This window comes from Corynebacterium sp. HMSC05D03 (assembly GCF_001807205.1).
GTDB classification, from domain to species: domain Bacteria; phylum Actinomycetota; class Actinomycetes; order Mycobacteriales; family Mycobacteriaceae; genus Corynebacterium; species Corynebacterium aurimucosum.
Genome location: NZ_KV788193.1, coordinates 1 through 52481, shown reverse-complemented (window position 1 = coordinate 52481; position 52481 = coordinate 1). Strand labels below are relative to the sequence as shown.

At 61.2% G+C, this 52481-nt stretch carries 54 protein-coding genes and 2 tRNA genes; 20 read left to right on the top strand and 36 right to left on the bottom strand.

The genetic code is table 11. The annotated features are described in order from the left end of the window. Positions 1 to 287 precede the first annotated feature (287 nt). Positions 288 to 497, top strand: coding sequence for a hypothetical protein (locus tag HMPREF3147_RS11670; RefSeq protein WP_070447897.1), 210 nt, complete (start codon positions 288 to 290; stop codon positions 495 to 497). A gap of 246 nt (positions 498 to 743) precedes the next feature. Here the strand turns inward: HMPREF3147_RS11670 and lepA are convergent, their stop codons facing one another. Then, positions 744 to 2591 (bottom strand): translation elongation factor 4, encoded by a 1848-nt coding sequence (gene lepA, locus HMPREF3147_RS11665; RefSeq protein ID WP_070447895.1) that lies wholly within the window; start codon positions 2589 to 2591, stop codon positions 744 to 746. A gap of 18 nt (positions 2592 to 2609) precedes the next feature. On the opposite strand from lepA, the gene HMPREF3147_RS11660 reads away from it, so the two are divergent. From HMPREF3147_RS11660 to HMPREF3147_RS11645, 4 genes are all read left to right on the top strand, one after another. Beyond that, positions 2610 to 3131: a type II toxin-antitoxin system PemK/MazF family toxin gene (locus tag HMPREF3147_RS11660; protein ID WP_070447893.1), complete on the top strand. Its 522-nt coding sequence runs from the start codon at positions 2610 to 2612 to the stop codon at positions 3129 to 3131. A 118-nt stretch (positions 3132 to 3249) separates the two neighbouring features. Further along, on the top strand, positions 3250 to 3513 hold the full coding sequence (gene rpsT, locus HMPREF3147_RS11655; protein ID WP_070447890.1) for a 30S ribosomal protein S20: 264 nt from the start codon (positions 3250 to 3252) through the stop codon (positions 3511 to 3513). Then, on the top strand, positions 3514 to 4323 hold the full coding sequence (locus tag HMPREF3147_RS11650; RefSeq protein WP_070447887.1) for a DNA adenine methylase: 810 nt from the start codon (positions 3514 to 3516) through the stop codon (positions 4321 to 4323). It abuts the gene before it with no gap. Continuing rightward, on the top strand, positions 4316 to 5494 hold the full coding sequence (locus tag HMPREF3147_RS11645; RefSeq protein WP_246815781.1) for a type II restriction enzyme: 1179 nt from the start codon (positions 4316 to 4318) through the stop codon (positions 5492 to 5494). Before HMPREF3147_RS11650 ends, HMPREF3147_RS11645 begins: the two co-directional genes overlap by 8 nt. Here HMPREF3147_RS11645 and HMPREF3147_RS11640 read toward each other — a convergent pair. The 20 genes from HMPREF3147_RS11640 to HMPREF3147_RS11545 all read right to left on the bottom strand — a co-directional run bounded on the left by HMPREF3147_RS11640 (position 5491) and on the right by HMPREF3147_RS11545 (position 24695). Next, complete coding sequence (locus HMPREF3147_RS11640) at positions 5491 to 6132, bottom strand: LysE family translocator (RefSeq protein WP_070447882.1); 642 nt, start codon at positions 6130 to 6132, stop codon at positions 5491 to 5493. The two genes, HMPREF3147_RS11645 and HMPREF3147_RS11640, sit on opposite strands and share 4 nt — an antisense overlap. Further along, positions 6129 to 6497 (bottom strand): ankyrin repeat domain-containing protein, encoded by a 369-nt coding sequence (locus HMPREF3147_RS11635; RefSeq protein ID WP_046648995.1) that lies wholly within the window; start codon positions 6495 to 6497, stop codon positions 6129 to 6131. Before HMPREF3147_RS11635 ends, HMPREF3147_RS11640 begins: the two co-directional genes overlap by 4 nt. An 11-nt stretch (positions 6498 to 6508) precedes the next feature. Then, positions 6509 to 7456 carry a DNA polymerase III subunit delta gene (gene holA / locus HMPREF3147_RS11630; RefSeq protein WP_070447880.1) on the bottom strand — a complete coding sequence of 316 codons (948 nt, stop codon included), beginning with the start codon at positions 7454 to 7456 and terminating at the stop codon, positions 6509 to 6511. Beyond that, positions 7453 to 8703 carry a ComEC/Rec2 family competence protein gene (locus HMPREF3147_RS11625; protein ID WP_070447877.1) on the bottom strand — a complete coding sequence of 417 codons (1251 nt, stop codon included), beginning with the start codon at positions 8701 to 8703 and terminating at the stop codon, positions 7453 to 7455. Before HMPREF3147_RS11625 ends, holA begins: the two co-directional genes overlap by 4 nt. Then, entirely contained in the window at positions 8700 to 9302 is a 603-nt protein-coding gene (locus tag HMPREF3147_RS11620) for a ComEA family DNA-binding protein (protein WP_070447874.1), read from the bottom strand. Before HMPREF3147_RS11620 ends, HMPREF3147_RS11625 begins: the two co-directional genes overlap by 4 nt. Positions 9303 to 9406: 104 nt before the next feature. Beyond that, positions 9407 to 10195 (bottom strand): DegV family protein, encoded by a 789-nt coding sequence (locus HMPREF3147_RS11615; RefSeq protein ID WP_070447871.1) that lies wholly within the window; start codon positions 10193 to 10195, stop codon positions 9407 to 9409. Further along, positions 10195 to 10893 carry a histidine phosphatase family protein gene (locus HMPREF3147_RS11610; RefSeq protein ID WP_070447867.1) on the bottom strand — a complete coding sequence of 233 codons (699 nt, stop codon included), beginning with the start codon at positions 10891 to 10893 and terminating at the stop codon, positions 10195 to 10197. Before HMPREF3147_RS11610 ends, HMPREF3147_RS11615 begins: the two co-directional genes overlap by 1 nt. Beyond that, complete coding sequence (rsfS, locus tag HMPREF3147_RS11605; RefSeq protein ID WP_070447864.1) at positions 10890 to 11357, bottom strand: ribosome silencing factor; 468 nt, start codon at positions 11355 to 11357, stop codon at positions 10890 to 10892. Before rsfS ends, HMPREF3147_RS11610 begins: the two co-directional genes overlap by 4 nt. 96 nt (positions 11358 to 11453) lie before the next feature. Next, positions 11454 to 12071, bottom strand: coding sequence for a nicotinate-nucleotide adenylyltransferase (nadD, locus tag HMPREF3147_RS11600; RefSeq protein WP_029159020.1), 618 nt, complete (start codon positions 12069 to 12071; stop codon positions 11454 to 11456). Then, positions 12064 to 12921, bottom strand: a complete 858-nt coding sequence (locus HMPREF3147_RS11595) for a cutinase family protein (protein ID WP_070447862.1) — start codon at positions 12919 to 12921, stop codon at positions 12064 to 12066. The genes nadD and HMPREF3147_RS11595 overlap by 8 nt, the downstream gene beginning before the upstream one ends. Before the next feature lie 10 nt (positions 12922 to 12931). Beyond that, positions 12932 to 13837: a cutinase family protein gene (locus HMPREF3147_RS11590; protein ID WP_070447858.1), complete on the bottom strand. Its 906-nt coding sequence runs from the start codon at positions 13835 to 13837 to the stop codon at positions 12932 to 12934. A 201-nt stretch (positions 13838 to 14038) separates the two neighbouring features. Beyond that, entirely contained in the window at positions 14039 to 15307 is a 1269-nt protein-coding gene (locus tag HMPREF3147_RS11585; RefSeq protein ID WP_070447855.1) for a glutamate-5-semialdehyde dehydrogenase, read from the bottom strand. A 74-nt stretch (positions 15308 to 15381) separates the two neighbouring features. Then, a complete protein-coding gene (locus HMPREF3147_RS11580) occupies positions 15382 to 15888 on the bottom strand; it encodes a DUF1707 SHOCT-like domain-containing protein (protein WP_070447852.1) in 507 nt (168 codons plus the stop codon). Beyond that, complete coding sequence (locus tag HMPREF3147_RS11575) at positions 15888 to 16793, bottom strand: D-isomer specific 2-hydroxyacid dehydrogenase family protein (protein ID WP_070447849.1); 906 nt, start codon at positions 16791 to 16793, stop codon at positions 15888 to 15890. The genes HMPREF3147_RS11580 and HMPREF3147_RS11575 overlap by 1 nt, the downstream gene beginning before the upstream one ends. Before the next feature lie 15 nt (positions 16794 to 16808). Then, complete coding sequence (locus HMPREF3147_RS11570; RefSeq protein ID WP_070447846.1) at positions 16809 to 17738, bottom strand: D-isomer specific 2-hydroxyacid dehydrogenase family protein; 930 nt, start codon at positions 17736 to 17738, stop codon at positions 16809 to 16811. Further along, positions 17738 to 18898, bottom strand: a complete 1161-nt coding sequence (proB, locus tag HMPREF3147_RS11565) for a glutamate 5-kinase (RefSeq protein WP_246815782.1) — start codon at positions 18896 to 18898, stop codon at positions 17738 to 17740. Before proB ends, HMPREF3147_RS11570 begins: the two co-directional genes overlap by 1 nt. A gap of 91 nt (positions 18899 to 18989) precedes the next feature. Further along, positions 18990 to 20519 carry a GTPase ObgE gene (obgE, locus tag HMPREF3147_RS11560; protein WP_070447841.1) on the bottom strand — a complete coding sequence of 510 codons (1530 nt, stop codon included), beginning with the start codon at positions 20517 to 20519 and terminating at the stop codon, positions 18990 to 18992. A 160-nt stretch (positions 20520 to 20679) separates the two neighbouring features. Continuing rightward, positions 20680 to 20958, bottom strand: coding sequence for a 50S ribosomal protein L27 (gene rpmA, locus HMPREF3147_RS11555; RefSeq protein WP_070447838.1), 279 nt, complete (start codon positions 20956 to 20958; stop codon positions 20680 to 20682). Positions 20959 to 21000: 42 nt separating this feature from the next. Beyond that, positions 21001 to 21306 carry a 50S ribosomal protein L21 gene (gene rplU, locus HMPREF3147_RS11550; RefSeq protein ID WP_070447835.1) on the bottom strand — a complete coding sequence of 102 codons (306 nt, stop codon included), beginning with the start codon at positions 21304 to 21306 and terminating at the stop codon, positions 21001 to 21003. Positions 21307 to 21506: 200 nt separating this feature from the next. Further along, the gene (locus tag HMPREF3147_RS11545; protein ID WP_070447832.1) at positions 21507 to 24695 is read right to left on the bottom strand and encodes a translation initiation factor IF-2 N-terminal domain-containing protein; all 3189 of its coding nucleotides are present in this window, start codon (positions 24693 to 24695) and stop codon (positions 21507 to 21509) included. Positions 24696 to 24850: 155 nt separating this feature from the next. Between HMPREF3147_RS11545 and HMPREF3147_RS11540 the strand changes: the two genes are divergently transcribed. Beyond that, complete coding sequence (locus HMPREF3147_RS11540; protein ID WP_246815780.1) at positions 24851 to 25654, top strand: hypothetical protein; 804 nt, start codon at positions 24851 to 24853, stop codon at positions 25652 to 25654. On the opposite strand, the gene arsB is transcribed toward HMPREF3147_RS11540, so the two are convergent. Beyond that, positions 25651 to 26715, bottom strand: a complete 1065-nt coding sequence (gene arsB, locus HMPREF3147_RS11535; protein ID WP_070447825.1) for an ACR3 family arsenite efflux transporter — start codon at positions 26713 to 26715, stop codon at positions 25651 to 25653. The two genes, HMPREF3147_RS11540 and arsB, sit on opposite strands and share 4 nt — an antisense overlap. Before the next feature lie 112 nt (positions 26716 to 26827). Here arsB and HMPREF3147_RS11530 point away from each other — a divergent pair, with 112 nt between their 5' ends. Then, on the top strand, positions 26828 to 27178 hold the full coding sequence (locus HMPREF3147_RS11530) for an ArsR/SmtB family transcription factor (RefSeq protein WP_070447901.1): 351 nt from the start codon (positions 26828 to 26830) through the stop codon (positions 27176 to 27178). 136 nt (positions 27179 to 27314) lie between these two features. Here HMPREF3147_RS11530 and ndk read toward each other — a convergent pair whose 3' ends face one another. From ndk to HMPREF3147_RS11500, 6 genes are read right to left on the bottom strand one after another with little or no spacing between them, the layout of a single operon-like run. Next, the gene (ndk, locus tag HMPREF3147_RS11525; protein ID WP_039676402.1) at positions 27315 to 27725 is read right to left on the bottom strand and encodes a nucleoside-diphosphate kinase; all 411 of its coding nucleotides are present in this window, start codon (positions 27723 to 27725) and stop codon (positions 27315 to 27317) included. A 60-nt stretch (positions 27726 to 27785) separates the two neighbouring features. Further along, positions 27786 to 28097, bottom strand: a complete 312-nt coding sequence (locus HMPREF3147_RS11520) for a hypothetical protein (RefSeq protein WP_070447822.1) — start codon at positions 28095 to 28097, stop codon at positions 27786 to 27788. 5 nt (positions 28098 to 28102) lie between these two features. Beyond that, complete coding sequence (locus HMPREF3147_RS11515) at positions 28103 to 28987, bottom strand: alpha/beta hydrolase (protein WP_246815779.1); 885 nt, start codon at positions 28985 to 28987, stop codon at positions 28103 to 28105. A 9-nt stretch (positions 28988 to 28996) separates the two neighbouring features. Further along, positions 28997 to 29443 (bottom strand): DUF4233 domain-containing protein, encoded by a 447-nt coding sequence (locus HMPREF3147_RS11510; protein ID WP_070447819.1) that lies wholly within the window; start codon positions 29441 to 29443, stop codon positions 28997 to 28999. After that, entirely contained in the window at positions 29440 to 30969 is a 1530-nt protein-coding gene (locus HMPREF3147_RS11505) for a bifunctional tetrahydrofolate synthase/dihydrofolate synthase (protein ID WP_070447816.1), read from the bottom strand. The genes HMPREF3147_RS11510 and HMPREF3147_RS11505 overlap by 4 nt, the downstream gene beginning before the upstream one ends. Further along, positions 30969 to 33707: a valine--tRNA ligase gene (locus HMPREF3147_RS11500; RefSeq protein ID WP_070447813.1), complete on the bottom strand. Its 2739-nt coding sequence runs from the start codon at positions 33705 to 33707 to the stop codon at positions 30969 to 30971. The genes HMPREF3147_RS11505 and HMPREF3147_RS11500 overlap by 1 nt, the downstream gene beginning before the upstream one ends. A gap of 57 nt (positions 33708 to 33764) precedes the next feature. Between HMPREF3147_RS11500 and panB the strand changes: the two genes are divergently transcribed. Both panB and panC read left to right on the top strand, forming a co-directional pair. Beyond that, a complete protein-coding gene (gene panB, locus HMPREF3147_RS11495) occupies positions 33765 to 34586 on the top strand; it encodes a 3-methyl-2-oxobutanoate hydroxymethyltransferase (protein WP_070447810.1) in 822 nt (273 codons plus the stop codon). 10 nt (positions 34587 to 34596) lie between these two features. Next, positions 34597 to 35418 carry a pantoate--beta-alanine ligase gene (gene panC, locus HMPREF3147_RS11490; RefSeq protein ID WP_070447807.1) on the top strand — a complete coding sequence of 274 codons (822 nt, stop codon included), beginning with the start codon at positions 34597 to 34599 and terminating at the stop codon, positions 35416 to 35418. Here the strand turns inward: panC and HMPREF3147_RS11485 are convergent. Next, complete coding sequence (locus HMPREF3147_RS11485; RefSeq protein WP_070447804.1) at positions 35415 to 36377, bottom strand: malate dehydrogenase; 963 nt, start codon at positions 36375 to 36377, stop codon at positions 35415 to 35417. The two genes, panC and HMPREF3147_RS11485, sit on opposite strands and share 4 nt — an antisense overlap. Positions 36378 to 36552: 175 nt before the next feature. On the opposite strand from HMPREF3147_RS11485, the gene HMPREF3147_RS11480 reads away from it, so the two are divergent. Beyond that, the gene (locus HMPREF3147_RS11480) at positions 36553 to 37296 is read left to right on the top strand and encodes a TetR/AcrR family transcriptional regulator (RefSeq protein WP_070447801.1); all 744 of its coding nucleotides are present in this window, start codon (positions 36553 to 36555) and stop codon (positions 37294 to 37296) included. A gap of 265 nt (positions 37297 to 37561) precedes the next feature. Here HMPREF3147_RS11480 and clpX read toward each other — a convergent pair whose 3' ends face one another. Beyond that, positions 37562 to 38857, bottom strand: a complete 1296-nt coding sequence (gene clpX / locus HMPREF3147_RS11475; RefSeq protein ID WP_010190911.1) for an ATP-dependent Clp protease ATP-binding subunit ClpX — start codon at positions 38855 to 38857, stop codon at positions 37562 to 37564. A gap of 199 nt (positions 38858 to 39056) precedes the next feature. Between clpX and HMPREF3147_RS11470 the strand changes: the two genes are divergently transcribed. Then, entirely contained in the window at positions 39057 to 40361 is a 1305-nt protein-coding gene (locus HMPREF3147_RS11470) for an MFS transporter (RefSeq protein WP_070447798.1), read from the top strand. A 41-nt stretch (positions 40362 to 40402) separates the two neighbouring features. Beyond that, entirely contained in the window at positions 40403 to 41173 is a 771-nt protein-coding gene (gene fabG / locus HMPREF3147_RS11465) for a 3-oxoacyl-ACP reductase FabG (protein ID WP_070447795.1), read from the top strand. A 53-nt stretch (positions 41174 to 41226) separates the two neighbouring features. On the opposite strand, the gene HMPREF3147_RS11460 is transcribed toward fabG, so the two are convergent. After that, positions 41227 to 41850, bottom strand: a complete 624-nt coding sequence (locus tag HMPREF3147_RS11460) for an ATP-dependent Clp protease proteolytic subunit (RefSeq protein ID WP_070447792.1) — start codon at positions 41848 to 41850, stop codon at positions 41227 to 41229. 21 nt (positions 41851 to 41871) lie between these two features. Then, a complete protein-coding gene (locus HMPREF3147_RS11455) occupies positions 41872 to 42471 on the bottom strand; it encodes an ATP-dependent Clp protease proteolytic subunit (RefSeq protein WP_010190917.1) in 600 nt (199 codons plus the stop codon). A gap of 138 nt (positions 42472 to 42609) precedes the next feature. Between HMPREF3147_RS11455 and HMPREF3147_RS11450 the strand changes: the two genes are divergently transcribed. The 6 genes from HMPREF3147_RS11450 to HMPREF3147_RS11425 all read left to right on the top strand — a co-directional run bounded on the left by HMPREF3147_RS11450 (position 42610) and on the right by HMPREF3147_RS11425 (position 48073). Next, on the top strand, positions 42610 to 43290 hold the full coding sequence (locus HMPREF3147_RS11450) for a metal-dependent transcriptional regulator (RefSeq protein WP_010190918.1): 681 nt from the start codon (positions 42610 to 42612) through the stop codon (positions 43288 to 43290). A gap of 115 nt (positions 43291 to 43405) precedes the next feature. Continuing rightward, a complete protein-coding gene (nrdI, locus tag HMPREF3147_RS11445; RefSeq protein ID WP_005324049.1) occupies positions 43406 to 43873 on the top strand; it encodes a class Ib ribonucleoside-diphosphate reductase assembly flavoprotein NrdI in 468 nt (155 codons plus the stop codon). Positions 43874 to 43923: 50 nt separating this feature from the next. After that, positions 43924 to 46119 carry a class 1b ribonucleoside-diphosphate reductase subunit alpha gene (gene nrdE / locus HMPREF3147_RS11440; protein WP_070447783.1) on the top strand — a complete coding sequence of 732 codons (2196 nt, stop codon included), beginning with the start codon at positions 43924 to 43926 and terminating at the stop codon, positions 46117 to 46119. Between the two features lie 51 nt (positions 46120 to 46170). Further along, the gene (gene nrdF, locus HMPREF3147_RS11435) at positions 46171 to 47196 is read left to right on the top strand and encodes a class 1b ribonucleoside-diphosphate reductase subunit beta (protein ID WP_023020918.1); all 1026 of its coding nucleotides are present in this window, start codon (positions 46171 to 46173) and stop codon (positions 47194 to 47196) included. Further along, positions 47180 to 47452 carry a hypothetical protein gene (locus HMPREF3147_RS11430; RefSeq protein WP_034655492.1) on the top strand — a complete coding sequence of 91 codons (273 nt, stop codon included), beginning with the start codon at positions 47180 to 47182 and terminating at the stop codon, positions 47450 to 47452. The genes nrdF and HMPREF3147_RS11430 overlap by 17 nt, the downstream gene beginning before the upstream one ends. Positions 47453 to 47491: 39 nt before the next feature. Further along, on the top strand, positions 47492 to 48073 hold the full coding sequence (locus HMPREF3147_RS11425) for an NADPH-dependent FMN reductase (protein ID WP_070447780.1): 582 nt from the start codon (positions 47492 to 47494) through the stop codon (positions 48071 to 48073). Between the two features lie 173 nt (positions 48074 to 48246). Here HMPREF3147_RS11425 and tig read toward each other — a convergent pair whose 3' ends face one another. The 3 genes from tig to HMPREF3147_RS11410 all read right to left on the bottom strand — a co-directional run bounded on the left by tig (position 48247) and on the right by HMPREF3147_RS11410 (position 50708). Continuing rightward, entirely contained in the window at positions 48247 to 49605 is a 1359-nt protein-coding gene (tig, locus tag HMPREF3147_RS11420) for a trigger factor (protein WP_070447777.1), read from the bottom strand. Positions 49606 to 49678: 73 nt separating this feature from the next. After that, positions 49679 to 49752, bottom strand: a tRNA-Pro gene (locus HMPREF3147_RS11415). 137 nt (positions 49753 to 49889) lie between these two features. Continuing rightward, on the bottom strand, positions 49890 to 50708 hold the full coding sequence (locus HMPREF3147_RS11410) for a hypothetical protein (RefSeq protein ID WP_070447774.1): 819 nt from the start codon (positions 50706 to 50708) through the stop codon (positions 49890 to 49892). Positions 50709 to 50895: 187 nt separating this feature from the next. Here HMPREF3147_RS11410 and HMPREF3147_RS11405 point away from each other — a divergent pair. Both HMPREF3147_RS11405 and HMPREF3147_RS11400 read left to right on the top strand, forming a co-directional pair. Next, positions 50896 to 50970, top strand: a tRNA-Gly gene (locus tag HMPREF3147_RS11405). Positions 50971 to 51127: 157 nt separating this feature from the next. After that, on the top strand, positions 51128 to 51955 hold the full coding sequence (locus HMPREF3147_RS11400) for an aldo/keto reductase (protein ID WP_070447771.1): 828 nt from the start codon (positions 51128 to 51130) through the stop codon (positions 51953 to 51955). Here the strand turns inward: HMPREF3147_RS11400 and HMPREF3147_RS11395 are convergent. Continuing rightward, positions 51952 to 52425 carry a ribose-5-phosphate isomerase gene (locus HMPREF3147_RS11395; RefSeq protein WP_070447768.1) on the bottom strand — a complete coding sequence of 158 codons (474 nt, stop codon included), beginning with the start codon at positions 52423 to 52425 and terminating at the stop codon, positions 51952 to 51954. The genes HMPREF3147_RS11400 and HMPREF3147_RS11395 overlap by 4 nt on opposite strands. Positions 52426 to 52481 lie beyond the last annotated feature (56 nt).

The window sequence follows — 52481 nt, the reverse complement described above, 5'->3', positions numbered from 1 at the left end:
CCCGCCACCCAGATGCAACGGCAGTGACAGTAAGACCGGGTTTAAGCCCTTAAAGGATGAGACGCGCCAACCAAAGCCAGACTGACGGGGCCTCGGCGATCCCAGGGACAGCGCACCCGAAGACTGGAAGATGGTTGACGGGGATCTCGATGAACACCAGTTGCCTCCCGCCCACTGGCCCCATGCTGTAGGTGCACCCACAGCCCGTTAAAGGACAAGACACACTGTCCCGCTTGTTATCGTGTTTGTACCTGCAGGAAAGACACTTACCCAGGAAAGGGCTATTCGTGACCAACCCAGTAAATTCGTGGAAGATTGTCACCGCTACTGCAGTCGTGGTCGGTTTCCTCCTGCTCATCCTGTACGTGGGTTTGAGCCGCTATTACAACGCCCAAGAGCTCGACATGCTTGTGGAAGGTGCCAACGCCAACGGCCAGAACTACTCGGTGACAATCCACAACCAGCTCACCGGCAGCTACTCATTCAACGCCGAGTAACCCAGCCGGAGCACCAAACTAGGCAATACGCAGAGCTGAGTGCCTGTTGGGCTCTGCCTTCCACAGAGCTAGATCATGCAAGCTCATGCGGACCAATCCCGCCCTCGACGTGGGTGAGCCGGAGCGGGGGGTGAACTTCCGCCAGCGCGTGGGCGTGGGGCCTGCGCCGTCAGTGCAACCAGTGCCGGCCGTGACCACGCTGATGGCTTTTGCAGGCCCGATGCCATGCTGCGGGCGACGGCTTCCTTATTCAGCGTCCGTGGACAGCGCCGCGACGAAGGCCTCCTGCGGCACGGACACGGAGCCGATGGACTTCATGCGCTTCTTACCGGCCTTCTGCTTCTCCAGAAGCTTCCGCTTACGCGAAATATCGCCGCCGTAGCACTTGGCCAACACGTCCTTGCGCATCGCTCGGATATTTTCACGCGCGATGATCTTCGAACCAATCGCCGCCTGGACGGGCACCTCGAATTGCTGGCGTGGGATGAGCTCCTTGAGCTTCTTCGTCATCTTATTGCCGTACCACTGCGCGGAATCGCGGTGCACAATCGCAGAGAAGGCATCCACCGGATCACCGTTAAGCAGGATATCCACCTTCACCAGGTCCGCCAGCTGCTCGCCAGCCTCCTCGTAGTTGAGGGAAGCGTAGCCCTTGGTACGGGACTTCAACATGTCGAAGAAGTCGAAGATGATTTCACCCAGCGGCATGGTGTAGCGCAGCTCCACGCGGTCCTCAGACAGGTAGTCCATGCCGCCCATCTGGCCGCGCTTGGACTGACACAGCTCCATCGTCGGGCCCACAAACTCCTCCGGCACGATGATGGTCATCTTCACAATCGGCTCGTAGACCTCACGCAGCTTGCCGCTGGGCCAGTCAGACGGGTTGTGCACCATAGATTCCTCGCCATCCTCCGCCACCACGCGGTAGGTCACCGACGGTGCCGTGGAAATCAAGTCCAAGCCAAACTCGCGCTCCAGACGGTCGCGCGTGATTTCCATGTGCAGCAGGCCCAAGAACCCGCAGCGGAAGCCGAAGCCTAGGGCGACGGAGGTCTCGGGCTCGAAGGTGAGGGAGGCGTCGTTAAGCTGCAGTTTCTCCAGCGCATCACGCAGGTCCGGGAAGTCTGCCTGGGAGATGGGGAACAGGCCGGAGTAGACCATAGGGTTCGGGTCGGCATAGCCCTTGAGCGGCTCGCTCGCGCCATTCGACGCCCACGTAATCGTGTCACCCACCTTGGTCTCACGCACGTTCTTCACGCCAGTAATCAGGTAGCCCACCTCACCCGGGCCCAGCCCCTTACACTTCTGCATGGTCGGGCTGACAATGCCCACCTCCAGCAGCTCATGGTTGGTACCCGTGGCCATCATGGTGACCTTCTGGCGCGGGGTCAGCTTGCCGTCCATCATGCGGATATAGGTCACCACGCCACGGTAGGTGTCGTAAACGGAGTCGAAGACCATCGCGCGGGCCGGGGCATCCTCGCCGAACTCGGACGTCGGTGCCGGGATAAGCTCCGCCACCTTATCCAGCAGCTCCGGCACGCCCTCGCCGGTCTTGCCGGAAACGCGCAACACCTCTTCCGGCTCACAGCCGATGATGTGGGCAATCTCCAGGGCGTACTTCTCCGGATCGGCTGCCGGCAGGTCAATCTTGTTGAGGACCGGGATGATCTCCAGGTCATTTTCCATGGCCAGGTAGAGGTTGGCCAGGGTTTGGGCTTCGATGCCTTGGGCGGCGTCGACAAGCAGGATGGCGCCCTCACAGGCTTCGAGCGCGCGCGAGACCTCGTAGGTAAAGTCCACGTGGCCGGGAGTGTCGATCATCTGCATGACGATCTCCTCCCCCTTCATGGCACCAGATTGAGGAATCCAGGGCAGGCGCACGTTCTGCGCCTTAATGGTGATGCCGCGCTCACGCTCGATATCCATGTTGTCGAGGTATTGGTCGCGCATGTCGCGCTCCTCCACCACCTGCGACAACTGCAGGATGCGATCAGCCAGCGTCGACTTGCCGTGGTCGATGTGGGCGATAATGCAAAAGTTTCGGATCTTGGACGGATCCGTAAACGTAGTGGCCGCGAAGTTTGTAGACATGTGTTTAGAATAGACGACATGTCTAGGTTGGCACGCATTCTCGGTATCGGAGGCCCTGAGCCTGTCGACGTCGGTCTCGAGCGCATCACCGAAGGCCTAGGGCTAAACCAGAATGATTCCGTGACGGAACCCCGCAAAGCCGCCGACATTCGCGTCGAGTGTGCCGACGCCCACCCGCGCAGCGTCTTCTTCACCCCCGACATGGACGGGCAGGCAGACTCCGGGGAAGTCGTGTGGGTATGGGCGCCCTCGGATGGCAAGCAATCCCCGCCGCGCGAGCGCGCCGTGCTGATTGTCTCGCGCACGCGCACCACCGTGCTGGGCCTGCTCATCTCCTCCAACCCGGGCCACGCCAACAAGGAGGAATGGCTCGATATCGGCACCGGCGAATGGGACGAATCCGGCCGGCAGTGCTGGGTGCGGATGGACCGCGTGCTGGAAATCTCCGAGGAACAATGCCGTCGGCAAGGCACACTCTTCCCAGAACGCCGCTTCGAACGCATTGCCAACCGGCTACGCTCGCGTTATCACTGGGCCTGATTTGGGGATTCGGCCCGCGCCCTGCTAAATTTTTTGGGATGCCGGGGCACGCTGGCGGTCAGGACCTTGGGTCCGCCTTCCTCGGTTGCACATTCCTACGACTCTAAGAGGTATAACGATGGCAAACATCAAGTCCAAGCAGAAGCGCATCCTAACCAACGAGAAGGCTCGTCAGCGCAACAAGTCCGTACGCTCCGCCGTGCGTACCGAGATCCGCAAGTTCCGTGAGGCCGTCGCCGCTGGCGACAAGGCTGCAGCCGAGAAGCAGCTGCGCGTTGCCTCCCGCGCACTGGACAAGTCCGTGTCTAAAGGCGTCTTCCACCGCAACACCGCGGCTAACAAGAAGTCCGGCATGGCCACCGCCTTCAACAAGATGGCCTAAATGAAACCGCTCCTGAAGTGGGTGGGGGGAAAGCGTCAACTGCTGCCCGTTATCCACTCCGTGCTGCCCGAGAGCTTCGACACTTATGTCGAACCTTTCTTGGGCGGTGGAGCGGTCCTTTTTTCTTTGGCGCCCGAGCGCGCCCGGGTTAATGACCTGAACACCGAGCTCATCACCGTCTACGAGGTGGTCCGCGATAACGTGGACGAGCTCATCGCCCTGTTAAAGGGCTATTCGAATGATTCGGATTTCTTCTACGAGATGCGCGCCCGCGACCGTGAGCCGGGTTTTGCGCACTTAAGCCCTGTCGAACGGGCTGCCCGCACGATTTATTTGAATAAGACCTGCTACAACGGGCTTTACCGGGTGAATAACGCCGGCCAGTTCAATGCCCCGTTTGGCCGCTATGCCAACCCGAAGATTTGCGATGAACCCAATCTGCGCGCAGTCTCGGAGTACTTGTCCACCCACGACGTGACGTTTTATAACGGCGACTACGCTGCGGTGGAGGCCAACGAGGGGGATTTCGTTTATTTCGATCCGCCCTATGATCCGGTCAACCCCACGAGCAATTTCACCGGCTACCAGTCGGGTGGTTTTGGCCGCGCGGACCAGATTCGGCTGAAGGAAACCTGCGACGACCTCAACGCCCGCGGGGTGAAGTTCCTGCTGTCGAATTCGGCGACGGACTTCATCAAGGAGTTGTACGCGGACTACCGCATCGACATTGTGGGTGCCACGCGCGCGGTCAATTCCGTGGCCTCGAAGCGCGGCAAGGTCGATGAGGTGCTCGTGCGCAATTATGCTTAACGACGCCGCTTGGGACCTCGTCTACCCTCACATCGCCGCCGACATCGCGGACCAGGGTTTCGCGATATTGCCCGCCGCGAAGATTAAGGAGCTATCGGGCCGCGAGCCACGGTTGATGGCCAAGCATGACTTTTCGGCAGCGCGCCCCGAGGTCTTTCGAGAGCACGGGTTATCCATGCTGCCAATTCGCCGCGATGCCTATCTCATTGGCCGCTTTGACCTGTACCAGCCTTTCCCGGAGCAAGCCGGGCCGCTGAAGTCAATGCCGGTTCCCCGCCACATTAAGTCCATTGACTTCGAGAACCTGACCTCGGAGGCCGCCGCACTCACCGCGGCGAGCTTAAGCGGCATGCTCGATGATTTCCTGGGCGGTGAGCTGGTGCCGACGGTCAGCGGGCGCATGTCGACGCTCACTCTGCCCATGCGTATCGGCGGGCGCGACGTGGTGGTGGACCGCGCCCAGATGGAGATTGATGCCGGCTTCGAGTCCGCCGAGCACCTCGTGCTCGTGGAGGCGAAGAACCACCTCTCCCCCGACTTCAACATCCGCCAGCTCTACTTCCCTTTCCGGCGCTTCTCGCTGGCCTTGGAGAAGGAAGTAGTGCCGGTCTACGTGGTCTATTCCAACGGTATCTTCCACTTCTACCGCTACGCGTTTAGGCAGCCGGAGGACTTCCGCAGCATCGAGCTGGTCAGCGCGGCGCGCTATGTTTTGGGCGAGTCTGGCGTAACTGAGGCGACGGTGCGCGCGGTGCTGGCGCGCACGCAGGTCGAGGGCACGCGCGTTCCTTTCCCGCAGGCGGACTCCTTTGCAAGGGTCATCAGCCTGCTGGAGAACCCAGTGGACAAAGCGGAGATGCCCGAGGAATTTGGTTTTACCCCGCGCCAGGCGGATTATTACACCAACGCCGCCCGCTACTTAGGCCTGAGCAAACTCAGCGGCACGCGCGATGAACGCAACCTCACCCTCATCGAGGCGCTGGCCTCCCGGCCGGTGCTCCGGGACATGGTGCAGCACGTCGTGACTACCCGCCGAGCGGTGAATAAAGAAGAGGCAATGGTCTTCATGCGCGCGGCCAATCTGGGACTCAACGATACGACCCTGCGCCGCCGCTCCGGTACGGTCGCGGCGTGGTCGCAGTGGCTGGCGGAGCTCCTCAACCAGGCCTAGACGGCCTGGATGCCGGCCCACACCAGGGCGCAGCCAGCCACCACGAAGAAAACGCCAGAGGCGATGTCGATCCACGGGCCTGCGACGAGGAGGCGGCGGCGAATCGCGCGGGTAGAAATGACCGTCGAGAGGAAGACGAAGAGCAGGTAGCTCGACAACGACAAACTCAGCACCAGCGCCACCGATACCCACACCGGCGGGTGCGGCGGCAACAACGGGGCGACCATAGCGGCGAGGAAGAGCACGATCTTCGGGTTGGACAGGTTGGTGGCCAAACCCGTGCGGAAGACCTTGCCCACCGAGCCCAAGCGAGCGGCCGCCTCCTCCTCATCGACGGGCGGCTGCTTGCGCAGCTCCAACCCAGAGCGAATGGAGAGCACGCCCATGAAGACCAGGAAACAGCCACCGATCACCTGAATCAGCGAGAGGACGCCGGGGAAGGCGGTGAGCAGGGCGGCCGCGCCGAACACGGTCAGCGTGCACCAGAACAACACGCCCACCTGGATGCCGGTTGCTGCCGCGATGGCGTGGCGGCGCGAGCGCGTAGCATAGCGCGTCACCAGGACGATGTCGGGGCCGGGTGCTGCCGCACCGACGAGGTTCATCAGGAGAATGGCCGCAAACGCGGACCAGCTCATGACAGGCGCTCGAGTAGGTCCTCACGGCCGAACATGCGGGCGGAGTCGAGGGCGTTGGGCTGGCCGGCGGAGGGGTCGGCGCCGGCGTCGAGAAGCGCGTCGATCACCGCGTCCTCCTTCTTAAAAATCGCCCCGGCCAGTGGCGACTGGCCGCGATCGTTGAGGAGGTTGACGTCGGCCCCCGCCGCAGCGAGCTGGCGTACCAGCTCCGCATGGCCATGATAGGCGGCAAGCATGATGAAGGACTGCCCATCCTGGTTCACCATGTCCACGTTGACGCCCTGCTTGATGTACTCGAGCAGCGTGGCATCGCCGTTACGGGCAAAGTCGAAAAGCTTGGTGGCAAAGTTCTGGATATCATCCATGGAGGGTTAGTCTAGCGCGCCAGCTCCGCCACCCGTTTAACGGCCGCCTCGATGGCGAAATCTTCATCACCGCCTTGTCCCTTGACCGCAGCATCCAGCTCCGCCATGAGGATGACGGCCTTGGTGATATTCTCCCCCGACCAGCGCCGCGCCACGGGCTGCGTGAGCTTCACCGCATAGGGCGCCATCCCGGTCTGGGAGGCCAGCGAGTACTGATCCCCGCGCGCGGAGTAGAGGCGTGCGATGTTGCCCACCTTGTTGGCCAGAGCAGAGGCGATGGCCACAGGGCTCGCCCCCAACTGCAGCGCCCGGCGGCACGTGGAGACCGCCGCCTCCACGCGGCCAGCCACAGCAGCATCCGCAATATCCCAGTTGGCTACCTCAGCCACGCCCACGTAATACGCGTGCACCGCCTCGCGGGTTACCTTGCCCCCCGTATCGAAGACCAACTGGGAGATGGCGGAGGCGAGTTCGCGTAGGTCGGAGCCGACGCCGTCGAGAAGCGCCTGCACCACATCCGGGGTGGGGCGCACCCCATGCGAGGCGAACTCCCGGGTAGCCCACTGTGCGAGCTCGTTCGGGTAGAGGGAGAAGACCTCATGCACCTCGGCCGTCTTGCGCAGCGCCGCGATGAGCTCCGGCGGCTTCTTCTTTTTCTTCAGCGTCTTCGCCGTCACCGAGTACATCAGGATGAGCGTGATACCAGGCATGGGGTTGGCGCAGGCATCGAGAAGGATCTTCGTGACCTCCTTGCCGGCCCTCTCCACGTCACTGATGACGATGACGCGGTCTTCCCCGAACAACGACGGACTGGTCGCTTCCAGGATTTCGCCTTCGCTCACCTCGGCGGCCTTGAGCTTGGTTACCTCGCCGTGTTGGATACTCAGGCGGGCGCGCTCGGCCAGGAATTCATCATCGCCGAGAATGAGGTGCACGGGGGCTGAAGACATGCCTGTCATCTTAGCAACGCCGCAATGACCCACCCACAGAGAAGGAGCATCGCAACGGGCCCCGCCGCCACGGTGGTCACCGGCATGGAGGAGGCGACGAGGTGGATCCAATCCGCCAGCGGTTCGATAAGGATAACAAGCGGCCTGCCCAGCCCCACCTGCGCGAGCGCGGCGGCGATGAGCCCCACGACGGTGATGACCGGCACGACAGGCGCCACCAGCACGTTAGCAATCACAGAAACCACCGAGACCCGCCCGGTCATCAACGCGATGAGCGGCATGGTCACGATATCCGCGGCAATGGCCACAGCGAAGGCTCGCGCAACGATGCCAGTCCCCAGCACCCGTAGCAACAGGGGGCTGAGCACCACGATGCCGGCGGTGGCCGCCACGGAAAGCGCGAAGCCGAAGCTGACGGCTAGGTCGCTATCCGCCGCCAGTAGGAAGAGCACCCCGAGGGACAGCGCGTGCAGCGGTTCCATCCTCGAAGAGTTCAGCACCGCTACTAGACCCGCCAGCCCGGCAACGGTGGCGCGTTGGACGGAGGGCTCCCACCCCACCAGCGCTACGAATAACGCCAACGCGCTTGCCGACGCCCCCACCCGCACCCGCTGCCCCGACACCACCAACGCGGCCGCGGTACACACGATGGCAACGTTGGATCCGGACACGGCGCTCAAATGCGATAGTCCGGTATCGATGTAGAGCTGCTTGTCCTCGGGGCTTTGCAGGCTGGTATCGCCCAGCACCATGCCGGGGATGAGGCCGTTATCGCACACGGCGCGGAAGTTTTCTGCCACCGCTGCCGTCCAGCTATGGGCGTGCGCGGTGAGCTCGCCGCTAAAGACGGTTGTACCCACGCCAACCTGATCCGAGGGGCCGGGGTGGCCGTGCACCGTCACCAGCGAGCCGCCGAAGGCCTCCGGTTTTTCTTTGAGGAAGACCGGCAGCTGCGCCGGGTAGCCCGGCACGCGCAGGCGCACCATCCACCCGGATGCCGTCTGAACCGGATCGGCGGCAAGCTTTCCCGTCACCTCCGAGCCGAAGTGAAAGCCCGCGGCGCGCACCGAGCGCACATAAGCCAGGGCGGCGAAGATGACTCCGCTCGCCGCACATAAAATGCCCTGCCCGCGCCACTGACCGCGCGCGAAAGCGAAAAGCACGAGCCCGGACAACAGCCACGGGTGGCCGAAAAGCACTGAGAGCGTGGCCAACCACGCCACCCCCGCGGCGGGCACGAGCCGCAGTTCCCTCACGGACGGACCTTATCCTTCAGCTGCGCAAACTTCGCCGGACCAATGCCGGAGACATCCATGAGCTGCTCCACGGTGGTGAAACTGCCGACCTCCTCGCGATGCGCGATGATCGCGGCGGCCGTGGCCGGCCCTATGCCGGGCAGCTCCGTCAGCTCCTCCTCGCTGGCGGAGTTAAGCGACACCAGGCCCTCCTCCGCGGTTTCTGGGGCGTTGGGTGGGCCACCGACGGTGATCTGTTCGCCGTCGTTAAGCTTCTGCGCCAGGTTGAGGTTATCGGTGGGCACGCGCGGGCGCGCCACCTCGAGGGCGTCGTTGATGCGCGCACCCGGCGCCAAGGTCACCAGGCCCGGCTGCTCTACCTCCCCCACGACAGAGACCACGATATCGGCCGCTACCTCGCTGCTCGGGGTGGCCACCTCATAGGGGTTTTCCGCACTACGGCTCATCCCCAGCCAGGCCAGGAGCGCAACGCCGGCCACGCCCGCCGCGACAAGCGCCAGCCAGGGTGGCACGCGCACGCGCGGGAAATCGACGTTGAGCAGTTCTTCTTCGCCGGTTGGGCGGGTGAGGTCACGGAGGCGATCAGCAATGGCATTCATGCCCGCGACGCTACGCAGCGCCCTCACCCCCGTCGAGGGCTTAAGCCGCAGCCTGTGGATAACTTGTTGAAGGCATCAACAACGTCTTTAGCTCGGCTCCGCCGTCAGCTAAAGACCGCGGAGACGCCGATGGCCCCGGGGCCGACGTGGACGGAGAGGACGTCGGTAAGCGGCACCAGCATGAAGGAAGAATCCGGCAGCGCCAAGCGCAGCAAGTCCTCCAGCCGGCGGGCCGAAACCTTATCCTCGTTGTACTGCACCGCGATGAACGCCGGATTGCCCTCCGCGCGGGAGGCCACCAGGTCCACGAGCTTGGTAAAGGCCTTAGTTTGGGTGCGGGTCTTGCCCACCATCTCCAGCTTGCCGCCTTGGATGGCCATGATGGGTTTGGTAGCGAGCAGCGCGGTGGACAGCATCGCCGTGGCCGCAGACATGCGCCCGGAACGGCGAAGCTCCTCCGTTGAGTTGAGATAGACCCAGGTGTGCCCGCGCTCAAGGGTATTGATGGCTGCGGCATAGCACTCGTCGAGTGAAGCGCCTTCCTGGGCAAGCTTGGCCGCCGCCATCGCAGCCGCGCCCATCGCCATGCCGGCGGTACCGGAATCGATAACACGCACGGTATCGGGGAAAACGCCGGAGGCAGTCACCGCCGCCGACCACGTCGAGGACAGCTCCTTCGAGAGGTGAATGGCCAGCACCCCGTCATCGCCGGAGCGCTCCATCTGACGGCCGTATAAAGCGGCCAATTCGAGGGCAGTCAGACCCGAGGTGGACAGCTCCGCGCCGTCCTTGCCGTGGCTTTCCATGACGTGCAAGTCGACGACGCAGATTCCAAGCTCCTCGACGATATCCGCCGGCAAGCCCGCAGCGGAATCGGTGACGACGCGAATCACTAGACGTCCGCCCCTGCACCACCAACGACAGCACCACCCATGTTCCAGCCGTCGAAGTACCACTGGGCGCGGGCGACGTTCTCCGGGGTGAATTGCAGCGGGGACAGCGGACGAGCGGCATCGAATTCGGGCCGCGCGGTCAGCTGCGACCAGTGGGTATTCTTCAACCCGGAGAGGATTCCATACTGGTGGTGCTCAAGGCCTAAAAGGTGGCAGGTCAGCGCGGAAATAGCACCGCCGTGCGCGACGACAAGCACCGCACCCTCATCCCACTGCGGATGTTTCTGCATGAGCTCATCAATAACGGGGCGCGCGCGGTTAGCCACGTCGACGCGGCTCTCACCCTGGGGCGGGGCCCAGGTGGGGTCGTGGCGCCACAGCGCACGTGCCCCGGGAAACTGCTCGTCCACTTCAGCCGATGTCATCCCCTGCCACTCACCCAGGTGGGTTTCGCGCAGGCGCTTATCGACGGACACCTCAAGCCCCAACTGACGAGCGATGATCTCCGCGGTGTCGCGGGCACGGATGAGATCCGAGGAGAGGATCGCGGTGATGTCTTTGCCCTCGAGCAGGTCAGCAGCCGCGCGCGCCTGCGAGTAGCCTACCTCTGATAGCTCGGTGTCCAAGTGCCCCTGCATCCGGCCGGTGGCGTTGTAGGTGGTCTGGCCGTGGCGGATGAGGAGGAGGCGGCGGGTCATAATTCGTCGTCTTCCGGCTCTGGCTGGGCCAGGGGAATCTCATCGATCGATTCAACATCGCGCGGGTTGACTTCATCAGACCACTCGCCGGGGCGTTCCGGGGTGTCCAGACCGGGGATGTCGAGAAGCGGGCAGTCGTGGTACAGGCGGTCTAGGCCGTAGAACTCGCGCTGATCGTTGCGCTGGACGTGGACCACGATGGGGCCGTAATCGAGCAGGACCCAACGGTTCTCACGATTGCCTTCGCGGCGCTTGGGTTCAAAGCCCTTCTTGGTCAGCTCGTCTTCAACTTCCTCCACGATGGACCCCACCTGGCGCTCGGTATCGGCGGAGGCCAAGACGAAGACCTCGGTAATCGCCAGCACGTCGGAAACGTCAATAGCGGCGATGTTGGTGGCCAGCTTTTCATCCGCAGCCAAGGCGGCGGTTTCCGCCATCTGGCGTGCTTCATCAGTAATCGACATGACAATCCCTACACAGTTACGTTTTCTTAAGAACTCTAGTCTTACACGACAAGGCTCATTTTCCTAGTCGAATTCCCCCTCAAGGACGCGCGGAGGCTACAGGGGCTTTTCCGGGTGTGGGCTATAAAGGTGGTTCTTGGCAATGTATTGCACTACCCCATCGGGTACGAGGTACCACACCGGCTGGCCCTGCTGGGCGCGGGCGCGGCAATCGGTGGAGGAAATGGCCATGGCGGGGATCTCAATCAGCTCGATGTCATCCTGCGAATCCTCCGGCAGCATGTCTTTGCGCAGCTCATAGCCGGGACGAGTAACGCCAACGAAATGGGCCATCTCCAGCATCTCTTCCCAGTTGCGCCAACTCATGATGGACGCCACCGAGTCGGCACCAGTAATGAAGAAGAGTTCGGCATCTGGGAAAATTCCGCGCAAATCACGCAACGTATCGATGGTGTACGTGGGCCCCTCGCGGTCAATGTCCACACGCGAGACGGTAAAACGCGGGTTCGACGCCGTGGCCACCATGGTCATCAGGTACCGGTGCTCGGCGGCGGTGACCTGCTTATCGGCCTTTTGCCAGGGCTGGCCGGTGGGCACGAAGACCACCGTGTCGAGGCGGAAGCGGTGGGCTACCTCGCTGGCGGCGACGAGGTGACCATTATGGATGGGGTCGAAGGTGCCACCCATGATGCCGATGCGTTGTGGACTAGTCATGGCTGGTGAGTATACCGGCCACCGCATCAATGACCTGCACGTCCTGCCCGGAAGGCTCCCCCAAGAAATAGGAGGCGTGACGCTCCGCTTTGGTGGCTAAAGCGCGGTTGGCGGCGTCGAGGGAAAAGTCGCACACGAAATCACCGTCTAGGCAGTAATCGACAAAGCGATTCCCTGGGAGCCCGGCGCGGTTTTTAGCCCACGGGACCTGGTGAAGCGGGTTGCCGAAGGTGAGCATGGCGTGCAGGCGCCCGGTTTCGGCCAAATAGCCCTCCACGCTCGTTGCAACAAGCGCTCCTTGCGAGTAGCCGGCAGCTACCCACTGTGGGCGGCAACCGGTGGTCGCCTCATAGTTGTCTACCACCTTCGGGGCATTGCGGGCACCAGTACGCAGACTATCGATGGCCCCCAGCGTCACCGAATACGCCATCTCCCCAAGAGAGTGCTGCTGAAGGATCCCGAGCGCCCGCTGCACCAGCTGAAGTGGGCTTAAATCCTCGCCCTCCTGTGCCAATGGCGGCAGGTTCATGGCCGCAGGGTATGCCTCCGGATCCAGCGCCAGCACGTACACGCCATCCATAGCGCCTGGATGACGCTGCTCGACCTGGTGAAACAGCGCAGCAAAGTTGCGCCCCTCAAAACCCGTGGATTCTGGCGCCTGCTCTGAGTAGCGCTGCGGGCCCACGTATTCGCCTTGTTCCTCGTTCTGGTCCGAACCGCGCGCGACGAGCACCACGGTCTCAGGGCAGGTTTCAACGCCACCCGCCGAGGCCGCGGGCGCACTCATCACCGAGGCTGCCGCGCCGAGCACGGTGGTGGCAATGGCAAGAGATAAGGAAAGAGACTTCACCCTTTCCTGTTTAGCGGAAACGAACGTCATCCACCATTCGGCCAATGGAATCGTAGACCTGGGTATCCCACTGGTGGTTGGTGAAGAAGTACTGGCCGTGGGAACCCCCGGTGGGCTGCGCGGCGTAAAGGGTGTTGGCGGAAAGATCGCACACGGCGTCGAGCGGCAAACAGTAGTCCACGCGGCTGACGTTGGCGCGCATCTGCGGGAAGTAGCCCATCGGGCCGCCCGCGCCCTGGGTCGCGCCGACAACGGCCGGATCCCCGGCGCGGGTCAGCGGGTTACCGAAGGTCACGACACCAGCAAGCTGGCCGCGGTGTGCCAACTCCAGCTCGTGGTTGGACAGGACCATGGCCCCTTGGGAGTAGCCGGAGAGGATGTATTGCGGATGGCAGCCTGTGGAAGCTTCGTAGTTATTGACCGCGCTGGTAACGCCGCGCCTGCCGGTCTGGACCGAGTACATGAACTGGTTGATGGCGGAGACCGCGGTGTTGATGACCGGGTTGGCGTACTGCGTGGCCAAGCGCACGAGGTCAGCCGCGGTGTTCGGAACCGACGCGTTCGGAACAGAGTATTCCGGGTACGTCGCCGGGTAGTATTGCGGCTCCAGCCCCAGCACGTAGACGTCCTTCATCAGCGAGTTGCCGCCGTGAGTGGCTTGGTAGCGCACCTCGGCGCCCTGCAGCATGGCGCGGATGGATTCGCCCTCCCACCCATTGGAGGCTCGGCCACCCTGGTTGGAATACTGCGTGGGGTAGATTTGGCCGTTCTGGCCGGAGCCGCGCGCGGCGACGACCACCACGGCGGGGCACTGTTCGTCGGCATGCGCGGCGGGTGCAGAAATGGTGTGGGGGACGATGAGAGTGGCCGCGGCCACGACGGCGGCGGCGACGGAGGAAGCAATGCGGGACAGCATGAGAGGAAGGCACCAATCAGTTCTTTGCTATTACCGCGCTTTAGAGTACCCAATCCTCCTTCGCCGCGCAGCACGAACCCTGCACAAGGCGAAACACTCTACTCGAAAAGTTTTCGAGTAAAGTGTTTTGTGCAGGTCAGACTTGAAAAATTCTTTTCGAGTAGCTTTCGAGTAGCTTTCGAGTAGCTTTTCGAGCTGGTTCTAGGGGCGGGTCTGGCCGGTACCCTGCAGCACCCACTTGGTAGACGTCAGCTCCGGCAAAGCCATTGGGCCGCGCGCATGCAGCTTCTGGGTAGAGATGCCGATCTCGGCGCCCATGCCGTAGACCTCACCGTCAGTAAAAGCAGTGGAGGCGTTGAGCATGACCGCTGCAGCATCTACCTCATTGGCAAAAGTCAGCAGCACGTCGGCGTCCTGAGCCGCAATGGCTTCGGTGTGGCCGGTGGTGTACTCAGCAATGTGTGCGATGGCGCCATCGACACCGTCGACCACCTTGGCGCAGATATCCATGGACAGGAATTCCTCGCGCCATTCTTCGTCGGTGGCCTCCACGGCGTCCTTGACTCCGAAGGCTTCGAGCTCCTTGACATCACCGTGGATGGTGACCCCGGCTTCCTGGAGGGAGGTGATGATGCGGAGCTTCGAGGCGTCGTCCAGCGCGGCGTCGATCAGCACGCCCTCCGTGGCATTGCAGACGGACGTGCGGCGGGTCTTGCCGTTGACCACCATGTCGATGGCCTTGTCCAGGTCAGCCGAAGCGTCGACGTAAAAGTGGCAATTGCCGGTGCCCGTCTCAATGGCAGGGACGGTGGCGTTTTCCACCACGGCGTTAATAAGGCGTGCGCCGCCGCGCGGGATGACCAGGTCCACCAAACCACGGGCGGTGATGAGATCCTGCACGGAATCATGGGTCTCACAGGGCAGAAGCTGCACGCCTTCGCGCGGCAGATCGAACTCCACGAGGGTGTCCTGGAGGAGCTCCACGAGCTTGGCGTTGGAGTTCTTCGCGGACTTGGAACCGCGCAGCAGCGGCACGTTTCCGGACTTCAGGGCCAAGCCGAAGGCATCGACGGTGACGTTCGGGCGGGCCTCATAGACCATACCCATCACGCCGAGCGGCACACGGACCTGCTTCATCTGGATTCCGTTATCCATGGTGCGGCCCTGCAGGATCTCCCCTACCGGGTCCTGGAGGGAGGCTACCTGGCGCAAGCCGCCGGCAATGCCCTCGATGCGGGCAGCATCAAGCGAAAGACGGTCGATGAGGGACTCGGACATGCCATTGGCGCGCCCGGCCTCGATATCAAGCTTGTTAGCAGCGAGGATGTCCTCAGTATGCGCGATGAGGTTTTCCGCGGCACGGTTGAGGATCTCATTCTTGCGCGGGGTGGGCAGCTGCGCGAACTGTGGCGCCACCGCCTTGGCGGCGCGGGCTTTGGACAGAACTTCTTCACGTTCGGTGTTGCTCATGCCATACCAGCGTACGGAAGGTCTGCCCGCTTGTCAGGGATTTTGTGCAGTTATAGGCGCGGATCGGCCTTCAGTTAGGCCTCGAGCTCGCGGCGGCGCTCGGCCGCAGCACGCAGGCGCTCGGCACGCTTTTTCTCTTCCCCTTCGGTGAGCTCATCGAAGAGTTCTTCATCCGACTCGCTGAACTTCAACACCCCGCGCGCAGCCCAGGAAGCGAAGAATGCAATGACGGGAGAGATCCAGAAATAGCTCCAGTCAAAGACGAAGAGGCCCAGGAAGAGCGCGATCATCGCCACCGACCAGATGACGGAATCCACTATCTGCACCTTGCGTCCGCGGGCGAGCATGTCCTCCAGCTCCGCCTCGTGGCGGGTGGCGGGTGCTGTGGCGCTGGGGGTGGAAAGCTCTGGCAGGTCCGCAAAGAGCTTTTCGACGTCCCCGCGCGTGCGCGCCGCGGCAGCCTCGCCGGTGCGCTGCTCAAATTCATCGGGGTCTAACGTGCCGTTGACAAAGTGCTGGCTCAACTGCTCCAAGGCCGCGGAACGCTCGGCATCGCCGACTCGGATTTCGGGATTCTCCATTAATAGCCAGCTTTCGGATCAACCAGGGTGGGCAGCCGCTCCCCCGCTGCGAAGGCCTCGGCCACCTTGATAGTATGCGCGCCGATCTTCTCGCGCACGGAGCGCTGTGTATTGGCAATGTGCGGGGTGATGACCACGCGCTTATCCTGCCACAGCGGGTGGTCCTCCGGCAGCGGCTCTGGGTCGGTGACGTCGAGTGCCGCACCCGCGATCTCGCCTGCCTCCAGCGCCGCAACGAGGTCCTCGGTCTTGATGAGCGGGCCGCGGCCCACGTTGACCACCACGGCATGCTCCGGCATCTGTTGGAAAGCTTCTGCATCCACCATATGGCGGGTCTCCGGGGTCAGCGGCGCGATGAGAACGAAGTAATCCGCCTTCGGCCAGACTTTGTCCACCTGGGAAATCGGGTAGGTCTCCTCTGCTCCCTCCACCGGGTTGCCGGAGCGGTTCACCGCGATGATGCGCGGCCCAAAACCGGAGAGCATGCTGATCAGGCGCTTGCCAATACCACCGGCACCAATAATGGCCACGGTCTTATCGTCGTACAGGTAAGAGGTGTGGGCCTCCATCTCAGCATAGGAACCAAACGTGCCATTAACGCGGCGATGCGCATGCAGCTGCGCCAACAGCAGCGCGATGGTGGATTCTGCCACCGTGTTGTCATAGACGCCGGCGGCATTCGACCACGGAACCGAAGTGCCCTTCATCGCATCCAAGACGTGATCCACGCCTGCAGAGGGAATCTGTACAAACCCAATGTTCTCCGGCAGCGGATCCGGGAAATCAGTGCCGTTACCAGTGTAAATGAGGAAAGAGGCCTCATCAAGCGGAGCGCGCTCAAACCCTGCGGCATCGAGCACCTCGATGGTTTCCTCCCAGGGGTGAGGTTCGATGGCGTACTTCATGAACGTCCTCCTTTGTTAGTATCCGGCGTCCGGGTCGACGCGCGTGGGCATTTCCTCGCCGCGCTCCCACGCGGCAGCGTTGGCATTGAAGATAGCACCCAAGTGGTACTGGGCCACGTGATCCGAGGCCGCCATGTGCGGCGTCAGCGTGGCATTGGGCAAATCATAAAGCGGGTGGCCATCCGGAAGCGGCTCCGGGTCCATGACCTCCAGGCCTGCGCCGGCAATCTCGCCCGTGCGCAGTGCGTCCACGAGATCATCAGTCACCACCGTGCTGCCGCGGCCGACGTTGATAAACACCGCCGAGGGCTTCATGGCGCGGAACACAGCGGCATCAAAGAGAGCCTCCGTAGCGGCCGTCGCCGGCAGGATACTCACCACGAAATCCGCCTCGCCCCATGCTTCGTCGACGCGCTCGATAGGCAGTGTTACGTCAGCGCCCTCCACCGGGCGACCCGAGCGATTCACCGCAGTGATATGCGCGCCAAAGGGCGCGAGATAGGCCATGAGCTGCGTGCCGATGCCTCCCGCACCCACGATGAGCACGCGCGTTGGCCCCTGTTGGTCATAGAGCCAGGCTTGGGATTCATCGAGCTCGCGCGCCACCGACCACGACTTTGCCAGGGCGAAAGCCTTGTGGTGGTGCGCTTGGGAGAGCATCAACCCCAGCGCGGATTCCGCCACGGGCTTGGCAAAAGCGCCGGCGGAATTGCACCACGGCAGGCCATCGCGCCGGATGAGCCCGGCATCGATATGGCGGTTGACCCCGGTGAAGCAGTATTGCACCCACTGGATATTCTCCGGAATCTCCGGGGTCTGCGCTGGATCCGAGGCGGTGTTCACAAAGACCTCCGCCTGCTCCAAACTCTCAACGCGCTCGTGCCCGGCAGCATCGATATCTGCCACGGTTGCTGCCCACACATCGGGGCCCATGAAATAACGCATTAAATTCGGGACGCGAAGTTGGAGAGGTAATCGGCGTGGACAACGGGGCGGCGCATATCCTCCGGCAGCTCCTCGGTGTGCTTGCCCAGCAGGTTGCGCAGCGTGACGGAGTCATAGCCCACCTCACCGCGGCCAATAATCTGGCCCTTGGGGCCCATAATGTCCACGATCTCGCCGGCACTGAACTCACCCTTGATATCCGTGATGCCCACGGCCAACAGGGAGTTTCCGCCGCGAACCACGGCCTCCATGGCGCCCTCGTCGAGGCGCAGGGAGCCGCCGGTATCCGCGCAGTAGAGTGCCCAGAACTTCCACGCGGACAGGCGGCGCTCCTCGCGGGTGTGGAAGACGGTGCCTACGGAGGCGTCGTCAAGCGCCTGCCCAATATTGTCCGCCGAGGTCAACAGCACAGGGATGCCGCCGCGCGTGGCCAGGCGAGCAGCAGAGACCTTCGTGGCCATGCCGCCGGTGCCCACCTTGCCGCCGTCGCCAGCAACGACCGCCTTGAGGTCTTTACCGGTGCGCACCTCCTCCACGAACTTGGCATCGGGCTCCACGGGGTTCTTGTCGTAGAGACCGTCCACGTCGGAGAAGAGGAAGAGGGCATCCGCGCCAACCAAATTGGCCACAAGCGCGGACAGACGGTCGTTATCGCCGAAATGCATCTCGGACGTCGCGACGGTGTCATTCTCATTAACGATCGGCACCGTGCGCAACTGACGCAAGCGATCAATGGTGCGCTGAGCGTTGCGGGCGCGATCGCGCTTGCCGACGTCCGACGCGGTCAACAGCACCTGCCCAATGGTGCGGTTGTAGCGGGCAAAGGACACACCCCACTCGTAGGCGAGGTGGACCTGGCCCACCGCGGCAGCAGCCTGCTTGGTGGCGAGATCGGTGGGGCGCGTGGTCAGTCCCAGCGGGCCCATGCCCGCGGCTACCGCACCGGAGGAGACGATGATGATGTCCGAGACATTCATGCGGGCGCAGACGGCATCGACGATCTTGTCGATCTTCTCGGTCGAGGTCACAAAGTCATCGCGGGTGAGCGACGAGGAGCCGATCTTAATGACGATGCGCTTAGCTTTGGAGATCTCCTCACGAAGGGGTGAGGAGAAACCGCTGGATTTTTCCGACAGCGTGGTCGTCTCCGGATAATCCATATCCGGGGTTGGCCCCTCGAAGGGTTCGAGGGGAAGCGGATAGTCGAGCTGGTTGTCGTTTTCGGATGACATACCGGCTCAGTATACCGGGCTAGCCCTGCCAGCGATCGCGGTTTGCGGACTCGCGCGTGACCGCCCCATCGGTGCCATAGTCAAACTCGTCGACGAGACCACGGCGCGCCTGGGAGGCGCGCTTGCGCTCGGCAGCGGAGACACGCTCGGTGCTCATGAGGCGGCCATCCTGTCCGCGGCCCGCATCGGTCGCACGGCCACCGGCCATGGGCTCGTACTCAAAGGTGATATCCCCGATGGTCACCGGGCAGCCTTCCTGCGCGCCTTGGCGGTGCAGCTCGTCTTCAACACCAGCCTTGGCCAGGCGGTCCGCGAGGTAGCCCACGGCCTCGTCGTTTTCGAAGTCGGTCTGGCGAATCCAGCGGTCGATCTTCTCGCCCTCAACGATGAAGCCGCCCTCCACCTCGGGGTCCGGGGTGACGGTGAAGTCGGCGAACCGGCCCTTCTTTTTCTTGCCCACGGACTTGGGCTGAATGATGGTGTGGTTCTTGTCCGCAGCGACCTTGGGCTGGGCCTTGCGGTGCTCGTTGACCATCTCCATGAGCTTGTACTTGAGTGGGTCAAGCCCCTTCCGGGCGACTGCGGAAATGATGAAGACCGGCCAGCCGTACTTTTCCTCGAGGTCACCCTTGACAAATTCAGCTAGCTCTTCGGCCTCAGGAACGTCAGCCTTGTTGAGGATGATGACGCGCGGGCGCTCGCGCAGATCACCCAGGCCAGTGTCCTGCTCCAGCAGCTCTTGGTACTTGGCCAGCTCGGTTTCGAGGGCCTCGATATCCGAGAGCGGATCGCGGCCCGGCTCAATGGAGGCGGTGTCCACGACGTGTGCGAGCACCGCGGTGCGCTCGATATGACGCAAGAAGTCGAGGCCCAAACCTTTACCCTCGGCGGCCCCGGGGATTAGGCCCGGAACATCCGCCATGGTGAAGGACTCATGGCCCATATCCACCACGCCGAGGTTGGGCTGGAGGGTGGTAAAAGGATAATCACCGATCTTCGGCTTGGCGGCCGAAAGGACCGAAATGAGCGAGGACTTGCCTGCGGAAGGGAATCCGACGAGGCCGACGTCTGCCATGGACTTCAGCTCCAGAATGAGATCGCGCGCCTCGCCCGGTTCTCCCTGCAGCGCAAAGCCCGGAGCCTTGCGGGCTGCGGAGGCCAGTGCGGCGTTGCCGAGTCCGCCGAATCCCCCCTCCGCGGCCACGAAGCGGGTTCCCGGGACCGTGAGGTCCGCGAGCATCTCCCCGTCCTCGGCGTAAACTACGGTGCCCGCCGGTACCTCGAGAATGAGATCCTTGCCGCGCGCACCGTTGCGCATATCGCCAGCACCATTGCCGCCGCGCTCGGACTTGATGTGCGGGCGGTAGTGGAAGTCCATCAGTGTGTGGATTTGGGTTGAGACCTCCAGCAGGATGTCTCCGCCGTGGCCGCCGTTGCCGCCATCGGGCCCGCCGAGCGGCTTGAACTTTTCGCGGTGGACGGAGGCGCAGCCGTGTCCGCCGTCGCCTGCCTGTAGGTGCAAGACCACTCGGTCAATGAATCGTGCCATGCCCGCTAGTCTAACGGTTCCTTGCATGCCGTCCTAGTTGGCCACCGGCGTGAACCCGACGCTAGTGTCCTCTCAGTTTCCTCCGCGCAGCTAGGCCGCACCAGCTGGCGTGAAAACGACAAAATCCCGAGCGGATGCTCGGGATTAAGCCATTAAGCTCTTAGGCAGTTGCTTCTGCAGCAGCCTCTTCAGCCGGAACAATGTTGACCAGACGACGGCCACGCTTGACACCGAACTCAACAGAGCCTGCAGCGAGAGCGAACAGGGTATCGTCGCCGCCGCGACCAACGTTCTCACCCGGGTGGAACTTGGTGCCGCGCTGACGCACGATGATCTCGCCGGCCTTAACCTGCTGACCACCGAAGCGCTTGACGCCGAGACGCTTGGACTCGGAATCGCGACCGTTGCTGGAGCTGGAAGCACCCTTCTTAGTTGCCATGTGGTTTCCCTCCTTCAGGGATGAATTACAGCCGGTTAAGGCTTACTTGATACCGGTAATCTTCAGCGTGGTCACCGGCTGACGGTGACCAATGCGACGCTTGTAACCAGTCTTGTTCTTGTACTTGAGGATGTCGATCTTCGGGCCCTTGCCCTGCTCGACAATTTCAGCGGAGACGGAGACCTTCTCCAGGTCTGCAGCCTTCGACTTGACGGTTGCGCCATCGACGAGCAGAACCGGGGTGAGAGCAACGGAGGAACCCGGCTCACCCTCGATCTTCTCGACCTTGACGAGGTCACCTTCAGCAACCTTGTACTGCTTTCCGCCGGTCTTGACGATCGCGTACATAGAGGGCTACCCCTTATCTAAACTCGGCTCGCTAGCAGCTGGGTGGCGCCGCTAGCGAATGGACATTGGACAATTGCGTTCAGATCATAAGCCGCGAGAGACGCGCGAAAACCGCGTTCGTCCCATCCAGCGCATTCATGGTCTAAACAGCGACTGTCAAAGACTACCCCGTGAGGGGGCGAAAAGGCAAAACGCCTTTTCTAGCGCGACCTGCGCCGTGTTACACGACGCCTCCCGCGCCCGCCCCTGCTTCTTGTCGACGCCGTAGTCCGTACGGAGGCCTCGCGCTCCTTAGCGTCGCTTCCCTGTCCGCGTTCATTCGATGCCGGGGTGGGCTGACTCTGCGACATCTTGCGCACCACCCGACGACGACCGCGACCACGGGTGGAGCGCACGCTCGTTGTCTCGCCCGACTCCGCGTTCTTTCGCTCAGCCTTATCCTGCTTCTTGGAGGTAGCCAGCTGGGCTTCCTTGGCCGGTGTCTCCTCCTGCACGAAGTCTTCGCGCTTCGGGCGAATATCCGAGCGGGAATTTCCGCGCGTGCGGCGCTTGCGGCGCGGCGAGTTCTCGAAGGCGGCGACGGCCTCCTCGTAGGTCTGCTCTGAGCGCTGGGCGGAGGATTTTTCCGCTTCGGCGTGCTTGTTCTGCGCTTCCTGCTTAGAAGCCGAGTCTTCGCTCGTATCCGCGCGCTGCGGTTCCCGGAACGTACGCGTTGCCCGGCGCGGCTTGCGCGAGCGCTTCTGCTTTGACTTCGGCTTCGAACGCTTCGCTTCCAGGTTTTCCGCTACGGCATAACCAATGGAGGCACTATCTGGCGTATCCGTGTCGTCCTCATCGACAACGACCACGCTAGCCACGAGCTCTTCGAGTGAGGATTCCTCGTCGCGCGCCGCTTCTTCGCTATCAGTTTGGGAAACCTCGTGCTCAGATGGTGCGTCTTCGTCATGGCGGTGCATGCGGACGGCTGCCGGGTGCTTCTTCGGATCGCGCTGCGGTGCGCGACGCTCCTTACGAGTCCGGCGCTGCGGCTTCGAGTTTTCTTCCTCAGTGTCCTCATCAACCGGGTAGTCGTGGATGATAATTCCGCGGCCATGGCAGGCCTCGCACTCGGTGGAGAAGGTCTCGATGAGGCCGGTTCCCACGCGCTTGCGCGTCATCTGTACTAGGCCCAGTGAGGTGACCTCGGAAACCTGGTGGCGGGTGCGGTCGCGTCCCAATGCTTCCTTGAGTCGGCGCAGCACCAGGTCCTGGTTTTCCGGCAAGACCATGTCAATGAAGTCCACGACAATCATGCCGCCGATATCGCGCAGGCGCATCTGGCGCACGATCTCCTCGGCTGCTTCAAGGTTATTGCGCGTCACCGTCTCCTCGAGGTTGCCGCCGGAGCCGGTGAACTTGCCCGTGTTGACGTCAATGACCGTCATGGCCTCCGTGCGATCGATGACGAGCGTGCCGCCCGAGGGCAGCCACACCTTGCGGCCCAGAGCCTTCTGCAGCTGCTCATCGATGCGGTAGGCGTTAAAAGCATCCTCGCCATCGTGCTCGCGCGCGTCATAGCGCACGACGCGATCGGCCAGGTCGTGTGCCATCGAGTCCACGTAGGCGCTGACCGTGTTGTAGGAACGCTTACCGTCCACCACCAAGGTGCTGAAGTCCTCGTTGAAGAGGTCACGCACCACCTTGATGAGCAGATCCGGCTCTTCATACAGGGTGACGGGCTTGGCGCCCTTCGTTGCCTTTTCGTGTGCGGCGCGGGCGCTGATGTCCTCCCACAGCGAGTGCAGGCGGTTGACGTCGGAAGCGATGTCCCCCTCCGACACGTTTTCCGCGGCCGTGCGGATGATGGCGCCGCCATCTCCCGGAATGACGCGCTCCAGGATTCCCTTGAGGCGCTTGCGCTCCGGTGCCGGCAGCTTGCGGGAGATTCCCGCGCTGCGCCCGCCCGGCACGTACACCAGGAAGCGACCGGCCAGGGAAATCTGGGTGGTCAAACGTGCGCCCTTATGACCGATGGGGTCCTTGGCCACCTGGACCAGCACCTGATCACCGGACTTCAACGCGTTTTCTACCTTGCGGCTGCGCCCACCAATCCCCAAGGCACGCCAGTCGATGTCGCCCGCATACAGCACGCCGTTTCGGCCTTGTCCGATATCCACGAAGGCCGCCTCCATCGAAGGCAAGACATTCTGCACACGGCCCAAGTAGATATTGCCTATCTGGGATGGGTGCGTTTCGGTCGTGACGAAGTGCTCTACCAAAAGGTCGTCTTCGAGCACGCCCACCTGCGTGATGACGCCCGCGCCGTCGGTGCGCTGCTTATCGCGCACCACCATAGTGCGCTCGACCGATTCGCGGCGCGCCAGGAACTCCGCTTGGGAGACAATGTGCTGGCGCTCCCGACCTTTCTCCCGCAGCTCCGCGCGGCGACGGCGCTGTGCCTCGATGCGGGTCGAGCCTTTAATCGCCTTCGGTTCTTCGATGTGCTCGACTTCCTCACGGGCGGACCCACGGCCTTCTGCCCCGCGGCCACGGGAGGTGCCGCGGCTGCCGCGCCGACGACCCCGCGGCTGGCTTACCGGCGCTGCATCCTCCTCGGATTCCTCCTCGTGCTCTTCTGGCTTCTGACGCTTGGACAGCGGCGTGATCTTCGGCGCCATGAAGACTGGCGCAAAGTCGTACACGTCCGGGTCTTCTTCAGCCATCGGGGTAATCAGTGGGGTGAGGTCGTCCCCCTCGTCGCTTTCACCGGCCTCGGCGAGCGCCTCGTGCAGCATTTCAGCATCGACCTTGTCGACGATCTGCGAAATCTCGTTATCAACGTTCTTACGCACGCGCTCGCGCAGCTTCTCCTCTTCCTCGCTCAGCTGCTCCGGTTGCGCGGCCTGCTCAGCATCCTGTGCCAGCGCGGCTTCCTGGGACTCCCCCGCGCTGTCCGGTTGCGCAGCAGACTCTTCCGGTGTGGGTTCCTTTGTCTGTGTCTGCTCCTTCGACTCAGCCTTCTTGCCTGCCTTGCTCACGCGTTTGACCGCGCGCTTGGCGCGCTTCTTCTTAACGGTCTTCGTGCGCTTCTCCTCTGCCGGAGCTACCGGCTGGTCGGATTCCTCGGCCGCGACCTGGTTGTCGTCGGCCGCGGCCTTCTCGGGAGCTTCGGTGGCGGGCACGAGGGCGTCGATAAGCTGGCCTACCTCTTCCGGGGTCAGCGAGGACTGGGCAGATTTCTTAATTCCCATCTGTGCGAACTGGGCCACCAGTTCTTTGGAGGCTACCCCCACCTGCTTGGCAAGGGCATAAAGGCGGGTCTTGGGAGCAAGCGCCTCGCGGTCAATCCCCGCTACAGCTGCCGCCAACGCTGATTCAGTACGTTCTTTTTCTGTTTTCTTGGATGCCATTAGTGGCCGATCTCCTGACGTTGTGCTCACCCCGGGCGCAGGTTGCCGCCACACGGCGGTGAGTCTTTGAAAAATCTCTTCATCCTTATTTAGTTATCGGTGCCTTCCATTCTGGCACAGAGCTCATTCAAGGCTCACATGTTAGTATCACCGCTATGCCGGACAGCGCAGCCATGAACACACCCGCAGAACGGAAAATACCTGCGCACGCCCCACGCACCGTGGCGCAGGCGCGCGCTCGCAACGAGATTGCACTGCGGGATATCATCACCGTTGCCGTACCGGCGGGCATCGCCTCCGGCCTTCGCGCTGTTGACTTCCCCTACCCCTACGCGGTCCCCGTGTACGCCGTGTTGTGGATCGCCATCATCTATGGCGCCTTTCGCATTATTCGCAGCAAGCCAAAGTTCGTCCAAGCTGCGCAAGAAGAGTACCGGGCGGGCGATTACCCTCTTCTCGCCTACTTTCTACCGGTGCTTGCTATCTTCTCCCCTCTCATCACTGAGGGAATTAAGTCCACCGGGATTATCGGCGATATCTCACCCAACCCCATCCTTATCGCCGCTGGACTTACTGCCTTCTCCATCCCCGCGTTCATCTTCGGCGGCCGCGCCTTCGGCACGACCTCTTTTCGCGTTGGCAAGCGCCGCATCGAGGCCATCACCGAACAAGGAAGCCTCGAAGGCGTCACTCAAGCGAGCATCACCGCAGTAGAAACTCACCCGGAAGTCCTCAGCGGGCTGGTCGCCGCCGGTGCAGTCACTGGCAATACCACCTCCATCTCTGAGCTGGGGCGGCTGATCGGCTACGAGGAGGGGCTCGAAGAAGAACTCCGTGAACTCGAAGCGGCCGGCGTGGTGAAGCTGCCTGGTCTCATCAAGTGGAGTGGTGAGCGGACCTTTAACATCACTCTGACCGAAGCAGGCGTGCGCAGCATGGACGCCGCACGCACGCGCTAGCGCGGAAGAGTGGCATCTCCCGGGAAGAGTTTCGGGCCAATCCACAGCATGAAATAAACCAGACCAACGAGGACTGGAATCTCAACAAGGGGACCAATCGTTCCGGCAAGGGCTTGAGCAGACATCGCTCCGAAGGTGCCGATGGATACTGCAATGGCTAGTTCAAAGTTATTTCCTGCTGCAGTAAACGCCACGCTGGCAGACTGCGCGTAATTCATGCCAACGGCCTTTGCTACGCCCAGCGACAGCACAAACATGCCCACGAAGTAGATAACCAGCGGCACGGCCACGCGCACTACCGTTGCTGGCTGCTCCACAATGTGCTCGCCCTGCAGGGAAAAGAGCAACACAATTGTGTACAACAGACCAATCATGGCCAGGGGCGATACGGCTGGGAGGAAGCGGTTCTCAAACCATTCCCGTCCTTTTACCTTTTCGCCCCACACGCGAGACAGCGCACCCAACAGGAACGGTATGCCCAAGAAGACAAGTACGGACTTAACAATGGCCCAGAAGGAAAAGTCAGCGCTCGTCGTGTCCAGGCCCAGCCATCCGGGGAGAACGCGAAGGTAGAACCAGCCCAGAACACCAAACATAGCGACCTGGAAGATGGAGTTCAGGGCGACAAGCACAGCCGTTGCCTCGCGGTCAGCGCACGAGAGGTCCGACCACACAAGCACCATGGCAATACAGCGCGCAAGCCCCACAATGATGAGGCCGGTCCGCAGCTCCGACTGGTCCGCCAAGAACAGCCACGCCAGAGTAAACATAAACGCCGGCCCCACCAGCCAGTTGAGGACGAGCGATACTGCCATGAGGCGGCCATCCGTGGCAATTTCCTTGGTCTTCTCGTAACGAACCTTGGCCAAGGGTGGGTACATCATGACGAGGAGACCAATGGCGAGCGGGATGGAAATCCCGCCGACTTCAACGGCCCCTAGGGCCTGACCAATTCCGGGGAGAAAGTGGCCAATGAGCAATCCGGCAGCCATCGCCAGAATGATCCACACGGGTAGAAACCGATCAAGAAAAGACAACGTCGGGCGCTGCGACACGGCCACGTCTCTCCCTCCTTCAACGTTGACAGAGCACGATACAGACATGCAATGTACAGCACGTATTGATATGCGTCAATATAACGTAGGGCGCAAGAATAACCCCTATACTGATCGCATGGCTTCCTCTTCCACGCCCGAGACCAGCGCGCGCGGCACTGAGTGTTGCTCCTTAAGCACGGGCCCGCTCAACGACGCCGAGGCGAGGCATTTTTCGCAGCAATTCAAAGTGCTGGCAGACCCAGCACGCCTGCGTCTTTTGTCCATCCTGTGCGATGAAGGCTGTGGACCCATGAGCGTCACGGAACTCACCGAGCTCACTGCGCTGAGCCAGCCCACGGTCTCCCACCACCTAGCGCGCCTGCGGGAGGCCGGCTTGCTATCGAAGCAGCAACGCGGCCGCACCGTCACCCACCAGGTGCACAAAGACGCCTTTATGGCATTGCGCACGCTGCTCTCGTTCGACTAAGCCGCGCCCAGATTATCTGCACTCGAGCACACAGGACGGGTTCGGGCTAAGGGCCAGAAATGACAAAAGCCCGAGCAGTTCATTCATCTTTGTGAACTGCTCGGGCTTTATTGCGCGCTAGGCGCGGTGAACTTCTTTAGAGGTTCGGGAACCAGATGGAGATCTCACGCTCAGCGGACTCCGGGGAGTCGGAACCGTGGACGACGTTCTCGCCAACGGTCAGAGCGAAGTCACCGCGGATGGTGCCCGGGGTGGCCTTCTCCACCGGGTGGGTGCCACCGGCCAGCTGACGCCATGCGGCGATAGCGGACTCGCCCTCGACGATGCCAGCAACCAACGGTGCAGAGGTGATGAAGTCAACGAGCTCGCCGAAGAAAGGCTTGTCCTCGTGCTCGGCGTAGTGCTTCTTAGCGGTCTCCTCGTCGGCGACGCGCAGATCCATGGCGACGAGCTTCAGGCCCTTGCGCTCGATGCGAGAGATGATCTCGCCCACGTGGCCGTTCTTGACGCCATCCGGCTTGATGAGAATGAGTGTACGTTCAGTCATAGGGCACATAGTACAGAACAGGTGCTCCCGCGTCCTGACAGTGGGGGCTAATTCTAAGCGCTACGTGAGGTGTTGCACGATTTCTTCCGCGCGCTCATGACTCGTGCCACGAAACCACATCTGCACTTGGCGCACGGCCGTGCCGTATTGACCGCTCTCCAGCAGGCTTTTTAGCTCCTCGCGGTGCCACTCTTCCAGATCCGCAAACTCCACCGGCCGCTCATCGCGCTGCTGCTTAAGCATACCGACGACGAGGAAGACGAAGGCCGGAATCAGCAGTGCGAGCGGGAACGCGAAGCCACCGAAATACAGCTTGGCCACGAGCGCGGCGATGCACAGCAGTGCGGAAAGACCGTAGAGCAGAAAGAGCATGCCCGTTAGTCTAGCGCGTTGAGTGTCGACTGCAGCCAAACGCGAGAGCGCATGAGCAGGCGCTTTGCCGCCGCGGTATGGGGAGCCCACAACTCGAAGGCATGCACGCCGCCTTCTACAACCTCGCACTGTGTTGGCACACCAGCAGTTTTCAGGCGCTCGGCGTAATCCATAATCTCGCCGTAGAAAAGCTCACTGCTCCCCGCATACAACCAAACCGGTGGCAGGCCTGCTAACTCCGCGCGGCGACCGGGCACGGCATAGGGTGCGTCTGGGTTGCCGTTGGTGTAGTAGCGCCACGCCTGCGCGTTGGAATCTACGTCCCAGATGGGGTTGCGGTCGGTGGATGCTGTGCGGTCATCGAGCATCGGGCAAAACAACCACTGCCCCGCTGGTTGAACCCCGCCTTCATCGTGGAGGCGCTGGCACAACGCGGCAGCCAGCCCTCCCCCGGCGCTTTGGCCGGCGATAACAATCCGATCCGGGCTGATTCCCAGCTCTTCCGCATGCGTGAGGAGCCAGTGGTGGGCCGCGTGGACGTCATCAAGCGCAGCCGGAAAAGGGTTCTCCGGGGCGAAGCGGTAATGCGGCGCGACGACGGTGACTCCAACCTCTGCGGCGGTCTCCTTGAGGTGCTTGACGTCCTGGCGCGGATGTCCCATGAGCAGACCGCCCCCGTGGATCCACAGCACCGCGCCGCGCGGGTTCTCCGGGCTATAGATGGTCGCGTGGATTTCGGTGTTCTTCACCCGCCGCGTGCGCACGCCCTGGATTAAAGGTGCCGGCCACAGCGCTGGCACGATGCGCCCGGCACGGCGGATGAGCGGATTAGTCGGATCGAAAAGCGACATGAACGCCGCGCCTGCGCGCAGCTCGGGCCGGATATACACCGCAGCGACCTACTTCTCAGTCAGGTGCTGCGTGGTGAGGTAACCGCGCTCCATGCGGGCGACGATCACCGAGCGCATATAGGCCGCGAGTGCCCAGAGCAGGGCGAAGATGATGAAAATGGTCGCCACAGACCAGTGGACCATAAAGCCGAGCACGATACCGATGACGTGGAGGACAATCTGTACCCCGACGATCCACGGCTTATTCATGAAGGGGAAAGACGCCAGGAGCAACACCATAAAACCAATGACCACGCCATAGTTGAACGGGGTCCACAGGGTGCCGTCATAAAGCTTGTATAGCATCGGCAGTGCGAGGACCAGGGTGATCAGCTCCATTGTGAGGGAGCTCGCCACCACCATGCCGCCGAATTGCTTGAGGGGATCCTTGGCCGGTGCCTGGCCCAAGCCAAGCGGACCAATCTCCTCCTCGGGGACGGGTTTACGGGGGCTCATGCGGGTTCCTTTCCAAAGAGTGCGCGGGCGTCACCGGCAGTGACGACCGAACCAGTAATCACGATGCCGGAACCGGACTGCACGTCGGCATCCTCCGCCAATTCAACGGCCTGAGTATAGGCACTAGGGAGGTCGGGCTCGACATACACGCGCTCTTCGCCGAAGATATCGCGGGCCAGCTCCGCCAGCTCATAGGCATCCCGGGCGCGCGGGGAGGTGTTCTGAGTAATGACGATCTCCGTGAGCACAGCCTCCAGGGCGGTGAGGATGCCGGTTGCATCCTTGTCCGTGAAGATGGACACCACGCCGATGAGGCGCGCGAAGTCGAAGTCGCGGTCGAGGGCTGCAGCCAAAGCCTTAGCGCCGTGTGGGTTGTGGCAGGCGTCAAGGAAGGTCGTGGGGCTGGTGCGCACGCGCTCCAGACGGCCGGGAGAAATGGCCTTGGCAAAGCCGGTGCGCACTGAAGCAATGTCGAGCGGGTGGCCTGCCGACGCCCCGAAGAAGGCCTCCACCGCGGCCAAAGCCACGGCCGCGTTCTTGGCTTGGTGCTCGCCGTGCAGCGGCAGGAAGATGTCTTCGTACATCCCACCCAGGCCCTGGATGGTCAGCTGCTGGCCGCCCACTGCGATGCGCGATTCCAGTGCAGCGAATTCGGAGCCCGCGCGGGCCACGCCGGCGCCGACGTCTACCGTGCGCTGCAGGATAACGCGCATCGCCTCGGGGTCTTGTTCAGCAACGATGGCGATGTTCTCCCCTGGCGTGAGCACGTCCTCGGCATCGTGCTCGCGGGCCTTGATGATGCCGGCCTTCTCACCAGCAATCTCCGTAATGGTATCCCCGAGGTAGTCCGTGTGGTCGAGGCCTACCGGCATGACCACGGCTACCTCTGCGTTGACCACGTTGGTGGCATCCCACGTGCCGCCGAGGCCGACCTCGACGACGGCGACGTCGATGGGGGCATCGGCAAAGGCTGCGTAAGAGATGGCAACAAGCACTTCGAAGGTGGACATAGGAATGTCGGAGCGGGAATCCACCATCTCCACATAGGGCTTGATTTCACGCCAGATGCGCACGAAGTCGCGCGGGTGGATGGGGTGGCCGTCGATGCCGATGCGCTCGGTGACCAGCTGCAGGTGCGGGCTGGTCACCAGGCCAACACGGCGGTGGAAGGCGCGCAGCAGCGAATCAATCATGCGGGCGGTCGAGGACTTACCGTTGGTGCCAGCGACCTGGATGACGTGGAAGGAACGCTCCGGGTTACCCAAGAGATCCATGAGCATCTCGATGCGCTCGAGGCTCGGCTCGATGATGGTCTCTGGGGCGCGGGCGTTGAGCTCCGCGGTGACCTCGGCCAGCTCCGCGAGCTCTTCCGGCGAAGCTTGCTCGGGGGCGGCCTCCTCGTAATCCTCCTCGCCACCGAGGTTGAGGGTCAGGCCGGAGTCGGTGATTTCCACCGGCCCACCATCGGTGCCCTCCGCGAGGGCATCAACGACCTCAAATTCCTCGCGGTTCTTCTCCTCCGCCACTACTTGAGTCCCTCCAGACGTGCGGTGATGCGCTCGACCTCCTCCTGGGCCACTTGCTGACGCACGCGGATCTTCTCCACGACTGCCTCCGGCGCCTTGGACAGGAAGGCCTCGTTACCCAGCTTCTTGCCGGTCTGGTCCAGTTCCTTCTGGGCCTTGGCCAGATCCTTCTCCAAGCGCTTGCGCTCAGCGGCGACGTCGACGGCACCGGAGGTATCCAAGGTGACCTCAACGGTGGCCTGGGACAGACGCACCTCGATGGAAGCAGACGCGGTGAAGTCCTCGCCCGGCTCCGTGGTATTGGCCAGGTTGCGGATGAGTCCCTCCTGCTCCTGCAGGTCAGCCGCGGCGAAGTCGAGGCGTCCCGGGACCTTCTGGGAAGGCTTGACGCCCTGATCGGAGCGGAAGCGGCGCAGCTCGGTGATGAGCTTGTCGGCATCCTGAATGCGGCGGGCAGCCACCTCATCCTTCTCCGCGCCACCGTTGGTGTGCTCCTGGGTAGGCCACTGCGCTGTGACGATGGTCTCCCCGCCAGTCAGAGCCTTCCACAGGACCTCGGTGACGAAAGGCATGGTCGGGTGCAGCAAACGCAGAACCAGGTCAAGCACGCGGCCCAAAACGATCTGGGTCGTGCGTCCGGTGGCCTGCTCCTCGGCGCTCGCCGCATCGAAGTCGCGCGGGATCTGGGTCTTGGCAATCTCCAGGTACCAGTCACATAGCTCATCCCACACGAAGTGGTAGAGCAGCTCATTGGCCTTGGCGAACTGGTAGTCATCCAGGTAGGCGTCGACCTTGGCGCGGACCTCCTCGGAACGGTCGAGGATCCAGCGGTCGGCGTCGGTCAGCGCGTCGCGTGCCGGCAGCTCCGCCACGCCCGCGCCGTTCATGAGCGCGAACTTGGTGGCGTTAAAGAGCTTGGTGGCGAAGTTACGTCCGGCGGCGGCAGCGTCGACTGCCAGCGGCAGGTCCACGCCCGGGTTGGCACCGCGGGCCAGGGTGAAACGCAGCGCGTCCGCACCATAGTCGCGCACCCAATCCATCGGGTCGATGCCGTTGCCCAGGGACTTCGACATCTTGCGGCCCTGCTCATCGCGCACGAGACCATGGAGGTAAATATCCGTGAACGGCACCTGCGGGCGGCCATCCTTGCCTTCGCCGAGCAGCTCCGGGGTGTGCGCGCCGGCAAAGGTGCCGAACATCATCATGCGTGCGACCCAGAAGAAGAGGATGTCATAGGCGGTAACCAGCACGTTCGTGGGGAAGAACTTCTCCAGATCGGCGGTCTTTTCCGGCCAGCCCATCGTGGAGAAAGGCCACAGCGCAGAGGAGAACCAGGTGTCCAGAACGTCCGGGTCCTGGACGTAGCCTTCCGGCGCTTCCTCGTCGGGACCAAGGCAGATGATGTCGCGCTGGCCGTCCTCGCCCTCTGGCCCGTACCAAATGGGGATGCGGTGACCCCACCACAGCTGGCGGGAGATGCACCAATCGTGCATGTCATCGACCCACTCGAAGTAGCGCGGCTCCAGGGACTTCGGGTGGATGGTGGTATCGCCCTCGCGGACGGCGTCGCCGGACATCTTCGCCATCTTCTCCACGGCCACAAACCACTGCAGGCTCAGGCGCGGCTCAATCGGCTCGCCGGAGCGCTCCGAGTGGCCCACGGAGTGGACGTAGGGGCGGATCTCCTTGACAATGCGGCCCTGTTCGCGCAGCACCTCACGGATCTCTACGCGGGCCTCTTCGCGGGTCAGGCCGTCAAACTTCGTGCCGGTATTCGCGATGTGTCCGGTGGTGTCCATGATGGTGGGCATGTCCAGGTCATGGCGCAGGCCCATGGCATAGTCATTCGGATCGTGTGCCGGCGTGATCTTCACTGCACCAGTACCGAATTCCATGTCCACGTAGTCATCGGCAATGATCTTCAGGCTCAGGTCATCGCGGAAGGGGTGTGGCAGTTCCTGGCCCACCAGGTGGGCGTAGCGCTCGTCCTCGGGGTGGACGGCAATGGCGACGTCGCCCAGCATCGTCTCCACACGGGTGGTGGCCACAATGAGGTGGGGTTCATCGTCGTTCAGCGAGCCATAGCGGATGGACACGAGCTCGCCCTCGACGTCCTTGTAGACCACCTCGATGTCGGAGACGGCGGTCTCCAGCACCGGGGACCAGTTGACCAGGCGGTTGGCCTGGTAGATCAGGTCCTCGTCGTAGAGAGTCTTGAAGATGGTCTGGACGGCGCGGGAGAGGCCATCATCCAGCGTGAAGCGCTCACGGGACCAATCCACCGAGTCACCGATGGCACGCATCTGGTTTTGGATGGTGCCGCCGAACTCTTCCTTCCATTCCCAGACCTTGTTGATGAATTCTTCGCGCTCATAATCCCAGCGCTTCTTGCCCTCCTGCTCACGCAGGCGGGCCTCCACCTTGGTCTGGGTAGCGATACCGGCGTGGTCAGCACCCGGCAGCCACAGGGTGGCATAGCCCTGCATGCGCTTGCGGCGAATGATGGAATCGATCAGAGTGTGGTCCAACGCGTGGCCCATGTGCAGCTGGCCGGTGACGTTCGGCGGCGGCAGCACGATGGAATAGGGCTCGGCCTCCGAGGACGCATCCGGGGTGAAGTAACCAGCGTTCACCCAGCCTTCGTAGAGGTCTTTCTCTACTGCCTGCGGCTCCCAGGACTTGGGAAGCTGGTCCGCGCGGTTGGTGCCAACGAGTTGCTCTTTATTCTGATCAGTCACCTGGCCAACTCTACCCTGTACGTCAACTGGCACTAGCGCCCTGTCTAGAGTAAGAGCATGTCTCACAATCCTGGCCACCGCGCCCGTCTCCGCACCCGCTTCTTTGCTCAAGCCAAAGAGAACTCTCAGGCCTTTGCGTGCCTGACGAGCTATGACTGCATGACCGCCGAAATCTTCGATGAAGCCGGGGTGGCTCTCCTGCTCGTCGGCGATTCCCTGGCCAATGTGGTCCTGGGCCGCGAAACCACGCTCTCGCTTACCCTCGATGAAATGATTCCGCTGGCCCGCGCCGTGGTTTCAGCTACCTCCCGCGCCTTCGTGGTGGTGGACTTGCCCTTCGGTTCCTATGAGGCCGGCCCCGCCCAGGCACTGGAGTCTGCCGTGCGCGTCATGAAGGAAACCGGCGCGCAGGCCGTGAAGCTCGAGGGCGGTGCCGAGCGCGCACCGATTGTTGCCGCGCTTGTCGCCGCCGGCATCCCCGTCTGCGCCCACATCGGATTCACACCCCAACAGGTTCACGCCTTGGGCGGCTTCGTGGTCCAGGGCCGCGGTGCCGGTGCGGAGAAGCTGCACACGGACGCCCGCGCGCTTGCCGACGCCGGCGCCTTCGCCGTGGTACTGGAGATGGTCCCGGCTGCGTTGGCTGAGGAGGTGACCAAGGAACTGCCCATCCCCACCATCGGCATCGGTGCCGGCGCGCAGACCGACGGCCAGATCCTGGTGTGGACCGATGCCTTCGGGCTGGGCGGACCCAAGGCGCCGCGTTTCGTGCGCCGCTATGCGGACTTGCGCGGCGCGCTGCTGGAGGGTGCGAAGAATTACGTGGCCGATGTGGGCGAGCGCTCCTTCCCCAACGCCGAGGAATCCTTCGAGGACTAAAGTTTGGGCCATGCAGATCCTGAAAACTAAATCTGAACTCCGTGCCTTCCGCGCGGCAGCGTCCGGCTCCGTGGGCTTGGTGCCCACGATGGGCGCGCTACACGGAGGCCACGCTTCACTCGTGCGCCGCGCCCGCGAGGAGAATGACACCGTGGTGTGCTCGGTCTTTGTCAATCCCCTCCAATTCACCGACCTCGGCGATTGCGAGGACTACCGCGCCTATCCGCGCGACCTCGACGCGGATGCCGCGCTGCTGGACTCATTGGGAGTCGATGCGGTCTTCGCCCCCAGCGTGGAGGAGATGTACCCGGGTGGCACCCCGCGGGTGTGGGTGCGCACGGGTGAGATGGGCTCGGTCTTGGAAGGTGCTTCGCGCCCCGGCCACTTCGACGGCGTGGCCACTGTGGTGAGCAAGCTATTCACTCTCGTGCGCCCCGACCGCGCCTACTTCGGGCAGAAGGATGCCCAGCAGGTGGCCATCATTCGGCGCTTAGTGGCGGACCTCGACCTGCCACTCGACATCATCAGCGCGCCCATCGTCCGCGCGGCGGACGGCGTGGCCGAGTCCAGCCGCAACTCTCGCCTGAGCCCTGTCGAGCGAGAGCAAGCCGTGACGCTGTCTCAGGCTCTCTTCGCACTGCGGGATGGTGCATCCCTGGACGAGGCGAGCGCGCAGCTCGCCTCCTCCCCCGGCGTCACCGTGGACTACCTCACCGTGGTGGACCCGGCCACGCTCGAGCCCGTTGATGCACAACACCGGCCCGCCCTGGCGCTGGTTGCGGCGCAGGTGGGGCCGGTGCGGCTCATCGATAACTTAGTGCTTGAGTCTTAGTCCTTGAGCAGGTGGGCTACGGCCTCGCGCTCCTCACGCAGCTCTTGAACCGAGGCCTCGATGCGTTCCTTCTGGAAATCGTTGAGCTCGAGGCCTTGCACGATTTCCCACTTGCCGTCGCGGGCGACGGTGGGGAAACCTGAGACGAGGCCCTCGTCCACGCCATAGGAGCCATCGGAGACGACGGCTGCGGTACGCCAGTCCTCGGTGCCGTGGATCCAATCGTGCATGTGATCCACCGCGGCAGAGGCTGCGGAGGCAGCTGAAGACTTACCGCGTACGGCGATGATCTCGGCGCCGCGCTTGGCCACCTTCGGAATCATCTCTTCCTTGTACCAATCCTCATCCACCTCGGCGTTGGAGAAGGTCAGGTCCGGGAACTGGGAGGCAGAGTGATTGCCCCACACGGCAACTTTGGTCAGCTCCGCGGTAGGCACTCCCGTCTTGAGGGAGACTTGGCTCTGGGTGCGGTTGTGGTCCAGGCGCATGAGCGCGGTGAACTGGCTCGGGTCCAGGTCCGGTGCGCTGTTCGCCGCAATATAAGCGTTAGTGTTGGCCGGGTTACCCACGACGAGGACGCGGACATCGCGCGCAGCGACGTCGTTCAGCGCCTTGCCCTGGACCGTGAAAATGGCACCGTTGGCTTCCAGCAGGTCGGCGCGCTCCATGCCCTTGCTGCGTGGGCGGGAACCGACGAGGAAAGCAGCCTTGGTGTCCTTGAAGGCCACGTTCGGATCATCGGTGACGGTAATGCCGCGCAGGAGGGGGAAAGCAGAGTCATTGAGCTCCATGGCCACGCCTTCAGCGGCGCCCACGGCGTCCGGGATTTCCAGCAAAGCCAGCTCCACCGGGGTGTCCTTGCCATAGACATCACCCGCAGCGATGCGCCACAGCAGAGAGTAGGCGATGTTGCCGGCGGCGCCGGTCACGGTGATCTTGACGGGTTTCGATGCAGTCATGTGCGAGTCCTTTCGGCTGGGTATTCACCTTCCCACCCTAGTCCCGTTTTTCGCCCCCGTGGGGTGTGATTTTACCCCCGAAAGATGCGAGTTCTTTGTACTTGAGCTCCACGGCCGTCTTTTTTCGGCATAGTGGACAACTGTACGCATATCCATCGACTAGACGGGACCTTCCATGAGCACTGAGACTTCATCGGTCGACTCCGGCTCTGTTGAGCACGTGATCGATGTTGCGATATCGGAGTTTTCGGAGCATGGTTATGCCGAAACCAAGCTCGAGACCGTATCGAAGCTGTCTGGGATGTCCAAGCGCATGATCCACTACTACTTCGGGGATAAGAAGGGGCTCTACCAGCAAGCCTTGGCAGCGGCAGCGCGGCGCCTCAACCCGCCAGAGGGCAGCCTCGAGATCAATTCTGCTGTCCCAGTCGAGGGCGTGCGCACCTTGGTGGATTGGTTGTTCCGCCAACATGTGAATAACCCCGAAGCCATCCGGATGCTAACGATGGAGTCCTCCCACAGTGTGCTGGAGTCCTCGCAGGCGCTTGTCGACGTGTCCGAGATCTCCCTCCACCTCGACAGGCTGCTCATGCTGGGCCAAGATTCCGGCGCGTTCCGCCCGGGAATTTCCGCCAACGATATTTTCACGCTGATTTCTGCGCTCTCGATGTACCGGGTGACGAATCACGCGATGATGAGCAACCTGCTCGACATCAACATGTACACCCACAACAACACTGAGGGGCTGCACCGCATGGCGGTCGATGCTGTGCTGGCTTTCCTTACGGCGAACATCCCGGACATCGGCTTCGAGTCCTACCTCACCCAGAACGAAACCGAGCTCGATGCTGAGTCCGCGCCCTTGGATGTCTACTCCACCGAGGACGAGGGCGACGCGTCAGCGAGCCTCTACGAATGACGCGCCGGCGGGGACTCTACGATTAGAGCCCTCTCCCCAGCATCGCGCGAGCAAAGAAACCAAAGTAAAGGAACCATCTGCGCGCCGGCCTGAGCACAAGCCCAGGTCACAATCTCACTCCACAGCTACATGGTCCCATTCATCTGGTTCCTTTGCCCCAACAGACAGATGGCATCTGACAGAAGGCGTTTTTAGACCTGAAAACGCCATGTAGACAGCACAAAAGGCATCTTCAACCTTGAAGATGCCTTTTAAGAGATGCCGTTTAGGCGGATTCCTTCGCCTCATCCGAGTACACGAACTCCGGCTCGCCGCCGTCGGTCACGCAGTCCTGCGTGATGTGGACGCTGGCGATGTCCTCGCGGTCTGGGAGGTCATACATGATGGGCACGAGCAGCTCCTCCATGATGGCACGCAGGCCGCGGGCACCGGTCTTGCGCTCGAGCGCGAGCTCGGCGATTGCCTCCAGCGCCTCATCCTCGAAGTGCAGCTCCGCACCATCCATGCTGAACAGGCGCTGGTATTGCTTGACCAGCGAGTTCTTCGGCTCCACGAGCACCTTAACTAGCGATTCGCGGTCCAGGTTATCCACCGTGGCAACCACCGGCAGGCGGCCGATGAACTCGGGGATGAGGCCGAACTTCACCAGGTCCTCCGGACGCACCTGGGAGAAGAAGTCGACTGATTCCTTCTCATCCTTAGTTTCCAGCTTGGCGCCAAAGCCCACGCCCTTCTTGCCCACGCGCTCCGAAATCACCTTATCCAAGCCCGCAAAAGCACCGGCCACGATGAAAAGGATGTTCGTCGTATCCAACTGGATGAATTCCTGATTCGGGTGCTTGCGCCCACCCTGCGGCGGGATCGCCGCCACGGTTCCTTCAAGGATCTTCAGCAGCGCCTGCTGGACGCCTTCACCGGACACATCGCGGGTAATCGATGGATTCTCCGACTTGCGGGAGATCTTGTCCACCTCATCGACGTAGATGATGCCGTGCTGCGCGCGTTCCACATCAAAGTCCGCAGCCTGCAGCAGCTTGAGCAGGATGTTCTCGACGTCCTCGCCCACGTAGCCAGCCTCGGTCAGGCTCGTGGCATCCGCGATGGCGAAGGGGACGTCCAACAAACGCGCCAAGGTCTGCGCCAAGTAGGTTTTACCGGATCCCGTCGGGCCCAGCATCAGGATGTTGGACTTAGAAATCTCAACTTCTTCATCCTGCGCCTTCTTCCGGCGGCCCTCCAGGCCCGCGGCCTCCTCAGCCTTGATGCGCTTGTAGTGGTTGTACACAGCCACCGACAACACGCGCTTGGCCTGGTCCTGGCCAATGACGTACTTATCCAGAAAAGCCGAAATCTCCGAAGGACGCGGAAGGCGCATCTCCTTCTCTTCGTCCGCCTCGGCCTGAGCCGCGCCGAGCTCCTCCTCGATGATTTCGTTGCAGAGCTCGATGCACTCGTCACAGATGTAGACGCCGCCGCCGGCGATAAGCTTCTTCACCTGCTTCTGACTCTTTCCACAGAAGGAACACTTGAGCAGGTCAGCGCTTTCTTGCATACGTGCCATGAAGGCCTTTCAACTCTTTTCTCTGGGGTTATGGTGGGGCGATTTTACCGCAGTTTGTTCCACTCTAGTAAACCACTCAGACTCGAGCGCTATTCCTCACTCAGCGGCGCGCCCTTGAATTTAAAACGGCAGTTAGTGGACATAGACAGAGCGGTTCACTAACTTACATCGAAACCGCTCTATCAGCAGAAAGATTTTCATGGACATCCGCGAACTCATCGACCGCTCCCCCATGGGCGCACGCCAATGGCTCATCATCGCCATTGCCCTCTTCCTCAATGCACTCGACGGCTATGACATGGTGGCCATGGCCTTCGGCGCCGGCACCGTCAGCGAAGAGTTCGCGCTGTCCGATTCTTCCCTTGGCTGGCTCCTGTCCTCCGCCCTCATCGGCATCGGCCTTGGCTCGCTCTTCCTCGCCCCGTTGGCTGACCGCCTTGGACGCACCACCCTCATCACGGTCTCGCTCGTCATTGACCTCGTCGGCCTCGTGCTCACCGCCCTCGCGCCTACATTTAGCCTGCTGTTGCTGTGCCGCCTCATCACCGGCATTGGCGTCGGCGGCGTCCTTGTCTGTGTCACCGTGCTCGTCAGCGAGTACTCCAACTTGCGCTTCCGCGGCCTGGCCGTCGCCATCTACGCCTCCGGCTATGGCCTCGGTGCCTCCTTCTGCGGCGTTGTCGCCTCCTCCTTCGATACCTGGCAGCCCATATTCTGGGTTGGCGCAGCACTCACAGTTGCCGCCCTTATCCTCACGGTTACTTTCGTCCCCGAGTCCGCAGACTTCCTCGCCGCCCGTGGCCGCATGGACACGGTGCGCACCATCACCGCCAAACTCGGCCTCACGGGAGAGGTCAGCGTCCGCCCGCGCACCAGCCACAAGGCCTCCTACAAGGACCTCGTCTCGCCGCAGTTCCTGCGCACCTCCATCAAGCTCTGGCTGGCCTTCAGCTTCATCATGTTTGCCTACAACTTCACCTCACAGTGGACCCCGAAGCTTCTTACCGCCGAGGGCCTTACCGCCCAGCAGGGCATCATCGGCGGCATCATGCTTTCCTTCGGCGGTGCTATCGGCGCCATCCTCTTCGGCCTGTTCACCACGCGCATCGACGCCCGCCCCCTGCTCATCGTCTTCTGCCTCATCTCCTCCGTCGTCCTCGTCGGCTTCATTAACTCCACCGCCGTGCCTTCCCTCATGTTTGCCCTCGGAGTCGGCGTAGGCCTTACCCTCAACGCCTGCATCTCCGGCCTCTACACCGTCACCCCGGAGGCTTACCCCTCAGCACTGCGCACCACGGGTACGGGCGCTGCCATCGGCATCGCTCGCGTGGGCGCTACCCTCGCTCCCATCCTGGCGGGCTATCTGCTCGAAAGCGGCTGGACCCCAACGGGGCTCTACACCCTCGCCGGCGCTACCGCTGTGTTGGCCGGAGTCTCCCTCATCGGTGTGCGCGCCTACACGGCAACCACCAAGCAGACAGCACCCCAGACCGTGGCGGCCTAGGCTGGAGGGGGCACACAGCCCCAACCGCTTAGGAGCAGCACATGTTTAATCTTCAGGACCACGTTGCCATCGTCACCGGCGGCGCCGCCGGAATCGGCCGCGGCATCGTCAGCGCTCTGCGCGAAGCAGGTGCCACGGTCGTCATCGCTGACCTCAACCTCGAGGCTGCACAGAAGACCGCCGAAGAACTCGGGGCGGACGCCCTGCTTGTCGACGTCACCTCGCGCGACTCCGTCCGCAACCTGTACCGGGACGTCGTCAAGCGCTATGGCCGCATCGATATCGTCTGTTCCAACGCCGGTGTCTTCCCCAACTGCCCGCTCGAGGACATGACCGACGAGCAATGGGACGCCATGTTCGCCATCAATACGCACGGCACGTTCACCGTGGTGCAGGAAGCACTGCCCTATATGAAGGAGGCGGGCTACGGGCGCATCGTCATCACCACCTCCATTACCGGCTCGCACACCGGCTACCCAGGCTGGGCGCACTACGGCGCTTCGAAGGCCGCACAACAAGGCTTCATGCGCTCCGCGGCACTGGAAGTTGCCCGTGATGGCATCACCATCAACGGTGTTCTGCCGGGCAACATCCTCACCGAGGGCTTGGAGGGCCAAGGTCAGGAGTACCTCGACCAAATGGCACGCTCCGTCCCCATGCACCGCTTAGGCTCCCCGCGCGATATCGGCAACGCCGCGGCCTTCCTCGCCTCCCGCGAGGCAGGCTACATCACCGGCCAGACCCTCATTATCGACGGCGGCCAAATCCTCCCCGAATCTCCCGAGGCCATCCTGCCGCCCTACGAAGCCTAAGCATGACCGAAGCCCCGCTATCAACTAGACAGCGGGGCTTTAAGCTTGATTACTTAGGCATTGAGCTTGCGGTAATCAAAGACGGTATCGATGAGACCGTATTCGACGGCTTCCTGCGCGGTGAGGATCTTGTCGCGGTCGGTATCGATGCGCACCTGCTCTGCGGTTCGGCCGGTGTGCTCGGCCAGGGTCTCCTCCATGAGGCGGCGCATGCGCTCGATCTCGTTGGCCTCGATCTCAAGGTCCGACACCTGGCCCTGCGTGCCCTGCGTACGCGGCTGGTGAATCAACACACGAGAGTTCGGCAGCGCAGCGCGCTTGCCCGGAGCACCGGCGGCCAACAGAACAGCCGCTGCGGATGCGGCCTGGCCCAGACACACGGTCTGCACGTCCGGACGGACGTAGCGCATGGTGTCGTAGATAGCCATCAGCGCGGTAAACGAGCCACCCGGGGAGTTGATGTACATCGTGATGTCGCGGTCCGGATCCTGGGACTCCAAGACCAGCAGCTGCGCCATGATGTCGTTGGCGGAGGTGTCATCGACCTGGGTGCCCAGGAAGATGATGCGCTCTTCAAAGAGCTTGGAATACGGGTTGGTGGTCTTCGATCCCTGTGCGTTCTGCTCAATGAACTCCGGCAGAACGTAGCGGGAAGAAGGCATCTGAAGGTTAGACATAGTGATAAAGCTCCTTGTTCCCTAGTTGGTGATAGGACCGTTGACGGACTCGATGACGTGGTCGACGATGCCGTATTCCTTGGCCTGCTGGGCGGTGAACCAGCGGTCGCGGTCCGAATCCTTGGTGATTTGCTCGAAGGTCTGGCCGGTGTGCTCAGCGATGAGCTCAGCCATCTCGCGCTTGGTCTGCGCGAACTGCTCGGCCTGGATGGCGATATCTGCGGCGGTACCACCCACACCAGCGGAAGGCTGGTGCATCATGATGCGGGCGTGCGGCAGCGCGTAGCGCTTGCCCTTGGTGCCGCCGGAGAGCAGGAACTGGCCCATCGAAGCGGCCAGGCCCATGCCATACGTAGCCACGTCGCACGGCGAGTACTTCATCGTGTCGTAGATGGCCATGCCCGCGGTGACCGAGCCACCCGGGGAATTGATGTAAAGCGAAATATCGCGCGTGGGGTCCTCTGCGGACAGCAGGAGGATCTGGGCGCACAGTTTGTTGGCAATCTCATCATCCACCTGGGTTCCCAGGAAGATAATGCGCTCGCGCAGCAGGCGCTCATACACGCTATCGCTCAGATTCATACCCGTAGACGACGAGTTCATTGAAATCTTCTCAGACATTAATGGTTCTCCTTCAAGTGAAGAATGCTTTAACTGGCCCCACCTTACCGGCATTCCTCTCAAACTTGGCCTCTGTTCGCTATGAGCGTTGGGGCGCAGCACCAAAGGCGCATACGGAAGCTGGGTTAACATTTGCTCATGTCTGTTTCCGAGCTATCCACCAGTACCCAGAACTATTTGAAAGCAATCTGGGGGCTAAAGGAATGGTCGTCCGAGCCCGTTACCGCCACACTTATAGCGAAACAGTTGGGACTCAAGCTCTCCTCGGTTTCCGATGCAGTGCGCAAAATGTCGAAGCAAGGGCTCGTGTCACACACGCCCTATGGCTCTGTGGAGTTAACCGAACTTGGCAGGCAGTACGCATTGGTCATGGTGCGCCGCCACCGATTGCTTGAGTCTTTTTTGGTTCAAGCATTGGACTACACGTGGGACGAAGTCCATAATGAAGCCGAAAATCTCGAACACGCGGTGTCCGACATGCTCATAGAACGTGTAGATAAGTTCCTTAATTACCCCACTAGGGATCCGCACGGCGATCCTATCCCTACGGTTGATGGACAGATCACAATCCCCAGTGCGCACCGTCTCACCGACAGCGGTGCACAACCGCAAGTGACCGTGGAACGCATTTCTGATTCCGACCCACAACTGCTGAAGTTCCTTGAAGAGCGCGGCATTGTCACAGGGGCTGTTCTTAGCACGCGCGAGGGAGCGCCCTTTTCAGATTCTCTCGAAATACAGGTGGCCGGCAGCACTCAGTGGGTAGTGCTTGGACGCCCAGCTACCGACGCAGTGTTTGTAGCACACCACAGCCGTTAGACCTTCCCCTTTGCATTAATCCTACTCTCACCTGCCCTTTTCAAAACTACGTTGGGCCGTAGTTGCAACTACGCCATTGCGTAGTTAGTCTTTTCGAATATCACCTATCCCACTTATGGCTAAGGCCAGGATGAGCAGGATTGCTATGTCAGACTCACCAGATTTGGTGTATTTTTCTAGCGTTTCAGAAAACACAAAAAGATTCGTCGAACGCTTAGATAGACCCGCGGTGCGCATTCCGCTGCGCCCCAAGAAAACCGGGATGATCCAGGTTTCACACCCGTACGTACTCATCGTTCCCACCTACGGCGGAGGCTCGCTCAAACGCGCAGTCCCCAAACAGGTCATCGACTTCCTCAATGACCCAATCAACCGCTCCTTTATCCGGGGCGTTATTACCTCAGGGAATACCAACTTCGGAAGTGCTTACTGCGTCGCCGGACGCATCATTTCCGCCAAGTGCCACGTACCGGAGCTGTATCACTTCGAGCTTCTCGGCACCCAGAAGGACATTGCCGCCGTAAAGCAGGGCCTTCAAAAGTTTTGGGAGCAGCAAAAGCAGCTAACGATGACACCCCATTAATCCCCCACAAGATGAAGAACACATCCGCATCACACAGATTGGACAACACAATGTGGTCTCTTGATGCCACCCCCACACAGACTATTGGCGCTACGCCCCGCACTGCTTCAGCAGACAATGCCGGCGGTGTCGGCAAGCGCAAAAGCTACCACGCACTCAACGCGCAGCTGAACTTGTTCGACGCTTTTGGAAAAATCCAGTTTGACAAGGACATTCAGGCAGCACAAGACTATGTCACGCACCATGTCGCTCCCCGCATGCATCAGTTCGATTCCACCAAGCAACGCTTGGAATGGTTGGTTGATAACGAGTACTACGAGCGGGATTTCCTTGAGCTTTATGATGACGCCTTTCTGTGCGCCATGTACGACAGAGCACATCAAGCTAAGCACCAGTTCCGCACCTTCCTCGGCGCATTTAAGTTCTTTACTTCATATGCACTGAAAACCTTTGATGGCTCCCGATTCCTAGAAGGCTACGAAGAACGTGTCGCCACCACAGCTTTATACCTTGCACAGGGCGACGAAGAGCTCGCAGAAAAGCTGGTGGATGACATCATGACCGGACGCTTCCAGCCCGCCACCCCTACTTTTCTCAACGCAGGCAAAGCCCAGCGCGGCGAAATGGTCTCCTGCTTCCTTCTGCGAATCGAAGACAATCTGGAGAGCATTGGCCGCAGCGTGAACTCTGCACTGCAACTATCAAAGCGCGGTGGTGGAGTGGCCTTGTTGCTGAGCAATCTGCGCGAATCCGGAGCCCCGATCAAAAAGATTGAGAACCAGGCTTCCGGCGTAGTCCCAGTCATGAAAATTCTCGAAGATAGCTTCAGCTATGCCAACCAATTGGGCGCCCGGCAGGGCGCTGGAGCCGTCTACCTGCATGCGCACCATCCAGATATTCTTCGCTTCCTGGATACCAAGCGGGAAAATGCCGATGAGAAAGTCCGCATCAAGACTCTTTCGCTGGGGGTTGTTATTCCAGATATAACCTTCCGGCTGGCCAAAGAGAACAAGGATATGCATCTTTTTAGCCCGTATGACATCGCTCGCGAGTACGGCGTAGCCATGTCTGACATGTCCATCACCGAGTACTACGACGAGTTGGTTGCCAATCCGCGAATTTCTCACACGACCATTAAAGCCCGCGAGTTTTTCACCACGCTGGCTGAGCTTCAGTTTGAATCCGGATACCCCTACATCCTCTTTGAGGATACGGTCAACCGCGCTAATCCCCTCAAAGGACATATCAATATGTCCAACCTGTGTAGTGAAATCCTCCAGGTCAACACGCCCTCGACCTACGGAGCTTCGGGTGACTACACCACCGTCGGCCAGGATATTTCCTGCAATCTAGGTTCCCTCAACATAGCGAAGGCTTTTGAATCACCGAACTTCGGGGAGACCGTCGAAACCGCGGTGCGTGCCCTCACGAAAGTTTCAGACCTGACGAATATCGAAGCTGTTCCTTCCATCGCTCACGGAAATGCTTCCATGCATGCCATTGGTCTGGGCCAAATGAATCTCCACGGCTTCCTTGCTTCACAGCGTATTCCTTATGGCTGCGCCGAGGCACTGGACTTTACAAATATCTATTTCCTCACGGTGACCTACCATGCGCTCCGCGCATCCCATGCACTCGCGGTTGAAAAAGGTCAACGATTCACAGGCTTCGAAGAATCCACCTATGCCACTGGCGCCTACTTTGACAAATACATCGACCAAGACTGGGTGCCAGCCACTGAACACGTAAAACAGCTCTTCCATGAAGCAGGCGTGCAGATTCCTCAACGCGAGGATTGGCTACGGCTCAAGAAACAAGTGATGCAAGACGGCATCTACAACGCCTACTTGCAGGCAGTTCCACCCACTGGATCAATTTCCTACATCAATGACTCCACCGCGTCCATCCACCCGATTGCCTCCAAAATTGAAATACGCAAGGAAGGCCGCTTGGGGCGCGTGTACTACCCCGCGCCGGAAATGACCAACGACAACCTGGAGTATTTCGATGACTCCTACGCCGTGGGATACAAAAAAATCATCGACACCTACGCCATGGCCACCCAACACGTGGACCAAGGACTTTCCCTGACCTTGTTCTTTACCGCTGATACCACCACGCGGGACATCAACAAGGCACAAATCTATGCCTGGAAAGCCGGAATCAAGACCCTCTACTACATCCGTTTACGCCAATCCGCGCTCCAAGGAACCGAGGTCGAAGGCTGCGTCTCCTGTGCTTTGTAGGAGCACGGCCCTCCCCTTGTCTACAACCATTCACTCAGAAAGAAGGAAGCTATGTCTTCAACATCGAACAGTGCTGAACTAACCAGCATTTCAGTTACCCCGCCGAGCTACCGGCATGATCCTTCAGCCCGCATCCGCGCCATCAATTGGAACCGGGTGAGCGATGACAAGGATCTTGAAGTGTGGAACCGTCTCACCGCCAATTTTTGGTTGCCAGAGAAGGTCCCGCTTTCTAATGATCTCCCGGCGTGGCAGAAGATGACGCCCGAGGAACGCAACCTCACCATGCGGGTGTTCACGGGACTCACCACCCTGGATACTGTCCAGGCCACTGTGGGAGAAATCTGTCAGATTCAAGATGCCCGCACCGAACACGAGGAGGCCGTGTATACCAACATCGCCTTCATGCAGTCAGTCCATGCCCGTTCTTACTCTTCAGTGTTTTCTACCCTGAGCAGTACAAAGGAAATTGATGAAGCATACCGCTGGGCGGTGAATAACGACCTTCTCCAGGCACGCGCCAAGAAAGTGCTCGCGCACTATTTTGGGCCGGATCCACTCAAACGCAAGGTGTCATCGACGCTGCTTTCCTCGCTGCTTCTCTACGCGGGTTTCTATCTTCCCTTGCACTTTTCTGTCCACGCCACCCTGACAAATACGGCAGACATGATTCGCCTCATTCTGCGTGACAAGGCAGTGCACGGCTACTACTCGGGCTACAAGTATCAGCGCGGTTTGGAATCCACGACCCCGCTACGGCAGAAGGAAATGCATGATTTCACCATTTCTTTGCTCGAAGAGCTTTATGCACTAGAGCTGGACTATTCCGGCGAGCTATATGAGCCTTTGGGACTCATGGATGATGTAGCCGTGTTCGTTCGCTATAACGCCAATAAGGCACTCATGAATTTGGGCTACCCGGATTACTTCCCGCCCGAAGAAACGGAAGTGAACCCAGAAATCCTCGCGGCCCTAGCCCCCGGAGCAGATGAGAACCATGACTTCTTCTCCGGATCTGGTTCCTCCTATGTCATTGGTACTGCTGAAGAAACGAGTGATGATGACTGGGATTTCTAAACCTTTTCCGCGACCGGACCAAGGAAGCTGGCTTGAGACCATCGCGCTGTTTGAAGCCATCCGCGAAGGAAACCAACCCGCAGCCATGCGGCTGTTGAATACATCCGCCGCACGAGAGGCCGTCCTCGGGGGTCTTCTAGGGCTCATCGAACTGTACTTCCGCCATGAAGAAGGAGACAAAGTAGATGGCTTCCTCACCGCCGCCCACGCTGCCGGCCCACCACCGGCCTTTGGCTGCAAGCCTTTTCTCCCTTGACCACGTCTCCCTACACCCAACTAAGAAAGAAGGTTTACCATGACCACCCCACGTATCAGCGTTATCGTCGGCAGCCTGCGTCGAGAGTCATTTGCACGCAAGATTGCACACGAGGTGCTCACAATGATCCCTGAAGACTACGAGGCAAACATCGTGGAAATCCGTGACTTGCCGCTCTATGACTTTGACTACGATGACCCCGCCGTCACGGACAAGCCCACTCCGGCTGAGTACACCACCTTTCGCGAGACCATCAAGAACTCGAGCGGGATCCTCTTCATTACGCCAGAGAACAACCGCACTATCCCCGCCTGCCTCAAAAACGCAGTGGACATCGGCTCTAAACCCAACTCAGATGTGGCGTGGAAAAACCTTCCCGCAGGTATCATTAGCCACTCTGTAGGCCGCATGGGCGGCTACAGTTCACAGAAGAACCTTCGCCTCGCCCTGTCCTACTTCGATATGCCGCTCCCTGGTCAGCCCGAAGTATTTCTGGGCCAATCCCCCACCCTTTTCGAAGAGTCCGGACATCTCAATCAACGCACCGCAGACTTTGTCAAGGATTACGTTATGCGCTTCCTGCAGTTGACCGACGAGGCCTTTAGAGCCACGAACGGCTAGCGGTATCCCCAGCCAACACCCATCGCGCCCTCTACGAAGTACTCAAAGACTCCTAGAGGGCGTTCACAATGACACAAACCCCGGATTCAGGCTCATCCTTGAGTTACCTGAATCCGGGGTTTCATGCGCGCTCGCCACCACACATGTGGCAGCAGCGCGTTACAAGCGGGAGATTACTTCTCCTCGGAATCTTCAGCAGCGTCCGCTTCTTCGATTTCACCGAAGTACTGGTCAACGTCAACCTTGTTGCCCTCTTCATCGGTGACCTCGGCACGGCAGATGGCCATTGCCAGGGCCTTGCCACGGCGAACGTCAGAGAACAGGTTGCCCAGCTGGTTGCTGGACTGCAGCTGCTGGATGAACTGGTTCGGGTCCATGCCGTAAGACTGCGCGGTGAACAGGATGTGGTCGGTCAGCTCCTGCTGGGACACCTCCGGCTCCTCGATCTCAGCCAGGGCGTCGAGGAAGAGCTGGGTGCGGACGGATTCCTCAGCGGACTTGCGAGCATCAGCGTCGAACTCCTCGCGAGTCGTGCCCTGTGCCTCAAGCAGCTGGGCCAGAGCCTTCTCGTCGTGAGCCAGCTGACCCATGACCTGGTGCAGCTGAGCGTGAACCTGCTCATCAACGATGGAGGACGGCAGCTCGAAGGAAACCTCAGCCAGAGCGGCCTTCAGGACCTCATCGCGGATGGCAGCAGCCTGCTCGGACTTCTTGGTCTCCTCGACGCGGGACTTGGTGTCCTCTCGCAGCTCATCGATGGTGTCGAACTCGGAGGCCATCTGTGCGAACTCGTCGTCGAGATCCGGCAGCTTGCGCTCCTTGGTCTGCTGGACGTGGACCTTCACGGTGGCCTCTTCGCCCTCGTGCTCACCGGACTGGATGGTGGTGGTGAACTCGTTGTCCTCATCGGTCTTCATGCCACGGAGTGCGGTATCGAGACCCTTAATCAGGTTGTCGTCACCGATGCGGTAGGTCATACCCTCGTGGGAAGCCTCATCCAGCTTGGTGCCATCAACTTCGGTGGTGATGTCGACGATAGCGAAATCACCGGTCTTCATCTTGCGCTTGGTGTCCTTGAGCTCACCGAAGCGGGAAGCCAGGTCCTCGAGCGCCTTGTCGACGTCCTCTTCGGAAGTCTCCAGCGCCGGCACCTTGACGGAGATCTTGGAGAAGTCCGGCACCTCAATCTCAGGACGGATATCTACCTCAGCGGTGAACTCGACAAAGTCGTTGTCCTCCAGCTTGGCAATGTCAATCTCCGGCTGACCAATAACCTTGAGATCGTTTTCTTCAACGGCCTGCTCGTAGCGGGACGGCAGCATGTCGTTGACGACCTGCTCGAGGATGGGGCCACGACCAAAGCGGGCGTCGATAAGCTGGCGCGGAGCCTTGCCCTTACGGAAACCCGGGATGGAAACCTGCTGCGCGATCGCCGCGTAGGCCTGATCGATTTCCTTGTCCAGCTCAGCAAACGGAACGTTGACGGTGAGCTTGACGCGGGTATCGCTCAGCTTGTCTACGGTGGTCTTCACGAGAAACTCTCCTGATTGTGATCGTTCAAAGATGAAATTAGGGGGCCTGGATGAGTGTCCAGGCCCCCATACGTCGGGGCGACAGGATTTGAACCTGCGACCCCCTGCTCCCAAAGCAGGTGCGCTACCAAGCTGCGCCACGCCCCGTATGGAAAGCCTCTGCGCCCGGAAGTTCCGCACGCAGCTGCGCTTCATACTGGGGCTAGTGTACCGATAGCTGCTTGACTATCCCAACACCGGCCCCAATTAAACTTTGTTTCCCCACGTCAGGGGCAGCTTTAGCGCTAGAAGTCGAAGTCGAAATCAAACATTCCGCCATCGCCCCCGTCGCCACCAAAGAGGCCGTCGAAGAAGCCGCCTTCCTCGCCTCCCCCGGCGCCACCGGCACCCATGTCTCCGGCACCATCCATGGCACCGGGGTCCATGCCGTCGGCGCCGCCCATGTCTCCGCCCCAGTCACCGTTTTCTGCGGCTGCGGCGGAGTAGCCAACGCCGGACATACCCGCGAACATCGCATTGAACATCATGGAGTAGCCCACCATCCACACACCGGTGGTCAGCGCATCAGCCCACCACGGACGCGAGTACCAACCGGCCGGGACCGGGCGTCCAGCCACGACACCACCCGGGTAGTAGTTGGGGGTTTGCGCTGATGCGCTTGGCGACGCCGTCAGCGTCTCCCCGTTTGCTTCTACCGTGCGGGTCTCCGTCACCTTGCCGGCCTGGCGCTGGCCCTCCAGCGGTGGCAGCTCCGGGCCCGGATCCATGCCCATAATCTCGCGCGCGGCCGCCACATAATAGAGCCCCTCCAACGCGGACTCGCGCGCTAGGTGCGCTTGCTTGACGGTTGTGGCGCGGGAAATTGCCGAATTGGCCGCGGTAAAACGCTCAGAGGCATCCGCCATAGCCTGCTGGGAGGCGGTATCCGTACCGCTCAAGTTCATCACCTGGCCACCCAAACGCTCAGTCCAGCGGCGCGCATCCGCCATCGCATCCTCAAAACGCTGGGATTCTCGCAGCTCTTGCTGCTTCTTCCCGTTGCGCGAAGAAAGGAACCAGGCGCCGCCGCCGACGACGAGGATAAGGAGCAATAACGAGCTCACGAAAGCACCACTTTCACTAAAGAGTCGAATTGTGTGTTGTTGGGATTATGTACCTATCCAAAATAACGTCCTTTACCCCTTTCTAGTTCCCATTTTCTTTTCAGCACCCGTGTGCGCTAAAGTAATGCGCACGCCGAATCAATGGCTTTCAAAGTCGAGGCTTTGAAAGTTGGAGATCGTCGGTTGTGGGAATGTCGTATAGTGGCTAATACCTCAGCCTTCCAAGCTGAAGACGCGGGTTCGATTCCCGTCATTCCCTCCAAAAAGCTGCACTGAGCACCTATTTTAGCTAGCCGGTGCGGCTTTAGTCGTTTTTGATTCTGTGGCGCTACTCCACACTCGGAGCACTCCGGTGATTCGCGTAGGCCATAACTTTCCTTTTCTGCGCGGGTGACCAAGCTCTGCGTAGAGTGGGCCGCATGACAGTACCGAATATTGAACTCAACGACGGCAACACCATCCCCCAGCTCGGCTACGGCGTCTTTAAGGTTGACCCCAATAAAACCGAGGAGCTGGTCCTCGAAGCCCTCAAGGTGGGCTATCGCCACATCGATACCGCCGCTATCTACGGCAACGAGGAAGGTGTGGGCCGCGCGATTGCCAAGTCTGGCATCCCACGCGAGGAACTGTTCATCACCACGAAGCTATGGAATGACCGCCAGACTGACGCAGCCGCAGCCCTCGACGAGTCCCTAGAGAAGCTGGGCCTTGACTACGTGGACCTCTACCTCATCCACTGGCCCTGCCCGGACAACGGCCACTACGTCGAAGCATGGAAGCAGCTTATTGAGCTGAAGAAGGCCGGCAAAGCCAAGTCTATTGGTGTTTCTAACTTCGAACTGGAGCACCTGGACCAGCTGGAAACCCAGACTGATGAAACCCCCGTGGTCAACCAGGTAGAGCTGCACCCTTACCTGCAGCGCTGGCGCGAGCTCGATGCCTTCCGCGCCCACCAGGTGCACATCGAGGCCTGGGGTCCACTAGGTCAGGGTAAGACGGATCTCTTCGAGCAGCCGGAAATCACCGAGCCTGCCGAAAAATACGGCGTTTCCCCCGCTCAGGTGATCATCCGCTGGCACCTACAAAATGGCGTCATCGTGTTCCCGAAGTCCGAAAACCCGGAGCGCATAGCGCAGAACTTCGATGTATTCGGCTTCGAGCTTGATGAATCCGAGATGGCTGCGATTACTGATCTCGACCTCGGGGAAGAGGGCCGCGGCGGCACTCACCCCAAGGAAATGAACTAAGCCTCCGGAAGCTCCGGCGGAATGTTGGTGCGCTCGTACTCGGCAAGAATGTCGATGCGACGCTGGTGGCGCTCAGCACGGGACCATTCCTGATCAAGGAAGGCATCCACGATGGCGAGTGCCTCCTCCTCGGAGTGCATGCGGCCACCGATGCCGATGAGCTGGGCATTGTTGTGCTCACGAGCCAAGCGGGCGGTCTCGGGGGACCAAGCCAGGGCGCAGCGCGCGCCCTTCACCTTATTCGCGGCAATCTGCTCACCGTTGCCGGAACCGCCCAACACGATGCCGAGTGAGCCCGGATCGTTGACGGTCCGCAGCGCGGCCTCGATACAAAATGCCGGGTAATCATCCTCGGCGTCGTACTCGTGGGCACCGCAGTCAATGACGTCGTGGCCCTGCTTCTCCAGGTGTTCAGCGATGACGTTCTTCGTCTCGAACCCTGCGTGGTCTGCTCCTAAATAAACGCGCATGCCCCACATCTTAGCGGGCAGGTGTGATGTCTAGCGACTTTTTGGACACGGAGTCC

Bases quoted from the DNA above. Each gene is read 5' to 3' on its own strand.
- HMPREF3147_RS11430 (WP_034655492.1), top strand. From the start codon at position 47,180: ATGACTGGGATTTCTAAACCTTTTCCGCGACCGGACCAAGGAAGCTGG.
- nrdE (WP_070447783.1), top strand. From the start codon at position 43,924: ATGTGGTCTCTTGATGCCACCCCCACACAGACTATTGGCGCTACGCCC.
- HMPREF3147_RS11395 (WP_070447768.1), bottom strand. From the start codon at position 52,425: ATGCGCGTTTATTTAGGAGCAGACCACGCAGGGTTCGAGACGAAGAAC.
- panC (WP_070447807.1), top strand. From the start codon at position 34,597: ATGCAGATCCTGAAAACTAAATCTGAACTCCGTGCCTTCCGCGCGGCA.
- HMPREF3147_RS11520 (WP_070447822.1), bottom strand. From the start codon at position 28,097: ATGCTCTTTCTGCTCTACGGTCTTTCCGCACTGCTGTGCATCGCCGCG.
- HMPREF3147_RS11460 (WP_070447792.1), bottom strand. From the start codon at position 41,850: ATGTCTAACCTTCAGATGCCTTCTTCCCGCTACGTTCTGCCGGAGTTC.
- HMPREF3147_RS11540 (WP_246815780.1), top strand. From the start codon at position 24,851: ATGCCGGACAGCGCAGCCATGAACACACCCGCAGAACGGAAAATACCT.
- panB (WP_070447810.1), top strand. From the start codon at position 33,765: ATGTCTCACAATCCTGGCCACCGCGCCCGTCTCCGCACCCGCTTCTTT.
- nrdF (WP_023020918.1), top strand. From the start codon at position 46,171: ATGTCTTCAACATCGAACAGTGCTGAACTAACCAGCATTTCAGTTACC.
- lepA (WP_070447895.1), bottom strand. From the start codon at position 2,591: ATGTCTACAAACTTCGCGGCCACTACGTTTACGGATCCGTCCAAGATC.
- HMPREF3147_RS11620 (WP_070447874.1), bottom strand. From the start codon at position 9,302: ATGAATGCCATTGCTGATCGCCTCCGTGACCTCACCCGCCCAACCGGC.
- HMPREF3147_RS11640 (WP_070447882.1), bottom strand. From the start codon at position 6,132: ATGAGCTGGTCCGCGTTTGCGGCCATTCTCCTGATGAACCTCGTCGGT.
- HMPREF3147_RS11485 (WP_070447804.1), bottom strand. From the start codon at position 36,377: ATGACTGCATCGAAACCCGTCAAGATCACCGTGACCGGCGCCGCCGGC.
- HMPREF3147_RS11580 (WP_070447852.1), bottom strand. From the start codon at position 15,888: ATGGAGAATCCCGAAATCCGAGTCGGCGATGCCGAGCGTTCCGCGGCC.
- HMPREF3147_RS11480 (WP_070447801.1), top strand. From the start codon at position 36,553: ATGAGCACTGAGACTTCATCGGTCGACTCCGGCTCTGTTGAGCACGTG.
- HMPREF3147_RS11425 (WP_070447780.1), top strand. From the start codon at position 47,492: ATGACCACCCCACGTATCAGCGTTATCGTCGGCAGCCTGCGTCGAGAG.
- nadD (WP_029159020.1), bottom strand. From the start codon at position 12,071: ATGACTAGTCCACAACGCATCGGCATCATGGGTGGCACCTTCGACCCC.
- HMPREF3147_RS11645 (WP_246815781.1), top strand. From the start codon at position 4,316: ATGCTTAACGACGCCGCTTGGGACCTCGTCTACCCTCACATCGCCGCC.
- HMPREF3147_RS11400 (WP_070447771.1), top strand. From the start codon at position 51,128: ATGACAGTACCGAATATTGAACTCAACGACGGCAACACCATCCCCCAG.
- HMPREF3147_RS11585 (WP_070447855.1), bottom strand. From the start codon at position 15,307: ATGAGCAACACCGAACGTGAAGAAGTTCTGTCCAAAGCCCGCGCCGCC.
- obgE (WP_070447841.1), bottom strand. From the start codon at position 20,519: ATGGCACGATTCATTGACCGAGTGGTCTTGCACCTACAGGCAGGCGAC.
- HMPREF3147_RS11610 (WP_070447867.1), bottom strand. From the start codon at position 10,893: ATGACCCGCCGCCTCCTCCTCATCCGCCACGGCCAGACCACCTACAAC.
- HMPREF3147_RS11455 (WP_010190917.1), bottom strand. From the start codon at position 42,471: ATGTCTGAGAAGATTTCAATGAACTCGTCGTCTACGGGTATGAATCTG.
- HMPREF3147_RS11650 (WP_070447887.1), top strand. From the start codon at position 3,514: ATGAAACCGCTCCTGAAGTGGGTGGGGGGAAAGCGTCAACTGCTGCCC.
- HMPREF3147_RS11635 (WP_046648995.1), bottom strand. From the start codon at position 6,497: ATGGATGATATCCAGAACTTTGCCACCAAGCTTTTCGACTTTGCCCGT.
- ndk (WP_039676402.1), bottom strand. From the start codon at position 27,725: ATGACTGAACGTACACTCATTCTCATCAAGCCGGATGGCGTCAAGAAC.
- rpsT (WP_070447890.1), top strand. From the start codon at position 3,250: ATGGCAAACATCAAGTCCAAGCAGAAGCGCATCCTAACCAACGAGAAG.
- HMPREF3147_RS11575 (WP_070447849.1), bottom strand. From the start codon at position 16,793: ATGAAGTACGCCATCGAACCTCACCCCTGGGAGGAAACCATCGAGGTG.
- clpX (WP_010190911.1), bottom strand. From the start codon at position 38,857: ATGGCACGTATGCAAGAAAGCGCTGACCTGCTCAAGTGTTCCTTCTGT.
- HMPREF3147_RS11570 (WP_070447846.1), bottom strand. From the start codon at position 17,738: ATGCGTTATTTCATGGGCCCCGATGTGTGGGCAGCAACCGTGGCAGAT.
- HMPREF3147_RS11660 (WP_070447893.1), top strand. From the start codon at position 2,610: ATGTCTAGGTTGGCACGCATTCTCGGTATCGGAGGCCCTGAGCCTGTC.
- holA (WP_070447880.1), bottom strand. From the start codon at position 7,456: ATGACAGGCATGTCTTCAGCCCCCGTGCACCTCATTCTCGGCGATGAT.
- rsfS (WP_070447864.1), bottom strand. From the start codon at position 11,357: ATGTCGATTACTGATGAAGCACGCCAGATGGCGGAAACCGCCGCCTTG.
- HMPREF3147_RS11470 (WP_070447798.1), top strand. From the start codon at position 39,057: ATGGACATCCGCGAACTCATCGACCGCTCCCCCATGGGCGCACGCCAA.
- fabG (WP_070447795.1), top strand. From the start codon at position 40,403: ATGTTTAATCTTCAGGACCACGTTGCCATCGTCACCGGCGGCGCCGCC.
- HMPREF3147_RS11530 (WP_070447901.1), top strand. From the start codon at position 26,828: ATGGCTTCCTCTTCCACGCCCGAGACCAGCGCGCGCGGCACTGAGTGT.
- nrdI (WP_005324049.1), top strand. From the start codon at position 43,406: ATGGCTAAGGCCAGGATGAGCAGGATTGCTATGTCAGACTCACCAGAT.
- HMPREF3147_RS11450 (WP_010190918.1), top strand. From the start codon at position 42,610: ATGTCTGTTTCCGAGCTATCCACCAGTACCCAGAACTATTTGAAAGCA.
- HMPREF3147_RS11510 (WP_070447819.1), bottom strand. From the start codon at position 29,443: ATGAGCCCCCGTAAACCCGTCCCCGAGGAGGAGATTGGTCCGCTTGGC.
- rpmA (WP_070447838.1), bottom strand. From the start codon at position 20,958: ATGGCAACTAAGAAGGGTGCTTCCAGCTCCAGCAACGGTCGCGATTCC.
- proB (WP_246815782.1), bottom strand. From the start codon at position 18,898: ATGGATTATCCGGAGACGACCACGCTGTCGGAAAAATCCAGCGGTTTC.
- HMPREF3147_RS11590 (WP_070447858.1), bottom strand. From the start codon at position 13,837: ATGCTGTCCCGCATTGCTTCCTCCGTCGCCGCCGCCGTCGTGGCCGCG.
- HMPREF3147_RS11545 (WP_070447832.1), bottom strand. From the start codon at position 24,695: ATGGCATCCAAGAAAACAGAAAAAGAACGTACTGAATCAGCGTTGGCG.
- rplU (WP_070447835.1), bottom strand. From the start codon at position 21,306: ATGTACGCGATCGTCAAGACCGGCGGAAAGCAGTACAAGGTTGCTGAA.